This window comes from Planococcus sp. ISL-110, from assembly GCF_018613575.1.
Lineage (GTDB): Bacteria > Bacillota > Bacilli > Bacillales_A > Planococcaceae > Planococcus.
Genome location: NZ_JAGGPX010000002.1, coordinates 1 through 43632, shown reverse-complemented (window position 1 = coordinate 43632; position 43632 = coordinate 1). Strand labels below are relative to the sequence as shown.

The following is a 43632-nucleotide window of genomic DNA, read 5'->3' as shown; positions in this document are numbered from 1 at the left end:
TGGTTCAGGTTTTGGTTCAGGCTTTGGTTCAGGCTTTGGTGCAGCGATGCTGACTTTGTTTGAAGCCGCAGATTGCCTTCCTGTAATGTCCACGGCCACTACCGTATAGCTTCCAGGACCAGAGGCGGAATACGAATTGCTTTTCGCTTCTGAGATAGAGGCGACACGTGAATCGCCTCTATAAATCCGGTATCCGACTACATCGTTCGAACCGGAATTGGTCCAAGTGATGGTATTGTTGCTAATGGCAGCCCGCACACCTCCTGGAGCTGTGTTATCAGCCTCGAAAGTGTCTCCTGATGCAACTTTCGAAAATTTCGAGTTGCCAGGGAACAGCTTGCCGGCGTCTCCGCCGAACGGAGCCATCATGCGATCGATGTATTTTTGCGAAACACTGATGCCACCGCCAGAGGTAAACTCACTTGGTGTATTCGATAAAGCGGCATAGCGTTTGGCGTTAATCGTAGTAAACGAGCCACTTGTTAAGCTATCATCTTTTTCTGTTGGAGTCATTGCTTCAGCGTTAAACAAGTCTGAACGTATCAGTCCAGCTTCCTCGCAGGCACCACCTGGCGCTAAGCCGGAGATTCCGCAAAATGATTTCGTGACAACTCCATCAGGCTGTTTGAATTCCTCTGAAGTTCCAACCAGCTCAGGGCTGACATCGTAACTGGCATTCATTAAACGAGCCCATAATTGGTTGACGCGCATGGAAGCTGGCAAATCGCGGTTTTCGAACCGTGACAGCGTGAACTCCTCGGAATCATAGCCAAGCCATACGCCCATGGTCACATTCGGGTTATAGCCGATTAACCAGACATCCTTTGTGCTTTGGGTAGTACCTGTTTTTCCGGCAAAATCGGAATTGAATTTCAATAATCCATTTGCACGGTTAGCCGTTCCTCGGTCGGTATTAAAGACATCCCGCAGCATATCTGTCAGCACATAAGCAGTAGGTGGCGTAAACACTGCTTTTGACTCTGCCTTATGTTCATAAATAATGTTGCCGTCTGCGTCTTCAATTTTATCAATCATAGTCGTCTCGACGTATTCGCCGCTATTTCCAATCATTGCATAACCATTGGTAATTTCCTCGATTGAAGCTTCAATTCCTCCGCCTAGAGCAGAAGCGTAATTATCGTTTTCTTTTTCTTCGATCCGTGAAAATCCAGCGTTCATTATATACTGGATTGGCATTTGCTGTTGGATCTGGGCAAATAGCCGAAGGGTTGGCAAGTTTTGTGATTGTGCCAATGCGTCACGTGCCGGCATGATTCCCTGTTCACTTGTTGAAATAAAGTTTGTAGGACTCCACATGTTATTGTTATCCATGTGTTCGAACTTCACATCGACAAGAGGGGATCCAGCGCCAATTTGTCCGAACTCGATAGCGGGTCCGTAGACCAATAAAGGTTTTACGGTAGAGCCCATCGAACGGTAGGCTGAAGTGGCATGGTTCAAGTTCTCAGTTTCATGATCGCGGCCTCCTACGAAACTGATGATGCGTCCAGTGCCGTTTTCGATCATAATGCTGCCGACTTGAACTGGGAATTGCTTGTCGACAACTTCACCAGCGTCATTGAATCCTGTGCCGCCTACAGTAGTGCCGTAGGATTCATAGGATTTTTGTGCTGCTTCCTGTGCCACGTAGACTTCTTTGTCGATTGTGGAATGGATCCGGTAGCCGTTTGAACGAACTGCCCGATCTGCAAGAATTGCATACTCTTCATAAAGTTTGTCGTTTTCTTCCAGTGTTTTAGGGTCAATTCCATTTTTTTCCGCTAATATATCCATGATGATCCGGGATGCCCGTTTCTCTATTTCGACAGTGACAAATGGGAAATCGGAATAAGAACGTGATTCGTTCTGGCGGAAATCAGCCACAATATCGTAAGCGATGGCTTCATCGTATTCCTGCTGGGTGATGTACTCAGTTTCCTTCATTCGGTAAAGAACGGTTTTCATCCGGTCAAGACCCGGTATCAATCCCGCTTCATCTTTTAGTTTGCCGCCTTCTGCATAGGGGGTATAACTATAGGGAGCTTTCGGGATACCGGCAATAAAAGCTGCCTGTGCCAGGTTCAGTTCGCTGGCTGATACATTGAACATCCCTTTTGAAGCCGTTTCGATACCAGCGATATGGGCGCCGGAAGAAATTCTGCCGTAGGGCACAATATTCAAGTAAGCTTGCATGATTTCGCTTTTTGTCATGAATTTTTCCAAACGCATTGCAAGCAATATTTCTTTTGCTTTTCGCTCATAGGATACTTCATTTGTTAAAATCTGATTTTTGATCAATTGCTGTGTTAATGTTGAACCGCCTGTCTGGTTGTCTGAATTCGAGACATCCTGGAAAAGGCCGCGAAGAATCGCTTTTGGCACGATTCCTTCGTGTTCAAGGAAGTATTCATCCTCAGTGGCAAGAACAGCATCTTTTGCATAGGTTGAAACATTATCCAATGTTGTAACCTCGCGCTCCAAATCGGTCTGCAGTTTTCCGAGATAGACTTCGTTGTCAAAATACAGTTCAGAAGTTTCTTCAAAGCTGTATATTTCACTTAGCATTTCGTCTTCGGTACGGAGTTCTTGTTCATCCACCAGTGATGCAAAATAGCCTGCTCCGACAGATGCGGCGAAAACTCCGCCTGTTACGAGAACAATCGCCAGAATCAATGCCAAATTCCAAATGACCCCTGACGTAATGCTCAGCCGTGTGAACCATTTTTTTGAGGTCCATCTATCGGTTGTTTCTTCAGCCTTGCTTATCCAAATTCTTAATTTTTCACGCACGTTATCGCCCTCCTAAAATCCTTTATATTATATCATATTCCTATAATTGCATCTAAACTTATTGACAATATCGAATAATAAAGTAAACTACTAGTATATTTCATATTCATATTCAAAACGTCGAAGGATCCGAAGTAGGTCGTGCAATTTTGTTTTAGAGAGCCGGTGGGTGGTGCGAACCGGTCAAAATGCATGTATCGAATTACAGGTTTGGAGTTTACGGAAGTGCCCCGTTCGGCACATGATGAGAGGGAGATTTATTTCTCCAAGCTGGGTGGTACCGCGCAATCGCGTCCCTGCATGGATTTTTCATGCAGGGGCTTTTTTATGTGGTTTTTCATCGCGCTCAGCGTTTTTAATATTAAGGAGGAATTGGAATGGCTAACGAATTGATTCAAGATTTACAATGGCGCGGTCTATTATACCAACAGACTGATGAAGAAGGAATGGAAAAACTGCTGGATGAACAGAAAATCTCCTTATATTGCGGAGTGGATCCGACGGCAGACAGCATGCACATTGGGCATATTGTTCCATTGCTGACGCTGCGCCGCTTTCAAATGCACGGCCACCAGCCGATTTTATTAGTCGGGGGAGCTACCGGTATGATCGGTGATCCTTCAGGCCGGAACGAAGAGCGCCAGCTGCAGACAACTGAACAAATTGACCGCAATGTTGAAGGCATCAAGGTGCAGATGGAACAGATCTTCGATTTCCAATCCGAGAATGGGGCAAAAATGGTCAACAACCGCGACTGGATCGGTAAGATGAGTGTCATCGAATTTCTTCGCGATTACGGCAAATTGATTTCGGTCAATTACATGCTGGCCAAAGATTCAGTTGCTTCGCGGTTAGAGACAGGCATTTCGTTTACTGAATTCTCCTATACGCTGATTCAGGCAATTGACTTTAATCATCTGTACAATCAGCACAATTGCCGTATTCAGATTGGCGGATCCGATCAGTGGGGCAATATTACCTCTGGACTTGAAATGATCCGTAAAACGCATGATGAAGAATCAAAAGCATTCGGTATCACGATCCCGCTTGTCACAAAAGCAGATGGCACGAAATTCGGCAAATCAGCCGGTGGTGCTGTCTGGCTGGACCCGAAAAAGACGACACCTTATGAATTTTACCAGTTTTGGATCAACGCAGCAGATGCTGATGTTATCAAGTACTTGAAAATCTTCACATTTATCAGCCGTGAAGAGATTGAAGCGTTGGAAGCAGCAGTGGAAACTGAAGCGCATTTGCGGAAATCGCAAAAAACGCTGGCAGAAGAAATGACCAAATTGATTCACGGTGAAGAGGCGCTTGCCGATGCACAGCGCATTACAAAAGCCTTGTTCAGCGGTGACCTGAAAGCCTTATCCGCAGAAGAGATGAAAGCCGCCTTCAAGGACGTTCCGTCAGTGGAAATGGCGAAAGAAAACAAATCCATTGTCGACTTGATTGTGGAAGCTGGAATCTCTTCATCGAAAAGACAGGCTCGTGAAGACGTCACCAACGGCGCGATTTCTGTGAATGGCGAAAAAGTGGTCGATCTGGAATATGTCGTCGATGAAAAAGATCGGTTGGAAGATGCCTTTGCCATTATCCGCCGCGGCAAAAAGAAATACCACATGGTGCAATTTCAATAGACAGCCTTCAAAAAGACAGCCGTTCTTCAAAAGGCTGTCTTTTTTGTATACTCAGGGAAAATAAGAGATTCACGTTTACGCGGATTTAGAGAGGGTAACATGAGGAATGAACGGCGATTGACTTTACTAAAACTTCTAGGAGGCGTTAGAAATGTCAAGAGTAATTGGATCATACGATACTGAAAACGAAGCCATTCAGGCAATCGAAGATTTACAGCAAAAAGGCTATAATAGCGAAGACATTTCCGTATTAAGTAAAGATAAGAAGGAAACAGAAACCATTACTGAAGAAACTGGAACACATGCAGGAGAAGGTGCAGCTACTGGTGCATTAACTGGCGGAGCGCTTGGTGGCATTGGCGGAGTTTTAGCTGGAATTGGAGCACTGGCCATTCCAGGCATCGGCCCTATCATTGCAGCGGGGCCAATAGCAGCCGGCTTGACAGGTGCTGCTGCGGGAGCGGGGGTAGGTGGACTCGCCGGAGCCCTTATCGGACTCGGGATACCGGACGATGAAGCGGAAATGTATGAAACACATTTTAATGAAGGAAAAATATTGGTGCTGGTCGAGGAAGACCGAAGTTCAATACCAGACCGCAATGATCGGGATACCTTCATCGGAGAGCGTGATCCCCTAATCGGAAATGAAAAGACCACAACGATAAGGGGTGACCAAAGCGATTTTGATAATGAGCCGTTACGAGGCAGTCGCCGCGGACAAGCCGGCCTGTAAAGCTATCGCATAGAAAAAAGCCATCCTAAACGGGATGGCTTTTTTGACTGGCATTAAAGTGGCACGCGCCTTCTAGCAGCAGCATTTGCTTTTCAACATTTAAATTTGCTTTTCTTTAATGAAGCGCGGCAGTTCCATATCTTCAAATTCTTCAGGATGAATCAGTTTCCCCAGGCGGATGGCTCCTTCAATCAGTCGGGGAGAAGGGCGGCAATACAGTTCTTCTTCCATGACATGAATTTGGTCAATAGCTTTCATTTCATTCCAGCCGGGGCGTTTTTTGACAAGCTCCGGTTTTACTTTGGCGGTTAAAATGCCGACCCAGGCAAGGAGGATATAGTCAGGCTGCCGTTTCAGCACATCTGCCCAATCTGTTTGGATATTGGCAGAATCGGTATCATCAAACAAGTTACGGGCGCCGATCAGGCTGCTGATCTGTGTCAGCCAGTTGATATTTCCAGGAGTGAAGACTGGCTTGGGCCACCATTCCCAGTACAAAGCAGGCCGAGTCGTCGCCTGTTCGCCGCGCCTTTTGATGTCTTCGATCACATCCAGGTATTCAGTGTGGACAGCTGTGGCGTCTATTCCACAGGCATCAGCCACTTTCAAGAGATCCAGTCCGACTTCCTCCAGTGTTTGGGGATTCAACACAAGATGCGGTATTTTTCTTCGAACCAGTTCATCAAGGTTTTTTTCCATTCCCGGTACACTCAATGATGCCAGAACCAAATCGGGTTTTAATGCTTCCAGTTCATCCATCCGGATTGACAAATCAGGCCCCAGTCGTGGCAATGCCGTGATTTGTTTTGGCCAATCAGAATAATCATCAATGCCGACCAGTAGATGTTCGGCATCCAGGAATGCCAGCAATTCCGTATTGCTTGGGCAAATTGAAATAATTCGCATCCAGCTCCACCTCCATTTTTTCCAGTTTACCATGTCTAAAGAAAACGTTCTTCCCAATTGATGAAACAGTTTAAACAAAGTATGATAAAGCTGGCTGTAAGCTGCTGTATTAAAAGTCATTTCCTATATAAAATTTCATGAAAATCAGGTCAATAATAGTGTAATATATACAAAAATGAGTAAGTGCAGTGAGTGCTGAAAACAGAAGTTAATGCAATTCAGTCAGCTTTCGGCTGGAGTGAAATTATAAGTGAGAGCGGGATGAAGCCATTGCCAACAGGCTGTAAGAACTTGCAAAAACTATCAACAGCAAGGATTATTTGCCGTTTTGATGCAATGGCCGTTAAATGTTGAAAGACCAAGACTTGTATGAGTACTTAAACGCACGAACCTGGAAGATGACGGAGGATTGGTATTCGTCATTGGATAAAAATAAAGCTGGAGTCTACGGCTCGACCGACCCCAATAAAGTGGCGCTACTAAAAAAATAGAATCATGAGTTCCATCTTCGCTTTTGCGCCATGTTCCAAAAGGATAATCATGAGTTTACAGCGGGCTTTCGGGATTGGATAGAAACGATTGCCAAAGACGAAGCCCATCTGGATACGCCGATTGTGGACGTTATCGAGGAATTTTTCCGTGCGCAGCAGCAGTATTTGGATGAAATCGGAGCATACGTCTTAAGCCGTAAAGAGCAAATCAGCCATGAAAAGCTGGTGGAATGGACAAAAGCGGTTGTTCAGATAATCAGTAAAGTTATTGTTGAGTTTCCAGACAAGAATTCCAAAGCTGCAGAGAAGCGGATGAATTCCCAGCAGCAGATGATTGTGGAAATGAGTGCACCGGTTATCTTGCTGGCTGAAAAAATCGGCATGCTGCCATTGATCGGAGAAATCACGCCGCACCGGGCAGAGATCATGTTTGAAAAAGCGTTGGCTCAAAGCTCCAAACACGACCTGAAGAAACTGTTCATTGATCTGTCCGGTGTGCCACTTATAGACACGATGGTTGCTCAGCAAGTTTTCCAATTGATCAAAGGGTTGGAAATTATCGGAGTCCACGTGGCTTTATCCGGCATCAGCCCTGTCATTGCCCAAACAGCTGTGCAATTAGGTATCAAGTTTGTCGATATAGAAGTCTACAGCACCATCGCTCAGGCGTTAAAGCAAAACAGGATCCACTTGGTCTGAACAAAAAGTTAAACAAAAAATTTCCGGAGTTAACTGGCTCCGGGAATTTTTTGTTTAATATACTGCATCTAGTTGAGAGTTCGAAAGTTTTGACTTGCTAATCAAGAGGCAGGGAGATGTGTTTCATCAATCTAGCTGTCTGTTTGTGGAAAAGTTAGACTTGTTTGCGGAATCCAGATTTTATTTGCGGAATAAACCGGTTTGTTTGCGGAATCCAATAGTTTGTTTGCAGAACTCAAAAATTTCGTTAGGTAAGAGAGAAGTAAACAAAAAACCCTCGAAACCATTGAATTAACAAGGTTTCGAGGGTTTTCGGTACTACTGTTTACGAAATTTTTCAATTAACGTGAGTAGTACTCAACGATCAATTGTTCGTTGATTTCAGCAGACAATTCGCTGCGCTCTGGAAGGCGTACGAATGTTCCTGTTTTGCTATCAGTATCGATAGTTACGTATTCAGGAACAAAGTTGCTTACTTCGATTGCTTCGTTTACTACATCAAGGTTGTTTGATTTTTCACGGAAAGCAATTGTTTGTCCTGGTTTCACGCTGAATGACGGAATGTCAACGCGTTTGCCATCAACAAGGATGTGGCCGTGGTTTACGATTTGGCGAGCTTGGCGACGAGTGCGCGCAAGGCCTAAGCGATAAACAACGTTATCAAGGCGAGCTTCAAGAAGGATCATGAAGTTTTCACCGTGCTTACCAGTCATTTTGCCGGCTTTGTTGAACAAAGTTTTGAACTGGCGTTCGGTTACTCCGTACATGAAACGTAGCTTCTGTTTTTCTTGAAGTTGCAAACCGTACTCAGAAACTTTTCTGCGTTGGTTAGCACCGTGTTGACCTGGTGCGTAAGGGCGTTTTTCTAATTCTTTACCTGTGCCTGTAAGGGAAATTCCCAAGCGGCGTGACAGTTTCCATGATGGACCTGTATAACGAGACATATAAGTCTCCTCCTCTGTTTTTGGTTTTTAGAGTAAAATAAAAACCAGATGCATTCATGCTGCAAGCCATTTTATATTCTTGTACCTTCGCTCAGCAGCCAAAGAGTTACACGATACACCTGCTATGAGGAATAAAATGGACGAACACGCACATACAACTGCTGCGATTATTTTACACAAAGCATAGTATAACTGATTTTGGAACCTTAAGTCAACAAAGATCCGCAGATGCTGGCAGAAAGTGACGGCTTTCTTTTTTACACAGTTCAAGGTAAAATGAAATCAAGGTGTTATGTAAGCGCTTTCTATTTTGGTTAAGGGGTGGTTTTATGAAAGGAAAAGAAATGAATATTGAAACAGCGGTCATTCACAAAGGCTACGACAGCACAAATCATCACGATAGTCTAGTTACGCCGCTTTATCAGACCTCGACTTATTCGTTTGCCAACGCGGAGCAGGGGGAAGACCGGTTTGCGGGAAACTGTGAAGGCAATATCTATTCGCGTCTCGGCAATCCCACGGTCCGTGTGCTGGAGGAACGGATGACGGAAATCGAAGGAGGCCAGGGTGCACTCGCTTTCGGTTCAGGAATGGCTGCGGTTAGCGCCATTTTGATTTATTTGACCAAAGCGGGTGATCATGTACTTTGTTCGAGGGGGATTTATGGCTGCACCTTCGGGTTGCTTGAAATCATGGAAGAAAAGTACGGAATTACGCATGATCTTGTTTCCATGACAACCGAACAGGAAGTAGAGAAGGCGATCAGGCCGGAAACGGTTTGCATCTATGTGGAAACGCCGATCAATCCGACGATGGAGCTTGTTGATCTGGAAGCGGTCATGGCGGTAGCGAAAAAGCACAATATTCGAGTGGTCGTGGACAATACCTTCTGTTCGCCTTATCTGCAAAATCCATTGCGGATGGGAGCGGATTTTGTTTTGCACAGTGCGACCAAATACCTGAATGGCCATGGGGATGTGGTCGGTGGGGTTTTGGTGGGGCATGACGCAGATGAAATGCAGCATATCCGGATGACGGTGCAAAAAGATGTTGGCGGAATCATGTCGCCTTTTGATGCATGGTTGTTGTTGAGAGGGCTGAAAACCCTGCATGTGCGGATGGACCGTCATGTCGCCAATGCTAAAGCCGTGCTCAATTTCCTGAAACAGCAGGAGCTGGTTAAGAAGATTTACTATCCTTACGATGATGAACATCCACAGGTAAGAATCGCCAAGCGGCAGATGCGGCAAGGGGGCGGATTGATTTCTTTTGAAATCGATGGAGGAAAAAAAGAAGCCCAAGCCTTTTTGAATGCTTTGTCGCTCATCAAAATCGCGGTCAGCCTGGGCGATGCAGAAACATTGATTCAGCATCCGGCAACGATGACCCACGCGGTTGTGCCCGACGAAAGCCGGAATGCGATGGGCATCAGCGACTCTTTACTTCGGCTGTCGGTCGGTTTGGAGCATGTGGACGACTTGATCGATGATTTAAACAAAGCATTCAACCATGTGAAACCGAAACTTCAGAAAATATGATAGGAGAAAGCTGAACGATTGCCTATAAAAAAAGACCCGGAACTCGAAATTCGAGTTCCGGGTCTTCCTATTTTATAAATGCTTCATTAAAACGTCAGTGAAAAGTTGGAGACCTTGCTGGTCTTCTTTTGTGAAACGGTTTAGTTCCGGGCTGTCGATATCGAGAACACCGATCACCTGGTCTTCTTTCATAAGCGGAATGACAATTTCAGAACGGGATGCTGCATCACAGGCGATATGGCCAGGAAATGCCTGGACGTCTTCTACCAGCATAGTTCTTTTATCGGAAACGGCTGTCCCGCATACGCCTTTGCCAACCGGAATCCGGACGCAAGCCGGAAGACCCTGAAAAGGACCCAGTACAAGCTCGCCATTCTCCATCAAATAAAATCCGACCCAGTTGGTACGTTCAAGAAACTGGTTGAGCAAAGCTGAAGCGTTGCTCAGATTAGCGATACTATTGTTTTCACCTTCCAATAAAGCATCCAATTGCTTTGAAAGCAAAGTGTATTGTTCTAAACTGCTGCCGCTGTAATCCGTTTGTGTAAACATGAATAATTCCCTCATTTCGTTTTGAGTTTGATCTGATCCTGTATTCAAAAGACACCTGCTCTTTTAAAAAAGAGATTCATAGGTGGTGGGTGTAACGGAAACGCAAAAATCTAATTCCTTAAAATAATCGGTTCAACTCAGATAAGTATAAATTTTCTCGTAATGCTTATGCAAGCCATTGACATTATGGGCGTCCGAGCCGAAGATGAGTGGAATGCCTAGCGATTTCGCATATTCGATAAAAGGCGCCGGTGGATAGGCTTCCAGGCAGTCGGGCTTCGAGAAACCTGCTCCGTTGACATCAAGTTCGCAGCCGTTTTTCTCCATTAAATCCAGAACGTGCCGAATCTGTGCGCTGTCGTCGATTTTTTCTCCGTGTGTCAACTGGAATTTGTGGATCAAAGTCGGATGGCCAATTCGCTTTGGTTTGAATCGCCCCAGGTCTGCCTGAATGGAAGCTTCCACCGTATCATAATAAAGCTGATAGGCGGCTTCGACAGAACCGCTTGCAGCAGCCAGTTCCGCAAATACTTCCTTACTGTAATCGGCACAGTAATACTGGTTGCCGACTTGGAGAAAATGGACTGACAAAATGGCATCGTCGAGAGCAGGACCGATTTCATCTAGAAAAGATTTTGTTTCTTTTTCATATCCTGCAATAAAGTCGACTTCCAATCCGACCCGAATACGGATATCCTTTTGATACACAGCTTTTAACCGGTTAATTTCCTGCATATAAGGAGACAGCTGGTCCATCCTGATGCTGCTGTCTTTCATGGGTGTGGGGTCCGTGAAATTATGCGGAAGGGGAGCGTGTTCAGTAAAAGAAATATCCGTAAACCCGGACTTGATTGCTTTTTCAATATAAAATTCTGTTGAGTCTTTTGTCCCGTGAGGACAAAAATGCGTATGAATATGACCATCTCGTTTCATATAAGCCATCCTCTTTTCTGTCTATTAAAAAATATAATCGCTTTTCTTCTAATTTGGCAAACATAAGATTAGAATACATGTTAAAATAAAAGAATCATGAATACATTTACGTATAACTGGTAATGTGATTTTGGAACAGGGGGCTATGTGACTTATGATGGAGTATATCATCATTGCGGTCATCATTCTATTAGCGATAATGATCTTAGGCTTTATGTTTCGCAAAAAACATTTGGCTGAAATTGAGCGCTTAGAACAATTAAAACTGCAAATACAAAATAAACCGATACTTGAAGAACTGACAAAAGTGAAACAATTGAACATGAACGGCCAGACGGAGGAAATGTTCGAACGCTGGCGCAACGTGTGGACTGAAATCATGGATGTGCATATTCCAAAAATCGATGCTTCCTTATACGATGCTGAAGAAGCAATCAACCGTTTCAGATTCAGCAAAGCGACAAAGCTTGAACAGGAAACCGAAGTGAAAATCGATAGTGTGGATCAACAGATGAACACCATCCTGGTTGAACTGGAAGAATTGATCGGCAGCGAAGAGAAAAATCGCAGTGAAATTGATCTGATCCAGGAAAAATACCGCCGTGCTCGCAAAAACCTGCTGGCTCACCAACATTCTTATGGCGCTGCAGCCGAACCACTCGAGAAAAAACTTGAATCCTTCATTCCGATGTTTGATGAATACGAGAAATTGACCAATGAAGGCAATTACTTAAAAGCCCGTGAAATTGTCATCAGCTTATCAGCTGAAGGCGAAGAAGCATTTCTATTGGTTGATGACATTCCGCCATTATTGGCTGATGTCCAGACAAAAATCCCTTCTTATATTGCTGAACTTCGACAAGGCAAGAACGAAATGGAAGAGCAGTCTTATTACCTTGGGCATTTGGAGTTGACACTTCAGCTGGATGAGATGGAAGAAGAGCTGGAAGTGCTGAAAACGAACATCGCACAACTTGAGATCGAACAAACGAAAGTTGCAGTTGAAAAAATCAAAGACCAGATTGATTCGTTTTATGAGCTTCTGGAAAAAGAAGTGGAAGCGAAGCATTACGTGGATGAATTCCGTGTGGATACAGAGCGCCATTTGGAAGTTGTGGCACGGGATACAACGGAAATGGCAGAAGAATGCAGATACGTTCAGCACAGCTATAAAATCAGCGAAAGCGAAGCGGCTATTCCGAAGTCCTGTATGGATAAGATGGAGCAATTAGCGAAACGCTACGATCTGCTTCGCTCACGTCTGGAAGAAGATCAATCAGCGTATTCAAGTCTTCAAGAGGAATTGCTTCACATTCGTGAAGATCTGTCGATTGTCGATTCAACACAAATTGATTTCATGACTGCACTGAAGGGCCTTCGCATTGAAGAAAATAATGCGCGTGCCAAAGTGGAGCAATTGAAACGCAAATTGCAGGAAACAGATCGCATTCTGCATAAAGCCAATATTCCCGGCATTCCGGAAGATATGGATGTGCGCCTTGAAGAAGCAGAAGAACATCTTTTTGTTACCATGCAGACTTTGCGTGAAGTGCCATTAAATATTAAGCTGGTCCATAATTATTTGGAGCAAGCTGAAAAAAGCATTGATGAGGTCCATGCAAAAGCGATTGAAACAGTTGAAAACGTGTTGTTAATTGAACGCATCATTCAATACGGCAACCGTTACCGCAAATCCAATCTTCAATTGGATGCCAAGCTGGGAGAAGCGGAAGAATCATTCCGTCAGCTTCGGTATACAAAAGCATTGGAAGAAGCAGCAACTGCAGTCGAAAACTTTGAACCTGGTTCGATGAAGCGCATCGAAGTGCTGGTCAAAGAAGACGCTTGGCGCATTTAAAAAAACAAAATGTAAAACCACCAGCGAACGAGCTGGTGGTTTTCTTTTCGGAGGTGGAAAAATGATTTATCTGGACAACAGCGCGACAACCCGGCCGAGAAAAGAAGTGCTCGATGCCTTTGTGGCAGCCAATGAACGATTTTATGCTAATCCATCGTCGCTCCATGTACTCGGCAACCAGGCAGAGGATTTGCTGGAAACCGCACGCAACCAGCTGAAAGAACGATTGTACATGGAAGAGATCGTTTTCACTTCCGGTGGAACAGAAGCAAACAACCTGGCTTTGATCGGCACAGCACGAAGCTATCAGCACCGAGGCAAGCATATCGTAACGGCCCAAACAGAACATCCCTCCGTCTTGAACAGCCTTGCTGCATTGGAGCAGGAAGGCTTTAGCGTGACACGTCTTCCTGTCAGCCGATCAGGAGCGATTGATGTTGATGAGTTGAAGAATGCCCTTCAAAGCGATACGATTCTGGTGTCGCTCATGCACATCAATAATGAAATTGGTACCGTCCATCCCATTGCGGAAATTGCGGTTCTCCTGAAGGAGCGGCGCATCTTCTTTCATGTAGATGCAGTCCAAAGCATCGGCAAGCTGGTCTTCGACCCAGCGGCCATGCCAGATTTGTTGTCCATATCGGGGCATAAAATCCATGGTTTGAAAGGTAGTGGGCTATTGGCGTATTCAGGAGTCCAGTTGCAGGCCATTCAATATGGAGGTGGCCAGGAATCGGGAATCCGGAGCGGTACCGTTTCCGTAGCGAATGCAGTCGCTTTAGCGAAAGCACTGAGATTAGCGCAACCGAACCCGTTGCATCTGACATGGAACCAAAGGCTGCGTGGATTCTTTTCGGAGTTCAATGGCGTAAAAGTCGTCAGTCCTAAAGATGCGGCACCACATATTTTAGCGGTGGCGGTTAAAGGAGTAAAAGGAGAGATTCTCGTATCAGGCCTGCAAAAAGAGTCGGTCATCGTCTCCACTTCCAGCGCCTGTTCATCAAAAAACGGCGACACGAGCCACGTTATCGGAGCGATCGGCCTGCCGCGTGAATTCAAGGATGGCGTCATGCGAATCAGTTTTGGGGCATTTACCGAAGAACAGGATATTATCGCACTGCAAAGCGCATTTCAGCGGGTCTACCGCACCATAAAAGGAGTTTAACCTACTATGAAAACCAATCAAATCCTCGTGCGTTACGGCGAGTTATCAACAAAAGGTAAAAACCGGAGTTCGTTTATCGGACGGCTGCGAGACAATGTCAGACAAACCTTTTCCGATTTGGAACATATCCAAATCAAAGCGGAACGCGATCGGATGTTTATCACATCAGACAGCGAACAGGAACTGGCACAAGTGATTGAGCGTTTGCCGCATGTGTTCGGCATCCAATCATTCAGCCCGGTGACTGCATGTGAGTTGGACCTTGAAGCAATGAAAAAAACAGCGGAATCAGTGATCGCCAAAATCCAGGATACCGACAAAAGCTTTAAGGTGTCTGTCAAACGGCCCTTCAAAGAGTTTCCGCATGAAAAGCCGGAAATCATGAAAGAACTGAGCTCTCATGTATTGAGAATTTTTCCGAGTTTGAAGGTTCAGATGAAAGATCCGGAAATCGACTTGAAAGTGGAAGTGCGGGAAGAAGCGGTCTATATGATGGCAGAAGTTATTCAAGGGGCTGGCGGCTTGCCTGTAGGAGCTGGCGGAAAGGCTTTGTTGATGCTGTCTGGTGGCTTGGACAGTCCAGTTGCGGGTTACCATATGCTGAAACGCGGCGTCCGTCTGGAATTGATCCATTTCTTCAGTCCACCGTTCACCAATGACCGTGCCAAGGAAAAAGTATTTGACTTGGCAGAAAAGCTGTCGCAGTTCGGTTCATCCGTCAATCTGCACATTATTCCGTTCACCAAGCTGCAACAGGAAGTTCATAAGCAGGTGCCGGACAATATCACCATGACCTCTACCCGCCGAATGATGATGCGCGTCGCAGATCTTGTGATGGCTGAAACCAATTGCCGCGCCATTATCACCGGCGAAAGCCTGGGGCAGGTTGCGAGCCAAACTTTGGAAAGCCTGCAGGCCATCAACGCCGTGACGAATACACCGGTGCTGCGTCCGCTGATCGCGACGGATAAGTTGGCCATCATCGATACGGCACAGCAGATCGGGACCTATGAGATTTCCATCCGGCCGTTCGAGGATTGCTGCACAATCTTCACGCCGGCAAATCCGAAAATTAAACCAAAGCTTGAAAAAGTAGAGTATTATGAGAACTTTGTTTCGTTCGATGAGTTGATCGAAGAAGCTGTGGCAGAGCGGGAAATCATCAAGTTCCCACGTGTCAAAGTAGATCAGTTTGTAGATCTATTATAATTATTGAGCCGCCCAACAAGGCGGCTCTTTCCTGTTTTATATAGGGAAGAGTTTTGCATAGTAGTGATAGTTGCTTTCTGTAAGCCGCTTCGGAGCGCCTTTGGTAGAAATGATTAAAAGATAGTTGTTCTACAAGTGGGACTGAGGTTTCTCAATGGGTTTTTCTTTTTGAACCCACCACTCCTGTTTTCTGCCACGCACAGTAGTCCGACTATAGGAAATAATATGAATACTTAAAAATTTGCTGTATAATGATAGGAGTATAATAATTACACCATCTGCAGGGAGGAAACTATTGTGAAACGAGAAGAATTAATAGCACCGGATTCGTATAACCTGGTGGAGGAAATTGAGCGATACGCTAAAGGGGACGGAAAGCTTGCGATTCTCTGGGAAAATGATAAAGGTGAAAAGCAGCAGGTTACCTATGATGAGTTGATGCAGCGTGCAAACCGGGCGGCCAATAGCTTTGAGAAAGCAGGTCTTGTAAAAGGCGATGTGGTGCTGGTGATGGTGCCGCGTTTGATTGAGGCATATGTTGCCTATATTGGCGCCTTGAAAGCAGGGTTGGCCGTTATTCCAAGCTCTGAAATGCTTCGCGCAAAAGACATTGCTTATCGACTGAACCACAGCGATGCCAAAGCGGTAATCGCTTATGAACCGTTTATGGACCAATTTAAAGGCGTCAAGGAAATGGACAATGTCGTCAAATTTGTCATCGGCCAATCCGATCAGACTTGGATTTCTTTATTGGATGAAATGGCATCCGCTTCCACTGAATACATAGCAGCACCGACAAAAAAAGACGATATGGCATTCCTTTCCTATACGTCAGGAACCACCGGCAATCCAAAAGGTGCCATACACAGCCACGGCTGGGCATATGCACATCTGCGCACGTCCGCTGAGCATTGGCTTGGAGCGAAGGAAGGGGATGTGGTCTGGGCAACAGCGAGTCCTGGCTGGCAGAAGTGGATTTGGAGCCCATTCCTGGCAACGCTCGGCAGTGGAGCGACCGGCTTTGTCTACAATGGCAAATTCGATCCCGCTGTGTATCTGGAACTGCTGGAAACACGCAACATCAATGTGCTGTGCTGTACCCCAACAGAATACCGCATCATGGCGAAGCAAAAAGATTTAGCGAAATATGACTTGTCCGTCCTGCACAGCGCTGTATCGGCCGGCGAGCCGCTCAATGCGGAAGTGATCAATGTCTTCCAGGAAAATTTCAATCTCGAAGTTCGGGATGGTTATGGCCAGACGGAAAATACCTTGCTTGTCGGTGTCATGAAAGGTATGGAAGCCCGCATCGGCTCCATGGGCAAACCGACACCGGGCAACCGTGTGGAAATCATCAATGATTTTGGCGGTCCGTGTGCTGCCGGTGAAGTTGGGGACATTGCGGTCCATATTGAGACGCCGGCTTTGTTCAAGGAATACTTCAAAGATCCGGAGCGCACCAAGATGCAGTTCCGCGGAGACTATTACGTGACGGGTGATAAAGCTTCGAAGGATGAGGATGGCTATTTCTGGTTTGAAGGCCGCGGAGACGACATCATCATTTCTTCCGGTTACACGATTGGTCCGTTCGAAGTGGAAGACGCCCTTGTCAAACATCCAGCTGTCCAGGAATGTGCAGTCATCGGAGCGCCCGACGAAATACGTGGCACGATTGTCAAAGCCTTCGTGGTTTTGGTAGAAGGCCACCCTGCATCAGATGAATTGGTGAAAAACCTGCAGGATCACGTTAAAAAATTGACCGCGCCATATAAATACCCACGTGCCATCGATTTCCCTACGGAATTGCCGAAAACGGCGTCCGGAAAAATCCGGCGTGTGGAGTTGCGCCATCAGGAAATTCTTAAGAAATGACCGCAGCCGGAAAATGGCCTGCACCGGAATTGTTGGACTCATTAGACAACTCCGATGCGATTCATGACCGGCTGTTTTTCTTTTGCTTTATTTTAATGTTCCTTCGGGCGCCAATTCCGCAGTTCGTGGGAGTTTCTCTTTATTTACTTTACGCGCAACATCAGCCTATAATTAGACTGTTATTTCGAAATACAAAATATATAGAGAATGGTGCGCGATGCAGGATGACAGATTCTAAAAAAGGTGTTTTGGTCATTATTTTAACGTATACATTATGGGGGTTCATGCCGATTTTCTGGAAGCAGATCGATCATGTTCCAGCAGATGAAATTCTGGCAGGAAGAATTATATGGTCTTTCTTATTTACCCTCGCCTTTATTCTTCTCTTAAACGGAGGCAGGCAGTTGTGGCTTGATCTGAAAATGCTTTGGACCTCCAAGAAAAAGTTCTTCCTATTGATGTTGGCATCTTTTCTGATTTCCGTGAATTGGTTTTTGTACGTTTATGCAGTCTCTAGTGACCGGATTGTCGAAACGAGTCTGGGTTATTACATCAATCCGTTGATTTCGATGCTATTGGGTGCGATTTTCCTGAAGGAGAAATTATCCCCGGCGATTAAAGTGGCCTTTCTTTTAGCAGCAACAGGTGTTTTGATTTTAACTTTTTCTTTCGGTTCTTTGCCGTGGCTCGCACTCGGGATGGCCTTCAGCTTTGCTTTTTATGGCTTGATCAAGAAAACGATTCGATTGGATGCCCTGCGCGGATTGGCAATTGAAACCTTATTCGTTTTCCCGATCGCCATCGCGTATTATGTCTATCTGATGTCGATTGACCGCGTGTCTTTTCTGCAGACAGGGCTGCCGACGGATGTTCTGCTGATCGCCAGCGGACTGATTACTGCTTTGCCACTCCTGCTGTTTGCCATCGGCACGCCGTTAATCCCGCTGTACATGATCGGTTTTCTCCAGTATATCGCTCCTTCGCTGATGCTGTTGATTGGAGTTTTCATTTATGGCGAGGCCTTTGATGTTGTAGATGGAATCTCTTTTTCGTTGATTTGGAGTGCATTGATATTATTCACTTCCTCGAAATTTTTAGAGGCTCGCGGCATTCGAAAGGCCAACCGAAAAGTTTCGGTGTAAGTTTTCTTTTCTGATGAAACATTTGCCAGAGTTTCCCGTATAGTAAAGAGTAGAAACCAAGGAGGGAATTGCACAAATGAACACAAAACGATGGATCGCTTTAGTAGTGGCTGCAGCGGTATTGGGAATTTCATTGGTCATCAACTCAGCATTTACTTTTCTTCAAAGCGGATTCGGTGAAAGCGTTAATGAATTGATGGCGACTACTCAATCAAGTATCTCGGAAGTTGTGATCGAAGATGGAGATTTTGATAACCGCGTGGCAGTTTTAAATGTGGATGGGGTGATCCAGGACACTGGGGAGGCATTGCCTTTGTTTGCAACAACCGGTTATAATCACTCTTTCTTCATGGAACAATTGGAAAACGTCAAAGAGGATTCCACTGTTAAAGCCGTCGTGCTTACAGTAAACTCACCAGGTGGTGGGGTAGTGGAGTCAGCAGAGATTTATGACAAGATCACTGAAATCCAGGAAGAAACCGAAAAGCCATTTTACGTTTCAATGGGAGCAGTAGCTGCATCGGGCGGCTATTACATTGCCGCACCGGCAGAAAAGATTTTTGTTAACGAGGAAACCTTGACAGGATCTATCGGGGTCATCATGCAGAGCGTCAATTACGGCGAGCTGGCAGAGCGCTACGGTGTGGATTTTGTCACCATCAAGTCAGGACCCTACAAAGATATCATGAGTCCAACACGCGACATGACAGACGATGAGCGTGCCCTTCTTCAAGAGATGTTGGATGATTCGTATGAAACATTTGTTGATGTTATCGAAGAAGGCAGAGGCATGGCTGAGGATGAAGTCAGAGCAGTTGCAGATGGCCGTGTCATGAATGGCCGCCAAGCAGTGGAAGTTAATTTGGCGGATGATTTTGGATTTGAAGAAGATGTCATCGAACAGGTGAAAACCGATTTTGACCTGGGCAATGCTGAAGTATTCCAGTATGGTGCTTCAGAAGGATGGGGCTCACTGTTATCGATGAAAGTGAATTCGTTCTTCGGCAACGATCTTGAGACACAGATGCTTACGAAAATGCTTACTGAATACAGTTCTCCGCGTATGATGTATTTATACGGTGATAAATAAGGAGGGACCATGATGACAGACCACGAAACGAATAAAGCAGCAGAAGTGCAAGTCGCACCACATCGTCCCGAAACACCGAGCTACGAGGAAGTGCTTTTTTACGAACGGAAACCGGCTGGGTTTTGGGTGCGGTTTTGGGCGTACTTGATCGATCTTCTGGTCATTGCTGCGCTTACATCGATTTTGATCAAGCCGTTATTCGCGCTGCTCGGACTGGAAACAAGCGGCATTCCCTGGTATGCGCCATATGCCATTTTGTCAGTTGTCGTCTTTTATAGCTATTTTGTGGTGATGACAAAATTCTTGAGACAGACTGTCGGAAAAATGATTATGGGGATTCGTGTCGTATCCTTGAAATCGGATGACATTTCATGGGTGACCATCCTGTTCCGCGAATGGATCGGTCGCTTCCTTTCAGTGACCATCCTGCCGCTTTACTGGATTGTCGGCTTTACACCGTTAAAACAGGGAATCCACGATTACATCGCGGACACGACAGTGGTACATGAAGAATCTTTCAGAAAAAATAAGTTGGTACAGAAGAAACGCCCAGAGGGGTCTGGGTTGCATGAGACCCGAGCCTTTTAGTATGATGAAGAGACTATGAAAGGGAGGCGTTTTGATTGGTACAAATCACATTCAAGAAAAACCCTGTTACTTTACCAAATAAAGAAGTGAAAGTTGGAGATCAGGCTCCAGAATTTTCGGTTTTATGGACTGACTTAAAACCGGTAACACTGAAAGATACAGCTGGCAAGATCCGGTTGATCAGCGTGGTTCCATCATTGGATACCGGTGTCTGCTCAGACCAGACGAAACGCTTCAGCGATGAAGCTGCTTCTTTAGGGGACAATGTATCCGTATTGACCATTTCAGCCGATCTGCCGTTTGCTCAAAAGCGCTGGACGGAAATCAACAAAGTAGACGCACTTACTACGTTGTCGGATCATCGGGATTTGTCATTCGGTGAAGCTTACGGCGTGACGATGCATGAACTTCGGCTTTTGGCCCGTTCAATTTTCGTTATAGATGAAAACGATAAAGTTGCGCACGTAGAATACGTTGCTGAAGGAACAGACCACCCCGATTATGAAAAAGCATTGAACGCAGTAAAAGAATTAACAAACTAATACAAGAAACCCACTCGAGAGAGTGGGTTTCCTTATTGAGGACGGCGAATGCATGAATTCAACGATGGAAAAGACTTTTTATTTTATTGATAATCACACCACAAAAATCCAGAAAGAGCAGGGTAATGCTTATTTGGAGAGCCTGCTGACAACAACTGAGAATTGGTTGGATGGTTTGATTAAACCAGAAGCAGGAGCCAGCAAGGAAGATATCCGAAAAGCGCTTCAACTGGCTGTATTGAAAGGCATGAAAGAGCATGTTCAGCCTCATCATCAAATCACGCCGGACGCGCTTGGCCTATTGGTCGGCTACCTGGTGGAGTTGTTTGTGAAAAAAGAACAGGCAGTCATTTTGGATCCGGCTGTCGGAACCGGCAACCTGTTGCTGACGGTCATGAATTACCTGGATGGACGTTTGACAGGAGCGGGCGTAGAGTTGGACGACCTGTTGATCCGGTTGGCTTCAAACGCTGGCAACTTGGTCGAACAGCCAATCACCTTCTATCTGCAGGATGCCCTGCAGCCTTTATTGATCGATCCGGTCGATGTTGTCGTTTCGGATTTGCCGGTGGGCTATTACCCGGACGAAGAAACAGCGGCCACTTACGAATTGAAGGCGGACGAAGGCATGACCTATGCGCACCATCTGTTTATCGAGCAATCGCTGAAGCACACGGCTGAAGGCGGCTACCTGTTTTTCATCGTCCCGAAAGCCTTGTTTGAATCAGAACATGCGAGCCAATTGCATAGCTTCCTGAAAAAACATGCCCACATCCAATCCGTCATGGAATTGCCGGAAAGCCTGTTCAAGAACGCGGCTCATGCAAAAGGGATCCTGGTATTGCAGAAAAAACAGGAAGGCGTCAAAGCGCCGAAAGAAGTCTTATTGGCGCGCGTTCCGAATATGTCGAAGCCGGAATCCATGTCTAAATTCTTTTCGCAGGTTACCGGATGGTTTAAAGAAAACAAGGAATAAATAGACTGATTTATGCTATACTAAAGCTATAAAAACATCCATATGCACTATTTTTTGATGAAAAGAGGGATGCGCAATGACTGAGTCAAACGAAGCACCAAAAAAAGTCAGTTTGCAGGAAGCCGTAAAACGCCAATTGGAAGCCAAGAAAAACCAGGCTGGAGACAAACAATCTGGCGGCAATGCTTCAATGTCGACCAAAAAAATGAAGAGCCAGCAATCAAAGAAAGTCAGCAATAACCGCCGAAAAATGGGTACGTAAAGAGCAACTGCCCACATACGGAGATTTGACGAAAAGGTAGGGAGATCTATTCCCTGCCTTTTTCTTTGCGCAAAAAAGCTTGGAGTTTTCTAAAGTGATTATAACTTGAACTTAAGAATCATCATTTTATAAACCACTTTAGGTAAAGCAAAGACGATTGCTCCTGCGCAAGCGCGCCGGTGCGGATTTGAGTGGTGCAGACTTATTGGCAAAAACTTATAGAGTGAAATCAAATTTTCTTGAAAAGTATTGACTTGCCGTGAAGAACTGGTAGAATCTATTTCAATATACTTTTAAATAAGCTAGTTTATCAATTTATTTTATAATTGATTCGATCGATGATTTAGTAGGCAATTTGTGCGCAGCAGCAAGAGACTGGATGGCAGGTGTAAATTCAGGCAGCAAATGGGTTGAAATACGCCATCAGTTTTGATCGTTTCGTAAAAGAGTGGATGTTTTGTTCAGTCAAAGCATTAAATTGGGTGGTAAAGCGGAGAAAACCTTCGTCCCTTTATTGGGGCGGGAGGTTTTCTCTTTTTTTATAGAAAAGGAGAGTTTACTATGCACAACATTAAGTCGATCATCACCCCGAGGTTTTTAGAAGCCTTTATTGTAACTGCCACTATTTTCTTGGTGATCAGTGTCAGCATCATCAGGTTTGAATCGGTTCCGCATATCCCAATCCTGTTTTCGATTCTTCTGCTGTTCGTTTATGGATTTCTCAAGAAAGTGTCCTACCGGGAATTGGAGAAAGGGCTGGTTGAAGGTGCAGGTGCGGGGATGAGTGCTGTCTTCCTGTTTTTCTTCATCGGCATGCTCATCAGCAGCTGGATGATCAGCGGCACCATACCGACATTGATCTACACAGGATTTACGCTCATTTCCATGACGTTTTTCTATGCCATCGTCTTTGTTGTGACATCGTTGATCGGTCTATCGATCGGCAGCTCATTGACGACCGTTGCGACAATTGGTGTTGCCTTTATCGGCATGGCGACCGCGATGGATCTTTCATTGGCGATCACAGCCGGTGCGATTGTTTCGGGCGCATTTTTTGGCGACAAAATGTCGCCGTTGTCGGACACGACAAACTTATCTTCGACCATTGTCGGTGTGGATCTGTTCGAACACATCCGCAACATGGGATGGACAACGATTCCTGCTTTTGTGATAACCTTGATTTTGTTCGCATTGCTCTCCCCGGAAGCAGCAGGGGCACGTGTTCAGGACGTAACGGCTTTTAAAGAAGGGCTGTCAGCTACGGGCATGATCCACTGGTACACAATCATTCCTCTGGTTGTGCTCATCCTCCTGACAATCATGAAAATGCCTGCTTTGTTGACGCTGGCATTAAGTTCGCTGTCGGCCATCATCATCTCTTTTTTGCACCAAACTTCAACAGCTTCTGAGATATTCTCGGTGCTGTTCAGCGGTTATGTATCAACGACGGGCATCGAGGAAATCGATTCCCTGCTGACGCGCGGTGGAATGGAGAGCATGATGTTCACGGTCGCACTGGTGCTGCTGGCGCTCAGCATGGGTGGGCTGCTCTTCACATTGGGCATTGTCCAGTGTTTGCTGGCAAAAGTGGAAAGCCTGCTGAAAAAAGTATCATCAGTCATTGCTGCTTCGGCACTGACTGCGATCGGCATCAATGTCCTGATTGGTGAGCAGTACCTGTCAATTCTGCTGACAGGACAGGCATTTAAAGAACCATACGATAAAGTTGGGCTTGCCGGCAAAAACTTAAGCCGTGTGATGGAAGACGCTGGAACTGTAGTCAACCCGCTTGTGCCTTGGAGCGTTTGCGGAATCTTTATCACCGGTGTCATCGGCGTTTCAACGCTCGAATACCTGCCATTCGCATTCTTCTGCCTGCTGTCGCCATTACTGACTGTGTTGTTTGGATTTACTGGTAAAACCTTGACCTATAAGCAAGCAAAATAAAACTATTAAAAGAGAAACAGGTGATGTTCGTAATCGCCTGTTTTTATTTAGATAAAGGAAATTTTACAGGGAAGTCGAATAGTACTAGTATGGAAGATTTTCCGCTATGCCGCGGAAAAAACACTAGAAGGAGTGGATGGAATGTATCGAAAGATTTTATTAGCTGTAGATGGTTCAGATAATTCGATGCGGGCTGGCAAGCAGGCCGCACAACTAGCGTCTTTGATAAAAGGCGTTGAAGTGACAGTGGTTTACGTTTCTGATTTCGATGAAGACAGCAATGAAAAATATCATGACGGAGGTTCGTTAGAGTTTGAACTGTCACGAAAGAAAAAAATCCAACCTATCAGAGAAGCTTTGGACCGCGAAGAAATCTATTACAAAACAGAGGTTATGCATGGTCGGCCGGGACCGGTTATCATCGATATGGCAAATGAAGGGGAATTCGATCTGGTGGTCATTGGCAGCAGAGGGTTGAATCCCATATCTGAAATAGTGTTGGGCAGCGTCAGCCACAAAGTCGTCAATCAGGTTCATTGTGCGGTGCTGGTCGTAAAGTAAAGCCTGCCCGGAAACAGCCGGTTTTGGTATACTGGAAAAAAAGACCGGTCTGCCAATTGCTTAACAGAGCATAGGATCCGCTGGAGGAAAAACAAATGGAAACTTTACCGAATTGCCCTGAGTGCAACTCTGAATACACCTATGAAGATGGCAGCCTGCTGGTCTGTCCCGAATGTGCACATGAATGGAGCCCGCTTGCTGAAGCCGAAAGTACGGCGGCAGAAAAAATTGTCAAAGATGCCAATGGCACGCCTTTAAAAGACGGAGATGCAGTGACTGTCATCAAAGATCTGAAAGTCAAAGGCAGTTCATCGACTTTGAAGATTGGCACGAAAGTGAAAAGCATCCGGCTGGTTGAAGGTGACCACGACATCGACTGCAAAATTGATGGCTTTGGCGCCATGAAACTGAAATCGGAATTTGTTAAAAAAGCCTAACGTGAAAAGACCCCAGCCAAACTTAGTGGAAAAGTTTGAGTGGGGTCTTTCAGCTTTTGTTAACTGGATAAGTTAAGCTTTAAAATTAATTATTTAAATCACGTGCAAGTTACAATTAGCTTAGCACCGGCGAATGAAATATAGGTTTATTGACGTTTAAACGCCGCGTTTATTGCCCCATACCAAGGTATGCAATTGCGGCAAAACTTTGGCATCGTTCATGATCGGGGAGCGCACATGGTAATCGATCAATTGCTCATAGCGCTGCAGCAAATCAGCAACCAGCTGCGCATCATCTGTTGTCGCTGTGTCTTCGTTTCCGGTCTGCAGGAAGAACGGGACAGCCGGATAGCGCTGATGAAGTCCTTCCGCATAGGTGAAATCATCGAGATCAAACACCACGACTTTCAAGCTGACATTGGCATTTTGCAGTTTCTCTATAAACAAATCAAGCTTGGCGAAATCCGTCTTCATGCCAGAACTGGGCGGTTTTGGCGATAAGGTGATGTCATCAATTTCCACCATCCAGTCCTGCCAAATAGAGGCCTGCGTTTCAACAGCGATTTTCCAACCCTGCTGATGGCACAGCTCGACCAATTCGCCGATGCCTTTATGGAGGGCGGGGTTGCCGCCTGAGATGGTGACGTGAGAAAATGCCACGCCTCCGGTTTGGATCAGCTCCTCGACAATTTCAGCAGGCTGTTTGGAGATGCTGGTCCCTGTGCCATCCCAGGTGAATTTTGAATCGCACCAGGAACAGGAATAATCGCATCCTGCCGTGCGCACGAACATGGTTTTTTGTCCCATGACCATGCCTTCCCCTTGTATAGTCGGACCGAAGATTTCCATTACGGGAATTCTCATGACAGGTCCTCTTTTCGCGGACGGTATACCACATAGCTCGTCGGTGTCTCGCGGACGATGACCTGCAGGCACTGTGGTTGGTTGCTTTTCGTTTCCAAAACATGTTGAATCGACTGCCAAACTTGCTGGGCCAGAAGCTCAGTAGTCGGAAACTTATTAACGAATTCAGGATGGTCGTTCAAGACGCTGTGGTCGTATTTTTTATGGATCAATCTTTTCAGTAATTTAAAATCAATCAAAAAACCGGTCTCATCGAGCTCATTGCCGGCGATGGTGATGTTGAGGTGGTACGTATGGCCATGCATCATCTGGCATTTTCCTGCTTCTTCGCTGGGAATGAAATGTGCTGCGGAAAAATGCAGGTCTTTATTGAGTTCAAACTGAAAATCGTGGGTGGTTGTCGGATAGAATTGCTGCATCATTCGACAACACCCGCCATTTTTTTCGCCTGGTAGCGTGCAAGACCTTCGTTGCGCAATTTGCAGGCCGGACATTCGCCGCAGCCGGTGCTCGGGATGCCGTTATAGCAGGTCAATGTTTTTTTCTGAACAAAATCAAGCGCACCGAGCGTGTCAGAGAGCGCCCAGACATCAGCCTTATCCAGCCACATCAGCGGGGTATGGATGATAAACTGCTTGTCCATCGCCAAATTCAAGGTAACGTTCAATGAGCGGATAAAGGTATCGCGGCAATCAGGATAGCCGCTGAAATCTGTTTGGCTGACGCCAGTGATCAAATGCCGTGAACCGATTGCATCCGCATAAACTGCGGCAAAAGATAAAAATAGATGATTTCTGCCTGGCACAAAAGTCGAAGGCAATCCACCTTCTGCTTCTGCAGATACTTCAATATCATCCCGCGTCAAGGCATTTGCGGATAGTTGGTTGATCAAGCTCATATCGAGTACCTTAAACGAAACGCCAAGTTCTTCGGCAATTTTTCGGGCACAGTCGATTTCAGCCGAATGGCGCTGGCCATAATCAAAAGTAACCGTTGCAACTTCCTTGAAATTTTTGATGGCCCAAAATAGGCAAGTCGTGCTGTCCTGGCCGCCGCTGAAAACGATGACCGCTTTTTCATTCTTCATCTATAACACTCCTTAGTTTTTTAGAGAGGGAGTTTGCGAACCTCTTTAAGCGAACAGCATTAATAATAACATATTGTACAACAAGCAGGAACAATCGGCTTTGGGTGTATACGGCAAATCGGCGGTATTCGAAACATTATCACTTTTAATTTCTATAAAAAGATCTTTCGGCCCAAGGGTTTCCAGCGAAACCTGTAATTTCCCAAAGCTTTATACGTCTAATCAGAAAACAGTCGGGAGGGAGATGAAAAAGGTCGCCTTTATCCTGCTGATTTTTTAGTGGGGACCGTGTGCAACCGGGTATCGTTCAAGGAAGGCGACATCATCGAAAATTCACATGGAGATGTAACCAATTAAGAGCACTTGTATCGTTTTTATGAGAATATGGAGAGTGGAGAAAAGGATGCTGTCAGAGTGATCAGCTATACGATAGAAGGGGCCCGATCTATCAGGATCTGTCTTACGATTGCAGTGGGATTGAATCGGTGGAGGATTCGACAGAAGACCAATTCGGTTCAGGCTAGGTTGTGACGGGAAGGTGAGAGTCAATTGTCATCTTGTCTTCTGAAACTGAGGTGGTCTATGTCCTGGAGGGCTGTAATCCTGAATCGGGAATGGATACCATCCTGCACGCAATTGAATAACTGCTGCTAAGGGCTCTTTTACTTTCAGTAAGGAATATTATTTCTGCAAAAGGGGTATGTTTGATAATAACGGAAGGGGAGATGTGAGATGAAAGCGATAGTCATCGACAATTACGGAGGAAAAGATCAATTGAAAGAAAGAGAAGTGGAAAAACCAACCATTAATGAAAATCAGGCGTTAGTTGAAATCCATGCCACTTCAATTAATCCGATTGATTGGAAATTACGTGAGGGGTATCTGAAGGATATGCTGCCATGGGAATTTCCGATTATTTTAGGATGGGATGCAGCAGGAGTGATTGCTGAAATCGGCAAAAATGTTAAGCACTTTAAAGTAGGAGACCGGGTATTCGCGAGACCAGCTACGACTCGGCAGGGAACGTATGCAGAATTCGTTCCCGTGGAGGCGGACCTGCTTGCGCATATGCCCGAAAGCATGTCTTTTGAGCAAGGTGCGGCGATTCCATTGACTGGGTTGACTGCTTATCAATGCCTCGTCGGCTTTGCAGAAGTGAAAAAGGGAGATAAGGTACTCATTCATGCCGGAGCGGGCGGCGTTGGCAGCATGGCCATTCAAATCGCTAACAGCATCGGTGCCTATGTAGCAACAACGGCAAGCGATAAAAATGATGAGCTGGTCAAGTCCCTGGGAGCGAACCGGGTCATCAATTACAGCGAAGAGGACTTCAGCGAAATGCTGGAGGATTTTGATGCAGTTCTGGATACGATGGGCGGAGAAGTCTTGGAGAAAAGCTTTAAAGTCCTGAAAAAAGGCGGGAAATTGATTTCTATTGCCGGAAAGCCTTCTGCTGAAAAAGCTGAGCAGTATGGTGTAAAAGCCAGTGACTTTTGGCTGGAGCCGAATGGCGAGCAATTGCAGAACTTGGCTCATCTATTCGTATCGGGTGAACTGAAACCTACAATCGGCCATGTTTTTGAATTTACCGAGCAGGGATTAAAAGATGCCCATGAATTAAGCGAGTCGCATCATGCCCGTGGAAAAATCGTCATTAAAGTTAAAGATTAAAAACGGCAACAAAAAAAGCCTTTCACAAATGTGAAAGGCTTTTTTCTGTATAGTTTAAAAGTTTTCAGGTTTACCTGATTTGTCTTCTGAGTAATATTCTTTCGGTGCATCGTCCTGAGCTTCTTGTGTGCGCACAACCAAAACATCACATTTAGCAGAGCGGACAATATGTTCAGAAACGCTGCCAATTAAGAAGCGTTCCACGGCATTTAATCCGGTAGCACCACAAATAATAAGGTCAGCTTCCACTTTTTGGGCTAAATCCCGTGAAATCATGGTTTTCGGAGAACCGTAATCAACGATGATGTTCACTTTTTCAACACCGCCGTCTATGGCTTCTTTTTTGTACTCTTCTAATAAATCCTCTGCAAACTTTTGAGCACGGTCAGCGATCGAACGGTCATAAGCCTCGATTGCAGCAAATGATCGGGTATCGATTACATTCACCAAATTTAATGTCGCGCTGTTCCGTTTGGTAATGCCAATTGACTTTTTAAATGCCCATTCAGCTTCTTTGGAACCGTCTACTGCTACAAGAATTTGATTATACTTTAATGTCATCCTACATTCCTCCTTATTGTCTCTCACTATAAACATTCGCTATAAGTTTTAGAGTTCCTGCTGAATTGAAGATAATTTATAGAATTTTTTGTCTAATTAACGGCGACTATTTTCCTTGAAAAGAAATTGGAAACAGGGAGGAAAGTATGTATTACGAGCACAAAAAGCTTTATTCTGTTAAGATGTAGATGATTTCAGAAAATTCTTTTTATTATGACTTATTCTATCCAACACAAAATGGAGGGTTTCAAGATGCGAATTGGGGTACCGACAGAAGTGAAAAACAACGAAAACCGGATTGCGATGACTCCAGCCGGCGTCGTCAACTTGGCGTTGTATGGCCACAAGGTGTTTATTGAAGCGGGAGCTGGACTTGGTTCCGGATTTACGAATGAAGATTACAGTGCAGCCGGAGCGGAAATCGTTGCCACTGCAGAAGAAGCATGGGCACAGGAAATGGTTATGAAGGTCAAAGAGCCTGAAGCGGAAGAATATCGTTATTTCCGTGAAGGGCTGATTTTGTTCACTTATCTGCATTTGGCACCTGAAAAGGAATTGACGCAGGCGCTGCTGGAAGCGAAAGTGACCGGCATTGCCTACGAAACGGTGCAATTGCCGAATAATTCCTTGCCGTTGCTGACGCCGATGAGTGAAGTGGCAGGCAGAATGTCCACACAGATCGGAGCTCAATTCCTAGAGAAGGTACATGGAGGCGCTGGAATTCTGCTTGGTGGGGTTCCGGGGGTCGGACGCGGCAATGTCTCCATCATCGGAGCAGGAGTTGCCGGCACCAATGCCGCAAAAGTAGCAATCGGGATGGGGGCCAACGTCACGATTTTGGATTTGAATCCGGATCGCCTGCGCCAATTGGATGACCAGTTCGGACAGGATGTCCAAACGCTCATGTCCAACCCGCTGAATATTGCGGAGTCTGTGAAAAAAGCAGACCTGGTCATCGGAGCGGTTTTGATTCCTGGAGCCAAAGCGCCTAAACTGGTGACGGAAGACATGATCAAATCTATGAATCCAGGTTCAGTCGTAGTGGATATCGCGATTGACCAAGGTGGGATTCTTGAGACCAGCGACCGCATCACGACACATGACGAGCCGACATATGTGAAGCACGGAGTAGTCCATTACGCAGTGGCGAATATGCCGGGTGCTGTTCCGCGCACTTCGACCATCGGTTTGACAAACGTCACGGTGCCCTACGCCGTAGAGATTGCCAATAAAGGATTTGCCCAGGCAGTCCGTGACAATGAAGCTTTGAAAAAAGGTGTTAATACACTGGCTGGCCATGTCACTTATCAGGCAGTGGCGGCTGAGCAGGGGCTGGAGTACAAATCAGTCGATGATATTTTAGGGTAGTAACATAGAAAGCGGCATCGGAATAATTCCGATGCCGCTTTTGTTATTAGTTTTGGATGATTTGAAGTTCTTTCGGGAATTTCGTCAATACTTCATAACCGTCTTCTGTGACTGCCACGTCATCTTCAATGCGGACACCGACTTTGCCGGGAACGTAAATGCCCGGCTCGAGTGTAAAGACCATTCCTTTTTCCATCTTCATCGGATTCGCTCCGTGAATTGAAGGGAATTCGTGCACGGAAATGCCGAGGCCATGGCCGAGGCGGTGCGTGAAGTACTCGCCGTATCCAGCATCCGTAATGACCTTGCGTGAAATCTGATCGAGTTCTGCTGCAGTGACGCCGGGCTTGACAGCTTCCAGCGCTGCCGTTTCAGCCTGTAAGACGATCTCGTATACCGCTTTTTGCTCTTCGCTAGGTTCACCAAGCGCCAATGTACGGGTAATGTCTGAGCAATAGCCTTTATGGACAACGCCCAGGTCGAATAATACCAAATCGCCATTCTGCAGTTTCCGGTCGCCGGTTTTGCCATGTGGAGACGCGGCTTTGTCGCCTGTCAATACGGTCGTATCGAACGACATATGCGTAACGCCGCGTTTTTTCAATGCCAATTCAATTTCTGTCATCACTTCAATTTCAGTGATGCCTTCTTTGATTGTTTTAGCTGCGACTTCAATCGCGTAATCAGCCAATGCCGCGGCTTCACGCAAAATCTGCAGTTCCGCATCGTTCTTGATGACACGCATGGCGTTCAACTGGTCGTCCAATTGGACAATGGTAAGCGAGCTGAATAAGGAAAGGATGGCGTCATAGCGGTCAACCGTCATATGCGCTTTTTCAATCGCCATGGTGTTCAATTCGATTCCGCGCGACTGGGCTGTGTTGTGCAAAATCTCCATGGAATTTTGTGTGTCTTCATGTCCGACGATTTCGCCTGTCCATCCGGCATTTTTGGCATCCGGCATTTCCATCTTCGGACAAATCAGAAACGGTTCGGCTTCAGCAAACACCATGACACCGAGCAGGCGCTCATGCGGATTGCTCTGGAAACCGCTGACGTAAAAGACGTTAAACGGATCGGTAATGAACGCCGCGTCGATTGATTGCTCTTTTAAATAGTTCTGTAATTGCTTGATTTTGGTCATATGTATTCCTCCTCTACATGTGTAGCATATCAAAAAAAAGGGTATAAAACAGCTATGTGAGTTGAACTAGCAAGCTGTGCTTGGGGGTATTGCGCAATCCTGCTCCACTTTCCTGCGGGTTTCCGCTGGTTTGCTCCATCCCCTACGAATAGCTGAAAGTTATTTTTGTTAAATAGTTGCAAGATTTTACGAAAAAAGATTGGAAGAATTCATTTTTTCCAGCAATCGTTAAAAACTCATTGGAGGGATTTTATGCACATCTCATATCACGGTCATTCAGTTGTGAAAATCAAAACTGGCGAGCACACCATCCTAATTGATCCATTCATCAATGGCAATGAACTGACGGATTTGAAGGTTGCTGATGAAAAGCCTACTGCGATTTTATTAACGCACGCCCATAATGATCATGTGGGTGATACTGTCGAACTGGCGAAAAGCAATAATGCACAGGTGGTGGCTCCGGTCGAACTGGCCAATTACTTGGAGAGCCAGGGAGTGAATGCAGTCGGCATGAACCTGGGCGGCGCCCATGAATTCGATTTTGGTGTGGTGAAGTTCACGAAAGCTTTCCATAGTTCTTCCTACACGACAGAAGAAGGTGAAGTGGTGTACGGTGGCATGCCATCCGGAATCCTCTTTAAAGCGGAAGGCAAAACGATTTACCATGCGGGAGACACCGAAATTTTCGGAGATATGGAGCTTCTTGGCAAACGCAACGACATTGATGTGGCGTTTGTACCAATCGGCGACTTTTTCACGATGGGGCCGGAAGATGCGGCTTTCGCAGTTGAATTATTGAAGCCAAAAGTGGTGGTGCCGATCCATTACAATACATTTCCACCAATCAAGCAGGATCCCGAGCATTTCAAGTCCCTGGTAAAAGATGCAGAAGTCAACATCTTAGAGCCAGGCGGCAACATCGAATTATAGCAATTAATAAAACCCGAAGAGCTGAGGCTTTTCGGGTTTTTGTTTTTCGGCGGGTCCTCGGGACATAAGCCACTGGGGCAGTGCGGCTGAAAAAATGCCGCTCAGCCACAGCGTCTTATGCCTGTCGGAGCAGAACGCCCGCCTCCACTTTTCTATTTGTCCAGTTGCGGTGGCCAATTCCTCGGGACATAAGTCAATCCAGCAGTGTGGCAAAGAGCGCCACTCGGCTGGATCGCCTTATGCCTGTCGGAACTGAGCGGCCACCTCCACATTTCATTTGTCTAGTTCCGACGGGCTGCTCCTCGGGACATAAGCTACTCTGGCAGTGCGGCTGAAAAAATGCCGCTCAGCCACAGCGTCTTATGCCTGTCGGAGCAGAACGCCCGCCTCCACTTTTCTATTTGTCCAGTTGCGGTGGCCAATTCCTCGGGACATAAGTCAATCCAGCAGTGTGGCAAAGAGCGCCACTCGGCTGGATCGCCTTATGCCTGTCGGAACTGAGCGGCCACCTCCACATTTCATTTGTCTAGTTCCGACGGGCTGCTCCTCGGGACATAAGCTACTCTGGCAGTGCGGCTGAGAAAATGCCGCTCAGCCACAGCGTCTTATGCCTGTCGGAGCAGAACGCCCGTCTCCACTTTTCTATTAATTATGCTACACTATTAGTTACAGGAACGCAGAAAGAATGGGTGAAATCATGGCGACTAAACATGAACAGATATTGGATTATATTGAGACTTTGGCCGTGGGCGAGAAGATTTCGGTGCGGCGCATTGCGAAGGACCTGCAGGTGAGTGAAGGTACGGCTTACCGGGCGATTAAAGAAGCGGAAACAAAACGATTAGTATCGACGATTGAACGTGTCGGGACGATCCGTATTGAACGCAAGAAAAAAGAGAATATTGAACGGTTGACATATGCAGAAATCGTCAACATAGTTGATGGTCAAGTGCTTGGGGGCAGAGCTGGATTGCATAAATCCCTGAACAAGTTTGTCATTGGGGCGATGCAGCTGGAAGACATGATGCGCTATACGGAAGCAGGCAATTTATTGATTGTCGGCAATCGTTATAAAGCACATGAATACGCGCTTCGTGCAGGGGCAGCGGTGCTGGTTACGGGTGGATTCGAAGCCTCCGAAGGAGTGAAAAAGCTGGCAGATGAATTCGAGCTGCCGGTCATTTCGACCAGCTACGATACTTTCACCGTGGCAACGATGATCAACCGGGCGATTTACGATCAATTGATCAAAAAAGAAATTCTTTTGATAGAAGATATTTTGATTCCATTGGAAGTGACGGCGCATTTAAATCTCAAAGACCCGATCAGCCGCTATCATGAACTGAATGAAGAAACAACACATGGCGGTTTTCCGGTCGTCGACCACTCCAATAAATTGGTCGGCATCATCACATCGCGGGATGTCATCGGACATCCGCCAGCTGAATTAGTGGAAAAAGTGATGACCAAAGAGCCAATCACCGTTTCCATGCAAACGAGTGTTGCGGCTGCTGGGCACCGGATGATCTGGGAAGGCATCGATCTTTTGCCGGTAGCGGATGACCACGGCAAACTGAAAGGCGTCATCAGCAGACAGGACGTTTTGAAAGCGATACAAACCGCCCAACGCCAGCCGCAGCAGGGTGAAACAATCGACGACATCATCAAAAGCCAGCTTCATCAGCAGTCTGGCGATAAATTGATTTTGGAGTTCCGTGTGACTCCGCAGATGACCAATGCCTATGGATCAATTTCTCATGGTGCATATACGATGATCCTCACAGAAGCGGCGGGAGCGGCTTTAAAAACGAAAAACCGAAAAGACAGTGTCCTGGAAAATATTTCAATATACTTCCTGAAACCTGTTCAGTTGGATGCGCTGGTGTTCGTCAGACCCAATATTCTGGACATCAGCCGAAAATCCGCCAAGGTTGAAGTCGAGGTTTCCCTCGATCACCAAATCGTCGGGAAAGCGATGTTGACGTTCCAACTACTGGATCGCTAAAGCCCTCCCTATATCGGATCGTAAAAAAGGCAGCAGGCACACTCGATTAGGAGTGTGCCTGCTGCCTGAAAATTATCTTGGAAGCTGCCGCTTAAGGGTTTAAGTCTGCTTCTTCCTCGAGAAATGCGTGATAATGCCGGGACGCTTTGTAATTGTAATAAACAAGAGCGAGTCCAAGAACGATAAAAATGGCTGAAACGATGTACGTAATCGCACTCTGGAATACAAACAGCTGATTGATGCCGAAAAGGGCAACAAAACTTCCCAAAGCCATAGATGCACGTGCAGCATACCATTTCTTTCTGATCGGCAAGACTGAGCGTGTACGGAATTGCTTTGTTTTGTTATAAAAATAAATGACAAATGATACAATGATTAAAACAACAAATATTAACATAGGGACCTCCTGAATTCCAAAACTCACTCTCATTGTACTGAGAACTGAGCTAAATTGCGAATGGATTTCCTTATAAATGGAGGAACTCGGAAATGAATAGTCAAATCATCGACACAATTAAAGAATACAGCACCATCATTATTCACCGTCATGTGCGGCCGGATCCAGATGCATACGGCTCTCAGCTCGGCCTGAAATACTTATTGCAGCAAAATTATCCGAACAAGCGCATCTTGGCTGCTGGGACGCACGACTACACGATGGACTTTTTGGATTTTCCCGATGCGGTAGAAGATCAGGATTTCAAAGGCGCATTGGTGATCGTGACCGACACCGCCAATAAGGAGCGTGTTGACGATCAGCGCTACGAGATGGGCGCAAAGCTCATCAAAATCGATCATCACCCGAATGACGATGCTTATGGTGACATTGTATCCGTCGATACGACGGCTAGCTCGGCCTCGGAATTGGTTTACGAGCTATTTACATATGGACGTGAACACGAAGGCTGGACCTTATCCGCAAAAGCGGCTCGTTTATTGTATGCAGGAATTATCGGAGACACCGGTCGCTTTCTTTTCCCAAGCACGACACAAAAGACCTTTGCGATTGCAGGCGAACTGATCAAATACGATTTCGACCGCAATGAACTGCATAATGGCATGTATGAAATGGACCGCAAACTATTGCATCTGCAGGGCTATATGTACCAGAACTTCAAAATGAATCAAAATGGCGCTGCCCATGTCAAAATCACCAAAGACATTCTACGGGAATTTGATGTTACTGCAACAGACACTTCTTTGCTGGTTGGTTCGCTTGGCAATGTCAAAGGCATAAAAGCCTGGGTTATTTTAATTGAAGAAGATACTGAAATCCGGGTGCGCCTGCGCTCAAAGGGCCCGATCATCAATACATTAGCCAAGGAATTCGGAGGCGGAGGCCATCCAATGGCTTCTGGCGCAACAGCCTATTCATGGCAGGAAGCTGATCAGGTAATTCAGCGCCTTGCTGAAATCTGTGCTGCCGCAAATTAAGGAGGGAGTGGGTTGTCAATGGTTTATCCGCATATAAGCACATCGGCTGATTTGCTGAAAAGTACGGTGCGCCTTGATCAACTTTTCCCATATTTGAAGGAACAGGGAGCCGTTTCAGCTGCAGTTGTCAACACCAAACTATACGGCATTCTTCCGTTTTGGGAAGAATGCCGCCGTGCCGGCATCCATGGGGTAGTCGGCCTTTCGGCGCTTATCGAGTATGAAGAACAGCATTATCCTGTCGTTTTGTATGCTCAGTCGAATAAAGGCTATAGCAACCTGCTGAAGATATCCAGCGCTTTATCGACAAGGGACAAAGAGTCCATACCGGAACAATGGCTGAAAGCCTACCGGGAAGGCCTAATCTGCGTTATTCCGAATAAAATCGAGTGGCTGCTGACAGACCGAATACCGGTGTTCCAATACATAAAAGATTTGTTCGGCCCGGCAGCGTTCAGCAGCATTGAACGGCCTGGCGGAATTCCGTCCGAGCAGGAGGCGGCATTTGCCGAGCTCTGCGAAAGCATGGAACTGCCGATCATCGCTTCACACGAAATCCGGTATTTGACAGAGCAAGATGCCTTTGCCTTCGAAGTGGCATCTGCAATCGGCCAGGGCCTGAAAATGAATGATCCGCAGAGGCAGAAGCCTGAGCATCTCTTTGCCTACGTTCCAAGCCGTCAAGAATTCGAATCCTGGTTCGCTGATCATCCAGAATGGCTCCAGCGTACGGCGGATCTGCTGGAAAGCTGCCAGGTGACCATTCCGATGAATCGCCAGCTGCTTCCCGTGTTTCCAGTGGCTGAAGAAACCGACAAAGCGGCTTTTATTGCCGAGCAGTGCAAAAGGGGCTTGACTGAACGGATTCCCGGTTTTTCAAAACCTTATCAGGACAGACTGGATTACGAATTGTCGGTTATTGGCACAATGGGCTTTATCGATTATTTCCTGATTGTCGCGGACTTTATGGAATATGCCAGGGATCAGGATATCCTAACTGGTCCGGGACGTGGGTCTTCAGCCAGTTCGCTCGTTGCCTATTCATTGAAGATTACTGATGTAGACCCCATTGAACATGGCCTCCTCTTTGAGCGCTTTTTAAATCCAGAGCGTGTCACGCTACCGGATATCGACATCGATTTTGCCGATCACAGACGCCATGAAGTGGTAGATTACGTGGCGAAGAAATATGGTGCTGTCCGAACGGCGCAGATCATTACATTCGGCACTTTATCAGCCAAAGCTGTTGCCCGCGACACGGCCCGTGTGTTCGGATTTGAAGCGGAAGAGCTTGAAGCCATTTCGAAAATGATTCCGAACCGCCCAGGCACGACGCTGCGGTCAGCCCTGAAAGAGTCTCCGGCATTGAATGACTGGATTGTAGAACAGGAAGAACGCAAGTCCTGGTTTAAAACGGCCTTGAAATTGGAAGGGCTGCCGCGCCACGCTTCCACTCACGCGGCTGGTGTAATTTTAAGTCCAACCCCGCTGGTTGACCATGTTCCGATTGAAAAAGGGCACGAAGGCATTTATTTGACACAATGGCCCATGCAGGAACTGGAAGCGATTGGCTTATTGAAAATGGATTTTCTCGGTCTGCGCAATTTAACGATTCTGGAACAGATCCGCAATCTGGTTTATTGGGATACCAAAAAGCGAATCGATTACCGCAGCATTCCACTAGTAGATGCCGAAACATACAAACTATTGGCATCAGGTGATACGACAGGTGTCTTTCAATTAGAGTCCGATGGCATGCGCCGCGCACTCCAGCAAATCAAGCCGACAGCCTTTGGCGATATTGTTGCAGTCAACGCCTTGTTCCGGCCGGGTCCGATGGAATTCATTCCTTTGTATGCCAGACGGAAGCATGGGCAGGAAACTGTTAAATACGTCCATCCGATTCTTGAACCGATCTTGAGCGAAACCTATGGCGTTATCGTCTACCAAGAGCAGATCATGCACATTGCGGCGAAAATGGCCGGCTTTTCATTGGGAGAAGCCGATCTGTTGCGGCGGGCAGTCAGTAAGAAGAAGCGGGAGATCCTGGACGAAGAGCGTGAACATTTTGTCGGTGGAGCCAAAGGCAAAGGGTTTTCCGAAGGGGAAGCGGCAGAAGTCTACGATTTGATTGTCCGTTTCGCCGATTACGGCTTTCCAAAAAGCCATGCCGTTGCCTATAGCATAATCTCCTACCAACTGAGCTATATGAAGGCCCATTATCCGGTCTATTTCTATACGGGTTTGTTGACCAGCAGTGCCGGCAACGCCGAAAAGACCAAACAGCTGCTGCAGGAAGTTAAGGACAAGAAAATTCCGCTGCTGCCGCCGTCTATCCAAAAAAGCCGCCATTCGTTTTCAGTGGAAAGCGGGCAGATACGAGTCGGCCTGAATACGGTAAAAGGGGTGCCGGGAACGACCATTAAAGCCTTGCTTGCTGCCAGGGAAGAGGGGCCTTACAGCAGCCTCTTCAATATTGCCGAACGCATTTCGGCTTTGCATTTTAACCGAAAATCGTTTGAGCCATTAATCAAAGCGGGGGCTCTTGATGATTTTGGCCATGACCGCGGCGTTTTATTGGCATCGCTCGATAGTGCCATCAAGCACGCAGAACTCGTCAAGCCGACTGAAGATCCTGGATTGTTTGATGACATGGGATCCAGTTTTATGAAACCGAAATATACCAAGGCCACGGACATGCCTGAAACCCTGAAACTCGATTATGAGAAAGAAGTTCTTGGGTTTTATTTGTCCAAGCATCCGATTGAACGCGAGAAAGAAAATCGCCAGAAAACCTATCAGGAGCTGAAATCGCTGAAAACCAAACGGGACCGGGAATCGGTGACGGTGCTGGGGATGCTGGACGATATCAAAAGGATCCGCACGAAAAAAGGTGATGCCATGGCATTCCTGACTTTGATGGACGAAACGGGTTCTGTCTCCGTGACGCTGTTTCCAGTGGAGTATGCGAAATACAATCTTCTTCTGGAACCGCAGGCAATCCTTGAAATCCAGGGCGTGGTCGAAAATCGCAATCAAAAAACGGCTATTATCTGTAAAACTATAGAAACATGACTGCTTTTCTCATAGAAAAGCAGTTTTTTCTTTACGTGGCACTGTTTTTTTTGTAAGGTAGAGGATATGAGTGGCCAGACCACTTTCAAAAAAATGGGAACTGAGGAGCCGTCATGAGTCAATCGAAACGATATTTGGATATAGTACGGGACATTCGTGATATGATTCGGCAGGAAAAAATCAAGCCGGGCGACCGCATTCCATCTGAAAGGGAATTGGCCGAAACCATGCAGGTTGGCCGCTCAACTTTACGGGAAGCATTGCGCAGCCTGGAATTATTGGGATTGATCGAAACACGCAGAGGAGAAGGCACGTTCTTGTCTGATTACCGAAACCATAAATTAGTTGAAGTCTTGTCGACTTTTGTTCTGCAGGACAATCAATCGCATGAGGACGTCTTTCAAACGCGCCAACTTCATGAAATGGCAGCTATCCAGGCAATTTGCGAAAATGAAGCGGCCAGCCAAATGAGGGTCTGGGACAGTTTTCGTCTGCGCCTTAAAGGTGAAAGTTTTCAGCGGGAAGATTTTGTTCGTGAACTGATGGTGTTGTCGGGCAACCGGTTGTCATTGAAAATCTGGTTTTTATTGAAGCAGTACAGCGGAAATCCGTATGAGGGAACCGTTTCTTCAGAAGAAATAGACCGCATGAACGATATATTGACCGCAATCGAGCGGCAAGACGCAGATACAGCCATTCGCGAGTTCAAGGCTTGGAGTGAATGGCTACAAAAGGAGAGAGTACGCAATGGCAATTATTCGTGATATTTTTAAGCGCAATAAAGACGGAAAAGAAGCAACTATTCCTTCGAAATCTGCAAAAGACGTACCAGAAGGACTGATGACCAAGTGCCCCGAATGCAAGGAAATCACCTTAACGAAGGATTTGGAAAAAAATAATAAAGTTTGCCCGAAATGCGACCATCATTTCAAAATGACCGCGTATGAACGCATAAATGGCTTACTGGACGCGGGGAGCTTCGAGTCGATGGACGACCATTTAAAATCGGAGAATCCACTCGGGTTTCCTGGCTATACAGAAAAGGTTCAGGCGGACAGTGAAAAAACCGGTTTGAACGAAGCGGTATTAACAGGATCCGGTAAGTTGCTTGGGCAGGACATTGTGTTGGCCGTGATGGATTCCCATTTCCGGATGGGTTCGATGGGTTCAGTTGTGGGCGAGAAGATTACACGGGCTATTGAAGCGGCTACAGCGCGCAGATTGCCTTTCATTATCTTTACAGCCAGTGGTGGGGCGCGTATGCAGGAAGGCGTACTTTCTTTAATGCAGATGGCCAAAACCAGCGTCGCGTTAAAGCGCCACAGCAATGAAGGTTTACTGTTTGTATCCATTCTGACACATCCGACAACCGGTGGAGTATCAGCAAGTTTCGCTTCAGTGGGAGACATCAATATCGCTGAACCAAAAGCCTTGATCGGTTTTGCAGGACGCCGCGTCATTGAACAGACAGTTCGCGAAAAACTGCCGGAAGATTTCCAGACGGCTGAATTTTTGCTTGATCATGGACAATTGGATGCAGTGGTCCACCGTGCTTCGATGCAAAATACCTTGGCGACTATCGTGCGTTTACATACGAAAGGGGCTGTGGCAAATGGCTAAGAAAAATGGGAAAAAGTCGATGCCTTTTGAAGAGCCGCTCATTAAACTGCGGACAAAGATTTCAGAGCTGAAGGAATATACAGCAAATGCTGAAGTGGACTTGACTTCAGAGATCCAATCTCTAGAAGACCGGTTTTCCAAACTCGAAGAAGAAATTTACGAAAACATGAAACCTTGGGACCGCGTCCAGGTGGCACGCCACCCTGAACGTCCGACAACCCTCGACTACATTCCGTTGATTTTCAAGGACTTCATTGAATTGCACGGAGACCGTCTGTACGGGGATGACGCCGCAATCGTCAGCGGAATTGCTTCTTTCCGCGGCCAGCCGGTTACCATTATCGGACATCAGCGCGGCAAGGATACGAAAGAAAATGTCCGACGGAATTTCGGTATGCCCCATCCAGAAGGCTACCGGAAAGCTTTGCGCCTGATGAAACAGGCGGAAAAATTCAAACGGCCGATCATTTGCCTGATTGATACGAAAGGTGCATACCCGGGCAAAGCTGCGGAAGAACGGGGACAAAGTGAAGCGATTGCACGTAACCTCGTGGAAATGGCTGGACTCGAAGTACCGGTGCTGTCTATTGTCATCGGTGAAGGCGGAAGCGGCGGAGCACTTGCGCTGGGAGTCGGCAATCAGATTTTGATGCTGGAAAACTCGACATTCTCGGTCATCTCTCCTGAAGGAGCGGCTTCTATTCTGTGGAAAGATTCTGCGCTAGCGAAAACAGCTGCCGAAGCGATGAAAATCACTGCCCCCGATCTGCTGGACATGAAAATAATTGAACATATGATACCAGAGGTACGTGGTGGTGCACATCACGATCTGCAGAAACAGGCATCAATCATTTCAGAAGCCATCAGACGCTCACTGGAAGAAATGAATGGCATGTCGGGCGAAGCGCTGGTCGACCAGCGTTACCGGAAGTTCAAATCAATCGGTGTATTCAGTGAATGATGGAGAACCGCCTCGGCGGTTCTTTTTGTTTAAGTTGAACTACTAATCTTTCACAGCAGGTATTCCGCAAAACAGTTGCGCTTTCGGACCAACAGGATGTGAGCCATGCCCAAAGCGCCTTAGAACAGGATGATTTACATAGTTTCAAAATTTATCGGAATGGCTCGGCTCTTCGGAACTGATCAGGCAAATGCAACAAAATCTTAATATGCTGTATGGCTTTTCAGGACTGACAGTAGCGCCTTGGCGTGGTAAGGTAAACAGAGTAAATGGACTGCAGGAGGGGTATTATGAAGAAAATTGGAGTTTTGACAAGTGGAGGAGATTCACCGGGCATGAACGCGGCTGTCCGTGCGGTTGTCCGTAAAGGGATTTTTCATGGCATCGAAGTGGCTGGCGTTTATTCCGGCTATCAGGGACTGATCGAAGGCAACATCAAAACGCTTGAAGCAGGAGATGTCGGCGATATTATCCAACGGGGAGGCACAAAGCTGTATTCTGCTCGCTGCGAAGAATTCCGCACAAACGAAGGCCAATTAAAGGCGATTGAACAAATGAAAAAAGAAGGTCTTGAAGGACTCGTAGTTATCGGCGGGGATGGTTCATACCGTGGAGCGATGGCTTTGACTGAAAAAGGCTTTCCTTGTATCGGTGTTCCAGGAACCATCGACAATGACATTCCGGGAACTGACTATACGATAGGATTTGATACGGCACTGAATACTGTAATCGAAGCAATCGATAAGATCCGCGACACGGCAACAAGCCATGAACGGACTTTCATTGTGGAAGTAATGGGACGCGATGCCGGTGATTTAGCGCTATGGGCAGGGCTTGCCGGTGGAGCAGAAACCATTCTGATTCCGGAAGAGAATTATAATATTGATGAAATGATCGATCGTCTGCAAAAAGGGCGAGACCGCGGCAAGCGCCACAGCATCATCATCGTGGCTGAAGGGGTCATGAGCGGCAACAAGCTGGCCGACATGATCAAAGAAAAGACGGACATCGAAACGCGTGTTTCTGTACTTGGCCATATCCAACGCGGTGGATCACCAACAGCGCGGGACCGTGTCTTAGGCAGTTTGTTTGGAGCCCGTGCAGTGGAAGTTCTGCTTGAAGGTGTTGGAGGACGAGCTATTGGCATGAAAAATCACCAGGTGGTAGACTATGATATGACAGAAGCATTCACTGCTGCGCATCATGCTGATATGAGTTTGTATACTTTATCTAAAGAATTAGCAATTTAAAACGGTAAATGGAGTGAGTTTATTGAGGAAAACGAAAATCGTCTGCACAATCGGACCTGCAAGTGAAACACCTGAACTGCTTGAACGCTTAATCAAAGCGGGTATGAACGTTGCCCGCCTGAACTTTTCACACGGCAACCACGAAGAACATGCGCTGCGCATCAAACGGATTCGCGAAGCGGCCGAAAAAACCGGTAAGATTGTCGGCATTCTGCTGGATACAAAGGGCCCGGAAATTCGTACCCACCAAATGGAAAACGATTCGATTGAATTGGTGACGGGCCAGAAAATCGAAGTGTCCATGTCTGAAGTGTTGGGGACTGCCGAGCGGTTCTCGATTACCTATGAACAATTGATTGAAGACGTTGAGGCAGGATCGGTCATCCTGTTGGATGATGGCTTGATCGAATTGCGTGTGGTGAGCCTAGACAAGGAAAATGGTATTATTCATACAACTGTTGAAAATGCCGGTACATTGAAAAGCAAAAAAGGCGTCAATGTGCCAGGGGTTTCGGTTCAATTGCCCGGGATCACGGAAAAAGATACACAGGATATTTTGTTTGGCATTGAACAAAACGTTGATTTTGTTGCAGCTTCATTTGTCAGAAGAAGTTCGGATGTTATGGAAATTCGTGGCTTGCTTGAAAAGAACAATGGCGCGCACATCCAAATCATTCCAAAAATCGAGAACCAAGAAGGCGTAGACAATATTGATGAAATCATCATGGTTTCTGATGGCTTGATGGTCGCACGTGGCGACCTGGGCGTGGAAATTCCACCG

39 protein-coding genes and 1 riboswitch are annotated in these 43632 nt (G+C 46.3%); of the genes, 28 read left to right on the top strand and 11 right to left on the bottom strand.

Annotation, left to right across the window (positions count from 1 at the left end; translation table 11 throughout):
* Positions 1 to 2790 (bottom strand): transglycosylase domain-containing protein (locus tag J7I83_RS00225; RefSeq protein WP_215098676.1); only part of this gene is annotated, 2790 nt, incomplete at its 3' end.
* A 377-nt stretch (positions 2791 to 3167) separates the two neighbouring features.
* On the opposite strand from J7I83_RS00225, the gene tyrS reads away from it, so the two are divergent.
* Together tyrS and J7I83_RS00215 are read left to right on the top strand one after the other, a co-directional pair.
* The gene (gene tyrS / locus J7I83_RS00220; protein ID WP_215098675.1) at positions 3168 to 4433 is read left to right on the top strand and encodes a tyrosine--tRNA ligase; all 1266 of its coding nucleotides are present in this window, start codon (positions 3168 to 3170) and stop codon (positions 4431 to 4433) included.
* 151 nt (positions 4434 to 4584) lie between these two features.
* The gene (locus J7I83_RS00215; protein ID WP_215098674.1) at positions 4585 to 5166 is read left to right on the top strand and encodes a general stress protein; all 582 of its coding nucleotides are present in this window, start codon (positions 4585 to 4587) and stop codon (positions 5164 to 5166) included.
* 99 nt (positions 5167 to 5265) lie between these two features.
* Here the strand turns inward: J7I83_RS00215 and J7I83_RS00210 are convergent, their stop codons facing one another.
* Positions 5266 to 6072, bottom strand: a complete 807-nt coding sequence (locus tag J7I83_RS00210; RefSeq protein ID WP_215098673.1) for a cobalamin-binding protein — start codon at positions 6070 to 6072, stop codon at positions 5266 to 5268.
* Positions 6073 to 6593: 521 nt separating this feature from the next.
* Here J7I83_RS00210 and J7I83_RS00205 point away from each other — a divergent pair.
* Positions 6594 to 7262: an STAS domain-containing protein gene (locus J7I83_RS00205; protein WP_251047359.1), complete on the top strand. Its 669-nt coding sequence runs from the start codon at positions 6594 to 6596 to the stop codon at positions 7260 to 7262.
* Between the two features lie 341 nt (positions 7263 to 7603).
* Here J7I83_RS00205 and rpsD read toward each other — a convergent pair whose 3' ends face one another.
* The gene (gene rpsD / locus J7I83_RS00200) at positions 7604 to 8206 is read right to left on the bottom strand and encodes a 30S ribosomal protein S4 (RefSeq protein WP_215098672.1); all 603 of its coding nucleotides are present in this window, start codon (positions 8204 to 8206) and stop codon (positions 7604 to 7606) included.
* Positions 8207 to 8535: 329 nt separating this feature from the next.
* On the opposite strand from rpsD, the gene megL reads away from it, so the two are divergent.
* A complete protein-coding gene (gene megL / locus J7I83_RS00195) occupies positions 8536 to 9744 on the top strand; it encodes a methionine gamma-lyase (protein WP_215098671.1) in 1209 nt (402 codons plus the stop codon).
* 72 nt (positions 9745 to 9816) lie between these two features.
* On the opposite strand, the gene J7I83_RS00190 is transcribed toward megL, so the two are convergent.
* Complete coding sequence (locus J7I83_RS00190; RefSeq protein ID WP_215098670.1) at positions 9817 to 10296, bottom strand: GAF domain-containing protein; 480 nt, start codon at positions 10294 to 10296, stop codon at positions 9817 to 9819.
* Positions 10297 to 10428: 132 nt separating this feature from the next.
* Positions 10429 to 11229 (bottom strand): histidinol-phosphatase HisJ, encoded by an 801-nt coding sequence (gene hisJ / locus J7I83_RS00185; RefSeq protein WP_215098669.1) that lies wholly within the window; start codon positions 11227 to 11229, stop codon positions 10429 to 10431.
* Between the two features lie 154 nt (positions 11230 to 11383).
* Here hisJ and ezrA point away from each other — a divergent pair, with 154 nt between their 5' ends.
* The 13 genes from ezrA to J7I83_RS00120 all read left to right on the top strand — a co-directional run bounded on the left by ezrA (position 11384) and on the right by J7I83_RS00120 (position 24878).
* The gene (gene ezrA, locus J7I83_RS00180) at positions 11384 to 13087 is read left to right on the top strand and encodes a septation ring formation regulator EzrA (RefSeq protein ID WP_215098668.1); all 1704 of its coding nucleotides are present in this window, start codon (positions 11384 to 11386) and stop codon (positions 13085 to 13087) included.
* A gap of 61 nt (positions 13088 to 13148) precedes the next feature.
* Positions 13149 to 14252: a cysteine desulfurase family protein gene (locus J7I83_RS00175; protein ID WP_215098667.1), complete on the top strand. Its 1104-nt coding sequence runs from the start codon at positions 13149 to 13151 to the stop codon at positions 14250 to 14252.
* 6 nt (positions 14253 to 14258) lie between these two features.
* On the top strand, positions 14259 to 15461 hold the full coding sequence (thiI, locus tag J7I83_RS00170; RefSeq protein ID WP_215098666.1) for a tRNA uracil 4-sulfurtransferase ThiI: 1203 nt from the start codon (positions 14259 to 14261) through the stop codon (positions 15459 to 15461).
* A 297-nt stretch (positions 15462 to 15758) separates the two neighbouring features.
* A complete protein-coding gene (gene mbcS, locus J7I83_RS00165) occupies positions 15759 to 17333 on the top strand; it encodes an acyl-CoA synthetase MbcS (RefSeq protein ID WP_215098665.1) in 1575 nt (524 codons plus the stop codon).
* A 224-nt stretch (positions 17334 to 17557) separates the two neighbouring features.
* On the top strand, positions 17558 to 18475 hold the full coding sequence (gene rarD, locus J7I83_RS00160; RefSeq protein WP_215098664.1) for an EamA family transporter RarD: 918 nt from the start codon (positions 17558 to 17560) through the stop codon (positions 18473 to 18475).
* A gap of 76 nt (positions 18476 to 18551) precedes the next feature.
* The gene (gene sppA, locus J7I83_RS00155; RefSeq protein ID WP_215098663.1) at positions 18552 to 19565 is read left to right on the top strand and encodes a signal peptide peptidase SppA; all 1014 of its coding nucleotides are present in this window, start codon (positions 18552 to 18554) and stop codon (positions 19563 to 19565) included.
* 12 nt (positions 19566 to 19577) lie between these two features.
* On the top strand, positions 19578 to 20153 hold the full coding sequence (locus tag J7I83_RS00150; protein ID WP_215098662.1) for an RDD family protein: 576 nt from the start codon (positions 19578 to 19580) through the stop codon (positions 20151 to 20153).
* A 35-nt stretch (positions 20154 to 20188) separates the two neighbouring features.
* Entirely contained in the window at positions 20189 to 20695 is a 507-nt protein-coding gene (gene tpx / locus J7I83_RS00145; protein ID WP_215098661.1) for a thiol peroxidase, read from the top strand.
* 52 nt (positions 20696 to 20747) lie between these two features.
* Entirely contained in the window at positions 20748 to 21671 is a 924-nt protein-coding gene (locus J7I83_RS00140) for a class I SAM-dependent methyltransferase (protein WP_215098660.1), read from the top strand.
* Positions 21672 to 21747: 76 nt separating this feature from the next.
* Positions 21748 to 21933 (top strand): hypothetical protein, encoded by a 186-nt coding sequence (locus J7I83_RS00135; RefSeq protein WP_215098659.1) that lies wholly within the window; start codon positions 21748 to 21750, stop codon positions 21931 to 21933.
* Positions 21934 to 22494: 561 nt separating this feature from the next.
* Positions 22495 to 23880 carry a Na+/H+ antiporter NhaC gene (gene nhaC / locus J7I83_RS00130; protein ID WP_215098658.1) on the top strand — a complete coding sequence of 462 codons (1386 nt, stop codon included), beginning with the start codon at positions 22495 to 22497 and terminating at the stop codon, positions 23878 to 23880.
* A 141-nt stretch (positions 23881 to 24021) separates the two neighbouring features.
* Positions 24022 to 24441 (top strand): universal stress protein, encoded by a 420-nt coding sequence (locus tag J7I83_RS00125; RefSeq protein WP_215098657.1) that lies wholly within the window; start codon positions 24022 to 24024, stop codon positions 24439 to 24441.
* 95 nt (positions 24442 to 24536) lie between these two features.
* Positions 24537 to 24878 carry a zinc ribbon domain-containing protein YjdM gene (locus J7I83_RS00120; RefSeq protein ID WP_215098656.1) on the top strand — a complete coding sequence of 114 codons (342 nt, stop codon included), beginning with the start codon at positions 24537 to 24539 and terminating at the stop codon, positions 24876 to 24878.
* Positions 24879 to 25034: 156 nt separating this feature from the next.
* Here J7I83_RS00120 and queE read toward each other — a convergent pair whose 3' ends face one another.
* From queE to queC, 3 genes are read right to left on the bottom strand one after another with little or no spacing between them, the layout of a single operon-like run.
* Positions 25035 to 25742, bottom strand: a complete 708-nt coding sequence (gene queE, locus J7I83_RS00115) for a 7-carboxy-7-deazaguanine synthase QueE (RefSeq protein ID WP_215098655.1) — start codon at positions 25740 to 25742, stop codon at positions 25035 to 25037.
* Positions 25739 to 26164 carry a 6-carboxytetrahydropterin synthase QueD gene (gene queD, locus J7I83_RS00110; protein WP_215098654.1) on the bottom strand — a complete coding sequence of 142 codons (426 nt, stop codon included), beginning with the start codon at positions 26162 to 26164 and terminating at the stop codon, positions 25739 to 25741. Before queD ends, queE begins: the two co-directional genes overlap by 4 nt.
* On the bottom strand, positions 26161 to 26829 hold the full coding sequence (gene queC, locus J7I83_RS00105; RefSeq protein WP_215098653.1) for a 7-cyano-7-deazaguanine synthase QueC: 669 nt from the start codon (positions 26827 to 26829) through the stop codon (positions 26161 to 26163). Before queC ends, queD begins: the two co-directional genes overlap by 4 nt.
* Positions 26830 to 26835: 6 nt before the next feature.
* Positions 26836 to 26879, bottom strand: a riboswitch (PreQ1 riboswitch).
* A gap of 682 nt (positions 26880 to 27561) precedes the next feature.
* On the opposite strand from queC, the gene J7I83_RS00100 reads away from it, so the two are divergent.
* Positions 27562 to 28500: an NADP-dependent oxidoreductase gene (locus J7I83_RS00100; RefSeq protein ID WP_215098652.1), complete on the top strand. Its 939-nt coding sequence runs from the start codon at positions 27562 to 27564 to the stop codon at positions 28498 to 28500.
* A gap of 54 nt (positions 28501 to 28554) precedes the next feature.
* Here the strand turns inward: J7I83_RS00100 and J7I83_RS00095 are convergent, their stop codons facing one another.
* Positions 28555 to 29061 (bottom strand): universal stress protein, encoded by a 507-nt coding sequence (locus J7I83_RS00095; protein ID WP_215098651.1) that lies wholly within the window; start codon positions 29059 to 29061, stop codon positions 28555 to 28557.
* Between the two features lie 252 nt (positions 29062 to 29313).
* On the opposite strand from J7I83_RS00095, the gene ald reads away from it, so the two are divergent.
* Positions 29314 to 30429, top strand: a complete 1116-nt coding sequence (ald, locus tag J7I83_RS00090) for an alanine dehydrogenase (RefSeq protein WP_215098650.1) — start codon at positions 29314 to 29316, stop codon at positions 30427 to 30429.
* 46 nt (positions 30430 to 30475) lie between these two features.
* Here ald and J7I83_RS00085 read toward each other — a convergent pair whose 3' ends face one another.
* Positions 30476 to 31573, bottom strand: a complete 1098-nt coding sequence (locus tag J7I83_RS00085; protein ID WP_215098649.1) for a M24 family metallopeptidase — start codon at positions 31571 to 31573, stop codon at positions 30476 to 30478.
* A 252-nt stretch (positions 31574 to 31825) separates the two neighbouring features.
* On the opposite strand from J7I83_RS00085, the gene J7I83_RS00080 reads away from it, so the two are divergent.
* Positions 31826 to 32506 (top strand): metal-dependent hydrolase, encoded by a 681-nt coding sequence (locus J7I83_RS00080; RefSeq protein WP_215098648.1) that lies wholly within the window; start codon positions 31826 to 31828, stop codon positions 32504 to 32506.
* A 697-nt stretch (positions 32507 to 33203) separates the two neighbouring features.
* Positions 33204 to 34511: a DRTGG domain-containing protein gene (locus tag J7I83_RS00075; RefSeq protein WP_215098720.1), complete on the top strand. Its 1308-nt coding sequence runs from the start codon at positions 33204 to 33206 to the stop codon at positions 34509 to 34511.
* A gap of 91 nt (positions 34512 to 34602) precedes the next feature.
* On the opposite strand, the gene J7I83_RS00070 is transcribed toward J7I83_RS00075, so the two are convergent.
* Positions 34603 to 34908 carry a YtpI family protein gene (locus tag J7I83_RS00070; RefSeq protein WP_215098647.1) on the bottom strand — a complete coding sequence of 102 codons (306 nt, stop codon included), beginning with the start codon at positions 34906 to 34908 and terminating at the stop codon, positions 34603 to 34605.
* Positions 34909 to 35000: 92 nt separating this feature from the next.
* Here J7I83_RS00070 and J7I83_RS00065 point away from each other — a divergent pair, with 92 nt between their 5' ends.
* From J7I83_RS00065 to pyk, 7 genes are all read left to right on the top strand, one after another.
* Positions 35001 to 35945, top strand: coding sequence for a DHH family phosphoesterase (locus J7I83_RS00065; protein ID WP_215098646.1), 945 nt, complete (start codon positions 35001 to 35003; stop codon positions 35943 to 35945).
* Between the two features lie 18 nt (positions 35946 to 35963).
* Positions 35964 to 39020, top strand: coding sequence for a DNA polymerase III subunit alpha (gene dnaE, locus J7I83_RS00060; protein ID WP_251047361.1), 3057 nt, complete (start codon positions 35964 to 35966; stop codon positions 39018 to 39020).
* A gap of 113 nt (positions 39021 to 39133) precedes the next feature.
* Entirely contained in the window at positions 39134 to 39784 is a 651-nt protein-coding gene (locus tag J7I83_RS00055) for a FadR/GntR family transcriptional regulator (RefSeq protein ID WP_215098644.1), read from the top strand.
* The gene (gene accD, locus J7I83_RS00050; RefSeq protein ID WP_215098643.1) at positions 39768 to 40640 is read left to right on the top strand and encodes an acetyl-CoA carboxylase, carboxyltransferase subunit beta; all 873 of its coding nucleotides are present in this window, start codon (positions 39768 to 39770) and stop codon (positions 40638 to 40640) included. The genes J7I83_RS00055 and accD overlap by 17 nt, the downstream gene beginning before the upstream one ends.
* Positions 40633 to 41601, top strand: coding sequence for an acetyl-CoA carboxylase carboxyl transferase subunit alpha (gene accA / locus J7I83_RS00045; protein WP_215098642.1), 969 nt, complete (start codon positions 40633 to 40635; stop codon positions 41599 to 41601). The genes accD and accA overlap by 8 nt, the downstream gene beginning before the upstream one ends.
* Before the next feature lie 290 nt (positions 41602 to 41891).
* Positions 41892 to 42851 (top strand): 6-phosphofructokinase, encoded by a 960-nt coding sequence (pfkA, locus tag J7I83_RS00040; RefSeq protein WP_215098641.1) that lies wholly within the window; start codon positions 41892 to 41894, stop codon positions 42849 to 42851.
* Positions 42852 to 42873: 22 nt separating this feature from the next.
* A partial coding sequence (gene pyk / locus J7I83_RS00035; RefSeq protein ID WP_215098640.1) for a pyruvate kinase occupies positions 42874 to 43632 on the top strand: 759 nt, incomplete at its 3' end.

Bases quoted from the DNA above. Each gene is read 5' to 3' on its own strand.
- hisJ (WP_215098669.1), bottom strand. From the start codon at position 11,229: ATGAAACGAGATGGTCATATTCATACGCATTTTTGTCCTCACGGGACA.
- J7I83_RS00095 (WP_215098651.1), bottom strand. From the start codon at position 29,061: ATGACATTAAAGTATAATCAAATTCTTGTAGCAGTAGACGGTTCCAAA.
- J7I83_RS00080 (WP_215098648.1), top strand. From the start codon at position 31,826: ATGCACATCTCATATCACGGTCATTCAGTTGTGAAAATCAAAACTGGC.
- dnaE (WP_251047361.1), top strand. From the start codon at position 35,964: ATGGTTTATCCGCATATAAGCACATCGGCTGATTTGCTGAAAAGTACG.
- J7I83_RS00075 (WP_215098720.1), top strand. From the start codon at position 33,204: ATGGCGACTAAACATGAACAGATATTGGATTATATTGAGACTTTGGCC.
- J7I83_RS00190 (WP_215098670.1), bottom strand. From the start codon at position 10,296: ATGTTTACACAAACGGATTACAGCGGCAGCAGTTTAGAACAATACACT.
- pfkA (WP_215098641.1), top strand. From the start codon at position 41,892: ATGAAGAAAATTGGAGTTTTGACAAGTGGAGGAGATTCACCGGGCATG.
- J7I83_RS00175 (WP_215098667.1), top strand. From the start codon at position 13,149: ATGATTTATCTGGACAACAGCGCGACAACCCGGCCGAGAAAAGAAGTG.
- J7I83_RS00100 (WP_215098652.1), top strand. From the start codon at position 27,562: ATGAAAGCGATAGTCATCGACAATTACGGAGGAAAAGATCAATTGAAA.
- J7I83_RS00210 (WP_215098673.1), bottom strand. From the start codon at position 6,072: ATGCGAATTATTTCAATTTGCCCAAGCAATACGGAATTGCTGGCATTC.
- megL (WP_215098671.1), top strand. From the start codon at position 8,536: ATGAAAGGAAAAGAAATGAATATTGAAACAGCGGTCATTCACAAAGGC.
- queC (WP_215098653.1), bottom strand. From the start codon at position 26,829: ATGAAGAATGAAAAAGCGGTCATCGTTTTCAGCGGCGGCCAGGACAGC.
- J7I83_RS00070 (WP_215098647.1), bottom strand. From the start codon at position 34,908: ATGTTAATATTTGTTGTTTTAATCATTGTATCATTTGTCATTTATTTT.
- J7I83_RS00120 (WP_215098656.1), top strand. From the start codon at position 24,537: ATGGAAACTTTACCGAATTGCCCTGAGTGCAACTCTGAATACACCTAT.
- J7I83_RS00055 (WP_215098644.1), top strand. From the start codon at position 39,134: ATGAGTCAATCGAAACGATATTTGGATATAGTACGGGACATTCGTGAT.
- queD (WP_215098654.1), bottom strand. From the start codon at position 26,164: ATGATGCAGCAATTCTATCCGACAACCACCCACGATTTTCAGTTTGAA.
- rpsD (WP_215098672.1), bottom strand. From the start codon at position 8,206: ATGTCTCGTTATACAGGTCCATCATGGAAACTGTCACGCCGCTTGGGA.
- nhaC (WP_215098658.1), top strand. From the start codon at position 22,495: ATGCACAACATTAAGTCGATCATCACCCCGAGGTTTTTAGAAGCCTTT.
- J7I83_RS00150 (WP_215098662.1), top strand. From the start codon at position 19,578: ATGACAGACCACGAAACGAATAAAGCAGCAGAAGTGCAAGTCGCACCA.
- tyrS (WP_215098675.1), top strand. From the start codon at position 3,168: ATGGCTAACGAATTGATTCAAGATTTACAATGGCGCGGTCTATTATAC.
- J7I83_RS00085 (WP_215098649.1), bottom strand. From the start codon at position 31,573: ATGACCAAAATCAAGCAATTACAGAACTATTTAAAAGAGCAATCAATC.
- ald (WP_215098650.1), top strand. From the start codon at position 29,314: ATGCGAATTGGGGTACCGACAGAAGTGAAAAACAACGAAAACCGGATT.
- J7I83_RS00215 (WP_215098674.1), top strand. From the start codon at position 4,585: ATGTCAAGAGTAATTGGATCATACGATACTGAAAACGAAGCCATTCAG.
- J7I83_RS00140 (WP_215098660.1), top strand. From the start codon at position 20,748: ATGAATTCAACGATGGAAAAGACTTTTTATTTTATTGATAATCACACC.
- rarD (WP_215098664.1), top strand. From the start codon at position 17,558: ATGACAGATTCTAAAAAAGGTGTTTTGGTCATTATTTTAACGTATACA.
- ezrA (WP_215098668.1), top strand. From the start codon at position 11,384: ATGATGGAGTATATCATCATTGCGGTCATCATTCTATTAGCGATAATG.
- accA (WP_215098642.1), top strand. From the start codon at position 40,633: ATGGCTAAGAAAAATGGGAAAAAGTCGATGCCTTTTGAAGAGCCGCTC.
- J7I83_RS00205 (WP_251047359.1), top strand. From the start codon at position 6,594: ATGTTCCAAAAGGATAATCATGAGTTTACAGCGGGCTTTCGGGATTGG.
- J7I83_RS00125 (WP_215098657.1), top strand. From the start codon at position 24,022: ATGTATCGAAAGATTTTATTAGCTGTAGATGGTTCAGATAATTCGATG.
- sppA (WP_215098663.1), top strand. From the start codon at position 18,552: ATGAACACAAAACGATGGATCGCTTTAGTAGTGGCTGCAGCGGTATTG.
- thiI (WP_215098666.1), top strand. From the start codon at position 14,259: ATGAAAACCAATCAAATCCTCGTGCGTTACGGCGAGTTATCAACAAAA.
- accD (WP_215098643.1), top strand. From the start codon at position 39,768: ATGGCAATTATTCGTGATATTTTTAAGCGCAATAAAGACGGAAAAGAA.
- queE (WP_215098655.1), bottom strand. From the start codon at position 25,742: ATGAGAATTCCCGTAATGGAAATCTTCGGTCCGACTATACAAGGGGAA.
- J7I83_RS00065 (WP_215098646.1), top strand. From the start codon at position 35,001: ATGAATAGTCAAATCATCGACACAATTAAAGAATACAGCACCATCATT.
- J7I83_RS00135 (WP_215098659.1), top strand. From the start codon at position 21,748: ATGACTGAGTCAAACGAAGCACCAAAAAAAGTCAGTTTGCAGGAAGCC.